Origin of the sequence: Glycocaulis sp. (assembly GCF_050485565.1) — a bacterium.
Classification (GTDB): Bacteria; Pseudomonadota; Alphaproteobacteria; order Caulobacterales; family Maricaulaceae; genus Glycocaulis.
Genome location: NZ_JBJHBQ010000008.1, coordinates 109,525 through 161,809, shown reverse-complemented (window position 1 = coordinate 161,809; position 52,285 = coordinate 109,525). Strand labels below are relative to the sequence as shown.

The 52,285-nt window shown below is 63.5% G+C and carries 59 protein-coding genes and 1 other RNA gene (2 of these 60 running past the window's edge); 35 read left to right on the top strand and 25 right to left on the bottom strand.

The features are described 5' to 3' along the window. Positions 1-62, bottom strand: the 5' end (the start) of a protein-coding gene (locus ACQ5ID_RS10715; RefSeq protein WP_429912447.1) for a hypothetical protein. Its footprint begins 100 nt before the window's first position; only the first 62 of its 162 coding nucleotides appear in the window; its start codon is at positions 60-62; its stop codon lies off the left edge, out of view. Positions 63-120: 58 nt separating this feature from the next. Then, complete coding sequence (locus ACQ5ID_RS10710) at positions 121-942, bottom strand: hypothetical protein (protein ID WP_429912446.1); 822 nt, start codon at positions 940-942, stop codon at positions 121-123. A gap of 218 nt (positions 943-1,160) precedes the next feature. Between ACQ5ID_RS10710 and ACQ5ID_RS10705 the strand changes: the two genes are divergently transcribed. Then, positions 1,161-2,345, top strand: coding sequence for a thiolase family protein (locus ACQ5ID_RS10705; RefSeq protein ID WP_429912445.1), 1,185 nt, complete (start codon positions 1,161-1,163; stop codon positions 2,343-2,345). A 153-nt stretch (positions 2,346-2,498) separates the two neighbouring features. After that, positions 2,499-2,960 carry a RidA family protein gene (locus ACQ5ID_RS10700; RefSeq protein WP_429912444.1) on the top strand — a complete coding sequence of 154 codons (462 nt, stop codon included), beginning with the start codon at positions 2,499-2,501 and terminating at the stop codon, positions 2,958-2,960. A gap of 250 nt (positions 2,961-3,210) precedes the next feature. Here the strand turns inward: ACQ5ID_RS10700 and ACQ5ID_RS10695 are convergent, their stop codons facing one another. The 4 genes from ACQ5ID_RS10695 to ACQ5ID_RS10680 all read right to left on the bottom strand — a co-directional run bounded on the left by ACQ5ID_RS10695 (position 3,211) and on the right by ACQ5ID_RS10680 (position 7,893). Further along, positions 3,211-4,452 (bottom strand): hypothetical protein, encoded by a 1,242-nt coding sequence (locus tag ACQ5ID_RS10695; protein WP_429912443.1) that lies wholly within the window; start codon positions 4,450-4,452, stop codon positions 3,211-3,213. 350 nt (positions 4,453-4,802) lie between these two features. Further along, positions 4,803-6,140: a dihydroorotase gene (locus ACQ5ID_RS10690; RefSeq protein WP_429912442.1), complete on the bottom strand. Its 1,338-nt coding sequence runs from the start codon at positions 6,138-6,140 to the stop codon at positions 4,803-4,805. Beyond that, positions 6,137-7,096 carry a glycosyltransferase family 9 protein gene (locus ACQ5ID_RS10685; protein ID WP_429912441.1) on the bottom strand — a complete coding sequence of 320 codons (960 nt, stop codon included), beginning with the start codon at positions 7,094-7,096 and terminating at the stop codon, positions 6,137-6,139. Before ACQ5ID_RS10685 ends, ACQ5ID_RS10690 begins: the two co-directional genes overlap by 4 nt. A 56-nt stretch (positions 7,097-7,152) precedes the next feature. Continuing rightward, positions 7,153-7,893 (bottom strand): hypothetical protein, encoded by a 741-nt coding sequence (locus ACQ5ID_RS10680; protein ID WP_429912440.1) that lies wholly within the window; start codon positions 7,891-7,893, stop codon positions 7,153-7,155. Positions 7,894-7,988: 95 nt separating this feature from the next. Between ACQ5ID_RS10680 and ACQ5ID_RS10675 the strand changes: the two genes are divergently transcribed. From ACQ5ID_RS10675 to ACQ5ID_RS10665, 3 genes are all read left to right on the top strand, one after another. Beyond that, positions 7,989-8,834 (top strand): YgfZ/GcvT domain-containing protein, encoded by an 846-nt coding sequence (locus ACQ5ID_RS10675; protein WP_429912439.1) that lies wholly within the window; start codon positions 7,989-7,991, stop codon positions 8,832-8,834. An 89-nt stretch (positions 8,835-8,923) separates the two neighbouring features. After that, the gene (serA, locus tag ACQ5ID_RS10670; RefSeq protein WP_429912438.1) at positions 8,924-10,156 is read left to right on the top strand and encodes a phosphoglycerate dehydrogenase; all 1,233 of its coding nucleotides are present in this window, start codon (positions 8,924-8,926) and stop codon (positions 10,154-10,156) included. A gap of 2 nt (positions 10,157-10,158) precedes the next feature. Continuing rightward, complete coding sequence (locus ACQ5ID_RS10665) at positions 10,159-11,163, top strand: glycosyltransferase family 2 protein (protein ID WP_429912437.1); 1,005 nt, start codon at positions 10,159-10,161, stop codon at positions 11,161-11,163. On the opposite strand, the gene cysQ is transcribed toward ACQ5ID_RS10665, so the two are convergent. Next, positions 11,123-11,917, bottom strand: a complete 795-nt coding sequence (gene cysQ / locus ACQ5ID_RS10660; protein WP_429912436.1) for a 3'(2'),5'-bisphosphate nucleotidase CysQ — start codon at positions 11,915-11,917, stop codon at positions 11,123-11,125. The genes ACQ5ID_RS10665 and cysQ overlap by 41 nt on opposite strands. 145 nt (positions 11,918-12,062) lie before the next feature. On the opposite strand from cysQ, the gene ACQ5ID_RS10655 reads away from it, so the two are divergent. The 6 genes from ACQ5ID_RS10655 to ACQ5ID_RS10630 all read left to right on the top strand — a co-directional run bounded on the left by ACQ5ID_RS10655 (position 12,063) and on the right by ACQ5ID_RS10630 (position 15,258). Continuing rightward, positions 12,063-12,410, top strand: a complete 348-nt coding sequence (locus ACQ5ID_RS10655; RefSeq protein WP_429912434.1) for a DUF4164 family protein — start codon at positions 12,063-12,065, stop codon at positions 12,408-12,410. Then, the gene (locus tag ACQ5ID_RS10650; RefSeq protein ID WP_429912433.1) at positions 12,410-12,772 is read left to right on the top strand and encodes a cell division protein ZapA; all 363 of its coding nucleotides are present in this window, start codon (positions 12,410-12,412) and stop codon (positions 12,770-12,772) included. Before ACQ5ID_RS10655 ends, ACQ5ID_RS10650 begins: the two co-directional genes overlap by 1 nt. Positions 12,773-12,808: 36 nt before the next feature. After that, positions 12,809-12,968: non-coding RNA, 6S RNA (ssrS, locus tag ACQ5ID_RS10645), on the top strand. A gap of 26 nt (positions 12,969-12,994) precedes the next feature. Further along, positions 12,995-13,567, top strand: a complete 573-nt coding sequence (locus tag ACQ5ID_RS10640; protein WP_429912432.1) for a 5-formyltetrahydrofolate cyclo-ligase — start codon at positions 12,995-12,997, stop codon at positions 13,565-13,567. 98 nt (positions 13,568-13,665) lie between these two features. Continuing rightward, positions 13,666-14,430: a ferredoxin--NADP reductase gene (locus ACQ5ID_RS10635; protein ID WP_429912431.1), complete on the top strand. Its 765-nt coding sequence runs from the start codon at positions 13,666-13,668 to the stop codon at positions 14,428-14,430. Positions 14,431-14,439: 9 nt separating this feature from the next. Continuing rightward, positions 14,440-15,258, top strand: coding sequence for a TIGR00282 family metallophosphoesterase (locus ACQ5ID_RS10630; protein WP_429912430.1), 819 nt, complete (start codon positions 14,440-14,442; stop codon positions 15,256-15,258). A 196-nt stretch (positions 15,259-15,454) separates the two neighbouring features. Here ACQ5ID_RS10630 and glmM read toward each other — a convergent pair whose 3' ends face one another. The 8 genes from glmM to ACQ5ID_RS10590 all read right to left on the bottom strand — a co-directional run bounded on the left by glmM (position 15,455) and on the right by ACQ5ID_RS10590 (position 23,074). Beyond that, positions 15,455-16,807 (bottom strand): phosphoglucosamine mutase, encoded by a 1,353-nt coding sequence (glmM, locus tag ACQ5ID_RS10625; protein WP_429912429.1) that lies wholly within the window; start codon positions 16,805-16,807, stop codon positions 15,455-15,457. Between the two features lie 6 nt (positions 16,808-16,813). Further along, positions 16,814-17,476 (bottom strand): fructose-6-phosphate aldolase, encoded by a 663-nt coding sequence (gene fsa, locus ACQ5ID_RS10620; RefSeq protein ID WP_429912428.1) that lies wholly within the window; start codon positions 17,474-17,476, stop codon positions 16,814-16,816. 11 nt (positions 17,477-17,487) lie between these two features. Then, the gene (locus tag ACQ5ID_RS10615; RefSeq protein WP_429912427.1) at positions 17,488-18,099 is read right to left on the bottom strand and encodes a hypothetical protein; all 612 of its coding nucleotides are present in this window, start codon (positions 18,097-18,099) and stop codon (positions 17,488-17,490) included. Between the two features lie 85 nt (positions 18,100-18,184). Continuing rightward, positions 18,185-19,621, bottom strand: coding sequence for an exopolysaccharide biosynthesis polyprenyl glycosylphosphotransferase (locus tag ACQ5ID_RS10610; protein ID WP_429912426.1), 1,437 nt, complete (start codon positions 19,619-19,621; stop codon positions 18,185-18,187). Positions 19,622-19,690: 69 nt separating this feature from the next. Continuing rightward, positions 19,691-20,926, bottom strand: coding sequence for an O-antigen ligase family protein (locus ACQ5ID_RS10605; protein WP_429912425.1), 1,236 nt, complete (start codon positions 20,924-20,926; stop codon positions 19,691-19,693). Further along, the gene (locus ACQ5ID_RS10600; protein WP_429912424.1) at positions 20,926-21,570 is read right to left on the bottom strand and encodes a histidine phosphatase family protein; all 645 of its coding nucleotides are present in this window, start codon (positions 21,568-21,570) and stop codon (positions 20,926-20,928) included. Before ACQ5ID_RS10600 ends, ACQ5ID_RS10605 begins: the two co-directional genes overlap by 1 nt. Beyond that, positions 21,570-22,349: a 3-deoxy-manno-octulosonate cytidylyltransferase gene (gene kdsB, locus ACQ5ID_RS10595; RefSeq protein WP_429912423.1), complete on the bottom strand. Its 780-nt coding sequence runs from the start codon at positions 22,347-22,349 to the stop codon at positions 21,570-21,572. Before kdsB ends, ACQ5ID_RS10600 begins: the two co-directional genes overlap by 1 nt. Beyond that, positions 22,346-23,074, bottom strand: coding sequence for a class I SAM-dependent methyltransferase (locus tag ACQ5ID_RS10590; RefSeq protein WP_371392395.1), 729 nt, complete (start codon positions 23,072-23,074; stop codon positions 22,346-22,348). Before ACQ5ID_RS10590 ends, kdsB begins: the two co-directional genes overlap by 4 nt. A gap of 173 nt (positions 23,075-23,247) precedes the next feature. Here ACQ5ID_RS10590 and ACQ5ID_RS10585 point away from each other — a divergent pair, with 173 nt between their 5' ends. Beyond that, positions 23,248-24,012, top strand: coding sequence for a YebC/PmpR family DNA-binding transcriptional regulator (locus ACQ5ID_RS10585; protein ID WP_429912422.1), 765 nt, complete (start codon positions 23,248-23,250; stop codon positions 24,010-24,012). Between the two features lie 27 nt (positions 24,013-24,039). Further along, positions 24,040-24,663 (top strand): (d)CMP kinase, encoded by a 624-nt coding sequence (gene cmk, locus ACQ5ID_RS10580; protein WP_429912421.1) that lies wholly within the window; start codon positions 24,040-24,042, stop codon positions 24,661-24,663. Here the strand turns inward: cmk and ACQ5ID_RS10575 are convergent. Beyond that, a complete protein-coding gene (locus tag ACQ5ID_RS10575) occupies positions 24,660-25,166 on the bottom strand; it encodes an arsinothricin resistance N-acetyltransferase ArsN1 family B (protein WP_429912420.1) in 507 nt (168 codons plus the stop codon). The two genes, cmk and ACQ5ID_RS10575, sit on opposite strands and share 4 nt — an antisense overlap. Positions 25,167-25,228: 62 nt before the next feature. Between ACQ5ID_RS10575 and ACQ5ID_RS10570 the strand changes: the two genes are divergently transcribed. From ACQ5ID_RS10570 to ACQ5ID_RS10480, 19 genes are all read left to right on the top strand, one after another. After that, positions 25,229-26,041: an aldo/keto reductase gene (locus ACQ5ID_RS10570; protein ID WP_429912419.1), complete on the top strand. Its 813-nt coding sequence runs from the start codon at positions 25,229-25,231 to the stop codon at positions 26,039-26,041. A 68-nt stretch (positions 26,042-26,109) separates the two neighbouring features. Further along, positions 26,110-27,051: an ArsR/SmtB family transcription factor gene (locus tag ACQ5ID_RS10565; protein WP_429912418.1), complete on the top strand. Its 942-nt coding sequence runs from the start codon at positions 26,110-26,112 to the stop codon at positions 27,049-27,051. Continuing rightward, on the top strand, positions 27,048-28,598 hold the full coding sequence (pgi, locus tag ACQ5ID_RS10560; RefSeq protein WP_429912417.1) for a glucose-6-phosphate isomerase: 1,551 nt from the start codon (positions 27,048-27,050) through the stop codon (positions 28,596-28,598). The genes ACQ5ID_RS10565 and pgi overlap by 4 nt, the downstream gene beginning before the upstream one ends. A 39-nt stretch (positions 28,599-28,637) precedes the next feature. Further along, positions 28,638-30,623, top strand: coding sequence for a transketolase (tkt, locus tag ACQ5ID_RS10555; protein ID WP_429912416.1), 1,986 nt, complete (start codon positions 28,638-28,640; stop codon positions 30,621-30,623). Between the two features lie 41 nt (positions 30,624-30,664). Continuing rightward, positions 30,665-31,162 (top strand): crossover junction endodeoxyribonuclease RuvC, encoded by a 498-nt coding sequence (ruvC, locus tag ACQ5ID_RS10550; protein ID WP_429912415.1) that lies wholly within the window; start codon positions 30,665-30,667, stop codon positions 31,160-31,162. Then, positions 31,159-31,818 (top strand): Holliday junction branch migration protein RuvA, encoded by a 660-nt coding sequence (gene ruvA / locus ACQ5ID_RS10545; protein ID WP_429912414.1) that lies wholly within the window; start codon positions 31,159-31,161, stop codon positions 31,816-31,818. Before ruvC ends, ruvA begins: the two co-directional genes overlap by 4 nt. Positions 31,819-31,960: 142 nt before the next feature. Continuing rightward, positions 31,961-32,992, top strand: coding sequence for a Holliday junction branch migration DNA helicase RuvB (ruvB, locus tag ACQ5ID_RS10540; RefSeq protein WP_429912413.1), 1,032 nt, complete (start codon positions 31,961-31,963; stop codon positions 32,990-32,992). Further along, positions 32,989-33,426, top strand: coding sequence for a tol-pal system-associated acyl-CoA thioesterase (ybgC, locus tag ACQ5ID_RS10535; protein ID WP_429912412.1), 438 nt, complete (start codon positions 32,989-32,991; stop codon positions 33,424-33,426). The genes ruvB and ybgC overlap by 4 nt, the downstream gene beginning before the upstream one ends. Positions 33,427-33,556: 130 nt before the next feature. Then, positions 33,557-33,877 (top strand): helix-turn-helix domain-containing protein, encoded by a 321-nt coding sequence (locus ACQ5ID_RS10530; protein ID WP_429912411.1) that lies wholly within the window; start codon positions 33,557-33,559, stop codon positions 33,875-33,877. Then, positions 33,870-35,111, top strand: a complete 1,242-nt coding sequence (locus ACQ5ID_RS10525; protein ID WP_429912410.1) for a type II toxin-antitoxin system HipA family toxin — start codon at positions 33,870-33,872, stop codon at positions 35,109-35,111. Before ACQ5ID_RS10530 ends, ACQ5ID_RS10525 begins: the two co-directional genes overlap by 8 nt. A gap of 199 nt (positions 35,112-35,310) precedes the next feature. Further along, positions 35,311-35,964: a MotA/TolQ/ExbB proton channel family protein gene (locus ACQ5ID_RS10520; protein ID WP_429912409.1), complete on the top strand. Its 654-nt coding sequence runs from the start codon at positions 35,311-35,313 to the stop codon at positions 35,962-35,964. Further along, on the top strand, positions 35,965-36,396 hold the full coding sequence (tolR, locus tag ACQ5ID_RS10515; protein WP_371392381.1) for a protein TolR: 432 nt from the start codon (positions 35,965-35,967) through the stop codon (positions 36,394-36,396). A gap of 23 nt (positions 36,397-36,419) precedes the next feature. Next, positions 36,420-37,256 (top strand): hypothetical protein, encoded by an 837-nt coding sequence (locus ACQ5ID_RS10510; protein WP_429912408.1) that lies wholly within the window; start codon positions 36,420-36,422, stop codon positions 37,254-37,256. A gap of 304 nt (positions 37,257-37,560) precedes the next feature. Further along, positions 37,561-38,916, top strand: coding sequence for a Tol-Pal system beta propeller repeat protein TolB (tolB, locus tag ACQ5ID_RS10505; RefSeq protein ID WP_429912407.1), 1,356 nt, complete (start codon positions 37,561-37,563; stop codon positions 38,914-38,916). Positions 38,917-39,030: 114 nt separating this feature from the next. Continuing rightward, a complete protein-coding gene (gene pal / locus ACQ5ID_RS10500) occupies positions 39,031-39,540 on the top strand; it encodes a peptidoglycan-associated lipoprotein Pal (protein WP_429912406.1) in 510 nt (169 codons plus the stop codon). 235 nt (positions 39,541-39,775) lie between these two features. Then, positions 39,776-40,639 carry a tol-pal system protein YbgF gene (ybgF, locus tag ACQ5ID_RS10495; RefSeq protein WP_429912405.1) on the top strand — a complete coding sequence of 288 codons (864 nt, stop codon included), beginning with the start codon at positions 39,776-39,778 and terminating at the stop codon, positions 40,637-40,639. Beyond that, positions 40,630-41,922 carry a tRNA lysidine(34) synthetase TilS gene (gene tilS / locus ACQ5ID_RS10490; protein WP_429912404.1) on the top strand — a complete coding sequence of 431 codons (1,293 nt, stop codon included), beginning with the start codon at positions 40,630-40,632 and terminating at the stop codon, positions 41,920-41,922. Before ybgF ends, tilS begins: the two co-directional genes overlap by 10 nt. A gap of 146 nt (positions 41,923-42,068) precedes the next feature. Next, positions 42,069-44,006, top strand: coding sequence for an ATP-dependent zinc metalloprotease FtsH (ftsH, locus tag ACQ5ID_RS10485; RefSeq protein WP_429912403.1), 1,938 nt, complete (start codon positions 42,069-42,071; stop codon positions 44,004-44,006). Positions 44,007-44,011: 5 nt separating this feature from the next. Further along, the gene (locus ACQ5ID_RS10480; RefSeq protein WP_429912402.1) at positions 44,012-44,326 is read left to right on the top strand and encodes a DUF167 domain-containing protein; all 315 of its coding nucleotides are present in this window, start codon (positions 44,012-44,014) and stop codon (positions 44,324-44,326) included. Between the two features lie 12 nt (positions 44,327-44,338). On the opposite strand, the gene ACQ5ID_RS10475 is transcribed toward ACQ5ID_RS10480, so the two are convergent. From ACQ5ID_RS10475 to ACQ5ID_RS10465, 3 genes are read right to left on the bottom strand one after another with little or no spacing between them, the layout of a single operon-like run. Further along, positions 44,339-44,779, bottom strand: coding sequence for a flagellar basal-body protein FlbY (locus ACQ5ID_RS10475; protein ID WP_429912401.1), 441 nt, complete (start codon positions 44,777-44,779; stop codon positions 44,339-44,341). Beyond that, on the bottom strand, positions 44,779-45,102 hold the full coding sequence (locus ACQ5ID_RS10470) for a rod-binding protein (protein WP_429912400.1): 324 nt from the start codon (positions 45,100-45,102) through the stop codon (positions 44,779-44,781). The genes ACQ5ID_RS10475 and ACQ5ID_RS10470 overlap by 1 nt, the downstream gene beginning before the upstream one ends. Then, the gene (locus ACQ5ID_RS10465; protein WP_429912453.1) at positions 45,102-46,199 is read right to left on the bottom strand and encodes a flagellar basal body P-ring protein FlgI; all 1,098 of its coding nucleotides are present in this window, start codon (positions 46,197-46,199) and stop codon (positions 45,102-45,104) included. The genes ACQ5ID_RS10470 and ACQ5ID_RS10465 overlap by 1 nt, the downstream gene beginning before the upstream one ends. A gap of 239 nt (positions 46,200-46,438) precedes the next feature. Between ACQ5ID_RS10465 and ACQ5ID_RS10460 the strand changes: the two genes are divergently transcribed. Together ACQ5ID_RS10460 and dksA are read left to right on the top strand one after the other, a co-directional pair. Continuing rightward, positions 46,439-46,861, top strand: coding sequence for a flagellar assembly protein FliX (locus ACQ5ID_RS10460; RefSeq protein ID WP_429912399.1), 423 nt, complete (start codon positions 46,439-46,441; stop codon positions 46,859-46,861). 159 nt (positions 46,862-47,020) lie between these two features. Then, positions 47,021-47,452, top strand: coding sequence for an RNA polymerase-binding protein DksA (gene dksA, locus ACQ5ID_RS10455; RefSeq protein ID WP_371392369.1), 432 nt, complete (start codon positions 47,021-47,023; stop codon positions 47,450-47,452). Between the two features lie 3 nt (positions 47,453-47,455). Here the strand turns inward: dksA and ACQ5ID_RS10450 are convergent, their stop codons facing one another. The 6 genes from ACQ5ID_RS10450 to flgF all read right to left on the bottom strand — a co-directional run bounded on the left by ACQ5ID_RS10450 (position 47,456) and on the right by flgF (position 51,696). After that, positions 47,456-47,851 (bottom strand): hypothetical protein, encoded by a 396-nt coding sequence (locus ACQ5ID_RS10450; RefSeq protein ID WP_429912398.1) that lies wholly within the window; start codon positions 47,849-47,851, stop codon positions 47,456-47,458. After that, positions 47,835-48,227, bottom strand: coding sequence for a hypothetical protein (locus tag ACQ5ID_RS10445; protein ID WP_429912397.1), 393 nt, complete (start codon positions 48,225-48,227; stop codon positions 47,835-47,837). Before ACQ5ID_RS10445 ends, ACQ5ID_RS10450 begins: the two co-directional genes overlap by 17 nt. A 139-nt stretch (positions 48,228-48,366) precedes the next feature. Next, positions 48,367-49,170, bottom strand: coding sequence for a flagellar basal body L-ring protein FlgH (gene flgH, locus ACQ5ID_RS10440; protein WP_429912396.1), 804 nt, complete (start codon positions 49,168-49,170; stop codon positions 48,367-48,369). A gap of 19 nt (positions 49,171-49,189) precedes the next feature. Beyond that, complete coding sequence (flgA, locus tag ACQ5ID_RS10435; protein ID WP_429912395.1) at positions 49,190-50,128, bottom strand: flagellar basal body P-ring formation chaperone FlgA; 939 nt, start codon at positions 50,126-50,128, stop codon at positions 49,190-49,192. 29 nt (positions 50,129-50,157) lie between these two features. Beyond that, the gene (gene flgG, locus ACQ5ID_RS10430) at positions 50,158-50,943 is read right to left on the bottom strand and encodes a flagellar basal-body rod protein FlgG (protein WP_371392363.1); all 786 of its coding nucleotides are present in this window, start codon (positions 50,941-50,943) and stop codon (positions 50,158-50,160) included. Between the two features lie 27 nt (positions 50,944-50,970). Further along, positions 50,971-51,696, bottom strand: coding sequence for a flagellar basal-body rod protein FlgF (gene flgF / locus ACQ5ID_RS10425; protein WP_429912393.1), 726 nt, complete (start codon positions 51,694-51,696; stop codon positions 50,971-50,973). A 288-nt stretch (positions 51,697-51,984) separates the two neighbouring features. Between flgF and ACQ5ID_RS10420 the strand changes: the two genes are divergently transcribed. Next, on the top strand, positions 51,985-52,285 hold the 5' portion of the coding sequence (locus ACQ5ID_RS10420) for a flagellar basal body-associated FliL family protein (protein WP_429912392.1). Its footprint extends 245 nt past the window's final position; the window shows 301 of its 546 coding nt (coding positions 1-301); it begins with the start codon at positions 51,985-51,987; the stop codon falls past the right edge of the window.

Genomic DNA, 52,285 nt, shown 5'->3' with positions numbered 1-52,285 from the left:
CAGAAATCCGAACGCGGGCGAGCTTTTTCATTTTTTGAACGATTCTGTGCCGCTTTTTCCATGACGTCTCTCCTGCTCAAAATATGGTGCGATTTTCGCGCAGCGGCAAGCATAGGGGGATTACTTCTTCGTTATCGCCCGGAGATGGTGTCCCAGAATCTCCAAAACTGGTGTGAACAACCTCTCAAGGTAGATCGCGTTCCGTGACCCTCGTTGGAAGTGATTTGCGTTAGAGGAATCGATGGAGAGTACGCCAAGGATATCCTGATCCATATCTTTCGGAGCGGGAATTGGCACGGCAAAATAGGATTTGTCCTGATCCCGATAACCGTCAGGTCGCTGAACGGTATATCGAGGGTCTTTCAGAAGCAGCAGCCGCCGGCGGCCATTGCCAGATTGAGCTGCCAACTCATACCACGCCGCTCCACAATAGCCTTCGCCGAGTGCGAAGCGTCTGTTCGTGACATAGGATTTCATTTTCCCGGCGTCCGATTTTGTTCCAAAGCCGATTTCGAGCTCGCCTTCATGTTCCTCTGACGGGCACATGATTGATACTTGGAAGACAGCACCCGGCAGGCATTTATCCAGCGATCTTGCAAGCGACTTAAGAAGGTCATTGATCTTCTCTTCATGGAAGGCTCGTGATCGTGATTGCCTGCTCAGAAATCCTTCCAGCCAATGCGACAGAACGACATTGAGATCATCTCGCAGAGCGCGGTACTTCCGGTAGGCGTTTCGCTCCAGACGGGTTTCCACATAATATAAAACAGCAGTTACAATGCCGACGGCGATGCATGCCACAATGAACGCGGCCGCACTTCTCGAGTTTATGCCAAAAGGGAGTTCGGTCGTTGGAAAAGAGCCGCTGATAATCTGCGCCTGACTAAGCCAGATTATTAATCCTGCCAACGCCGATAGGCCAAACGCCAATGTTTTAGACATATTGAGTTGTGTCCCCAGCTCGCGATGAGCGTCTACATTCTGAATGCCAATCGATATATTTTGTAGCCTTGCGTCAATGTTGCGGCGGGGTTTTCCACAGGGTTGCGCCTGACATTGCACCTGCGAAAAGCCTTGACGCGGCGCGGCGCGGGGCCTTCACATGCGCGCCAGTTTTTTAGAACGCATACCCCTTTTATCCTGAAACAGGAGAGACAATCATGAGCGCAGACGATCCCATCGTCATCGTGGGCATGGCGCGCACCCCCATGGGCGGGCTGCTGGGCGATCTGGCGGCCATGGCCGCGCCGGAGCTTGGCTCCATCGCCATCAAGGCCGCTCTGGCCGAAGCCGGTGTCGCCGGCGACGACGTCAACATGGTCTTCATGGGCAATGTCTTGAGCGCCGGTCAGGGCCAGGCGCCCGCCCGTCAGGCCGCCATCAAGGCGGGCCTGCCCAAATCGGCTCAGGCCACAACGCTCAACAAGGTGTGCGGTTCGGGCATGCAGGCGGCGATCTATGGCCGCGCGATGATTGCCTCTGGCGAAGCCGATGTGATCGTGGCGGGGGGCATGGAGTCCATGACCAATGCGCCGCACCTGCTGTCCACCCACCGTGCAGGCTTCAAATATGGCCATGACGCGCTGAAGGACCACATGGCGCTGGACGGGCTTGAAGACGCCTATGAGCACAAGGCGATGGGCGTCTATGCCGACATGGTGGCCCAGGAATACCAGTTCACCCGCGAGGATCAGGACGCCTACGCCATCGAGACGCTCTCGCGCGCCAAGAAGGCGACCGAGGACGGCATTTTCAAGCGCGAGATCGCGCCTGTCACCATCTCCACCCGCAAGGGCGATGTGACGGTCGAGCATGACGAGCTGCCCGGCAAGGCACGCCCTGAGAAGATCCCGGAGCTGCGCGCAGCCTTCACCAAGGACGGCACGGTAACGGCGGCGAATGCCTCGGCCATCTCTGATGGCGCGGCGGCTCTGGTGCTGATGCGCCTGTCTGAAGCCGAGCGCCGGGGCCTCAAACCCATCGCGAAGATCGTCGCCACGGCGGCGCATGCTCACGAGCCGGCCTATTTCATGACCGCGCCGGTGCCGGCCATGCGCAAGGTGATGGAGCGTGCGGGCTGGTCCACCAAGGATGTGGACCTGTTCGAGATCAACGAGGCGTTTGCCAGCGTGCCGATGATCGCGATGAAGGACTTGAGCCTGTCGCACGACGTGATCAACGTGCATGGCGGCGCGTGTGCGCTCGGCCACCCGATCGGGGCCTCCGGTGCACGCATCCTCGTCACCCTGCTCTCGGCGCTGGAAAAGCACGATCAGAAGCGCGGCGTCGCCTCGCTCTGCATTGGTGGCGGTGAAGCCACGGCGATGGCTGTGGAGCGGTTTTAGGCCTCAATGGTGTCATCCCCCGGCCGAGCGGAAGCGAGGTCCGGGGGAGCCATGCCTGCAACGAACGTACAAGCGGAACCTCTCCGGCATGGGTCACCCGCATGAAGCGGGTGATGACAGGCTTGAGAGGGCATACGCAGTCAGGAGTTCCCCATGTCCCAGATCGCCAAACGCCTCGCAGAGCTCGGTATCACCCTGCCGCAGGCCGTCGCGCCGGTGGCGAACTATGTGCCCTTCGTGCGCTCGGGCAATCTGGTGTTCGTGTCGGGCCAGGTCTCGATAGGGCCGGCCGGCCTCGTGAAGGGTACGCTGGGGCAGGACATGGATGTGGCCGCAGGCCAGGCGGCTGCGCGCCTGTGCGGGCTCAATCTCATCGCCCAGTTTGCCACCGCCTGTGAGGGTGATCTGGACCGGGTAAAACGCGTGGTGCGCCTTGGCGGTTTTGTCGCCGCAGACCCGGCCTTCACCGACATCCCCAAAGTCATCAATGGCTGTTCAGACCTGATGGTGGAAGTGTTCGGGGATGCGGGCCGTCACGCCCGCTCCGCCGTCGCCTGTCCTGTGTTGCCGCTGGGCGCAGCGGTAGAGGTCGATGCGGTGATTGAGCTGGGGTGAGGCTTTGTCCCTGAAATCCCGGCCAAGCGCAGCGCAGAGCCGGGACCTCGTGTAGGATAACCCATAGCCAACAGGCTTTTCCACCGGGGTCCCCCGCCCCGACGGGGGACCCATGGGAATATTCGATAGCTGAAAACATGGATCCCGGGTCAAGCCCGGGGGGTATAGATAAATCCTAGGAAAAACTCTGCCATTGCACGCGTCAAATTGTTATGAGGTCCAGCGAGCAAGTCGACCGTCCGTTGAAAAGCTACGGCACGGATGTGCGCAACAATCTATAGAATTCCGACTCAGAACAAATGATGCGCGCCTCATTGCCGCAGCGTAAAAACACGCTCCTTAAGGCTTCCTGAGACCTGCTGTTGCAACTATCATCCAAAAATCGGGCATCAGCATGATCTTCAAATATCGAATTTAACCAATAATAATATGAAGAGCAATCAATTGATCTTTTTACAACATTTATAAACGTCAAACCGTATTCCAATTCAAACCAAACATTAGAACTTGTAAAATAGCTATCTACATAAGAAAACCTAAATACGTACTCGAAAGCCCTATCTAGCCGGTGGGCATAAGATTCATCATTTAATACAGAAGAGTAATAAGTATTATGCACTCCAGATATGCAGGATGCGGCGCATCCGGTATCCATTGCACTAAACAACGTATAGGATGAAAAATGGGGGCTCCATTCAAATGTTGAACTGTCAACAAATGTTGACGAGAAAAACACATCCCGCAACAGGTTTTGGTGTTGCTCAGAGCTATTCTCATTTATATAAATAAAGTCTTCTTGATTTTCTACGGCAACTATTATGCTATTTACTAAATAAGATGCTGTGAATCCGACTGTTGAAGCTGGAGGCATTGCTATAATTACCTTGTTAAGGTGGCACCTGTGTAATTCAAGTCGAGACATTGATCCAATATGTATGATAACATCATTTAAACGACATTCAGTTAAGTTGGAAACTGAATTAGCTTCAGTTCGAAAATCGTTATTTATGTGAAAATTGTAATCGATAGTTTGCAAATTTGTTAAATCATGACTGTGTGCAGAAAAATTTGAAAGGTCGGAATTCGAAATATTTAGACCATTTGTTCTATTGAAATTGCTTTCGCTGATTGAAAAGCTGGATGCTCTAATTCTTTCAAGTGAAATGTGGTTAACAGTATAGCCGACCTCATACAGTCGGTTGAGTCGCGCTCCCGCATCCACACCCCGCCCTCGAAATTGCTCTAGGTCATCAATTTGTGACTCCAGAATTGTCAGGCGCAGAGCCTCAAGCGTGTTTGTTCTAATAGGTTGCTCTAAACGCCAAGAAACAACTCCAAATATCGCAGTAGCAGCTGTTACAATAGATACAAACAACGTCCACGAAAAGTTTTTCTTAAAATATTGAAAGATTTTCCAGTTTAAAAATGAGTTCAAATAATAGTATATTTTTTTCATAAGTTTTTTAATGCTAAATGGGTTTTCATAATCCATGTTTAAATTCCTGCCAAAAGGGTGCTTACAAGCGCCCTCGCCATTTCCGGACTCACCTTGACCGTGCCGTTGTGTGTGACGGTGAAGTCAGCCGGTGAGAAGGTGTGTGTGTCTGGATGATCCCGATGATGGCTCGGCCGATTATGGGGCGTTCAGGCTCTATCAGGTCAAGCACAAAACAGGTTGTCTTGCCCGGATAGCGCTAAAGCGCTTCCGGGGGTTCACGGAGTGGATCAACATAACTGAAATCCCGGAGGCCCGCAGGGCCATCCGGGACCTCGTGCCGCAGAGGCGAAATAGGAGGCCCCGGATAGCTGCTGCGCAGCTTCCGGGGTTTCAGAACGTAAGGTCTAAACCGCCCCCAGCGTTTCCACAAAGCGGGCCGCCTCGCCGGTTGAAGGCGTGACCAGCTCGTCATCGCGCATCACCACCTTGCCGCGCACGATTGTGGCCATCGGCCAGCCGGTGACGGTATCGCCGGTAAAGGGCGACCAGCCGCAGCGCGAGGCCAGCCAGCTTTCCTCGATAGTGCGCACGGCGTGCAGATCGACCAGCGTCAGATCGGCATCGTATCCGGCGGCGATGCGGCCCTTGTTCGCGAGGCCGAACACGCGCTGCGGCCCGTGGCTCGTCAGGTCGACAAAGCGCTCCAGTGTCAGTCTGCCCTTGCTCACATGATCGAGCATGAGCGGCACCAGCGTCTGCACGCCCGGCATGCCCGATGGCGAGGCCGGGTAGGGCTTGGATTTTTCTTCCACCGTATGGGGCGCGTGGTCAGAGCCCAGAATATCGGCAATGCCCTGATCGACGCCGCGCCACAGCCCTTCGCGATGCTTTGCGTTGCGCACGGGCGGGTTCATCTGCGCGTAGGCGCCAAGGCGCTCATAGCATTCCGGCGCAGCCAGGGTCAGGTGCTGGGGCGTCACCTCGACGCTGGCAATATCCTTGTGGTGCTGGAGATAGTCGATCTCATCGGCAGTGGAGATGTGCAGCACGTGGATGCGCTTGCCGGCTTCACGCGCGAGGCGCACCAGGCGCTGCGTGCTCTGCATGGCGGCAATGTCGTCACGCACCTCCACATGGCTCGTCCAGTCGCCATGACGGGCCAGCGCGCGCCGGTCAGCCAGGCGGAATTCGTCCTCGGAATGGAAGGCCGCGCGCCGCTCGATCACGTTCAGGACTGCCGCTACGCCTTCGTCGGTATCGACCAGCAGATCGCCGGTGGAGGCGCCCATGAAGACCTTCACGCCGCAGCACCCGGCCATCAGCTCCATCTCGCGAAGCAGGTGGACGTTCTCCTTGGTGGCACCGGCATAGAAGGCAAAATCGGTGTGCATGCGGTGGTGGCCGCGCTTCACCTTGTCGGCCATCAGCTCCGGCGTGGTCGTCGCTGGATTGGTGTTGGGCATTTCAAAGACGCACACCACGCCTCCAAGAGCCGCAGCCCGGCTGCCGCTTTCAAGGTCTTCCTTCCACTCAAGGCCCGGCTCGCGGAAATGCACCTGCGTGTCGATCACGCCAGGCAGGACATGCAGGCCCTTGGCATCGATCACTTCGCCCGCGCTGGCGGCGGAGAGATTGCCTATGGCGGCAAAGCGGCCATCGCGAATGGCGATATCGGCCTTCACGCGCCCTGAATGGCTGACAATTGTGCCGCCCTTGATGAGGGTGTCGAATGTCTCGCTCATGGCGTGCTCTCCTGTCTGATCAGATTGTCTGCCGCCGCCAGTACGGGCGCAAGCTCCAGATCGGCCAGCAGGCCGGTCTCAGACGTTTTCAGCCGGTCGCGCGTGCGCTCATCGGCCTGATCGCCCGCGCGTACGGTAGCGGTCTTGCGGCCCCAAGGCCCGTAGACGCGTTCATCGGTCGGCCCGAACAGGCCAAGCGTCGGCGTACCCGCTGCTGCCGCCATGTGCATCAGCCCGCTATCATTGCCCACGAACAGTGCGGCTTGTGACAGGCAGGCCCCGGTTTCAACGAGATCGAGCTGGCCGGTAAAGTCGTGCGTGCGTCCCGGGTCCAGCTGCGAGGTGACGGCGCGCGCGGTGGCTTCATCGCCCGGACCACCGAAAAGCGCCACATGCGCGCCCGCCAGCGCGCCGGCGGGTGCGGTCAGGGCCAGTGCGAGTTCTGCAAAGCGCTCTGGCGCCCATTCCTTGAAGCGTGCGGCGGCGGCGGGTGCCAGCGCCAGCACCGGCGCATCGGGCATCAGGGCGCGTGCGCGGGCGAACGCCAGATCATCCAGCCAGAGGACGGGCGAGGGCGCGGGCGATATGCCCAGAAAGGCAGCCGCCTCCTCGACGCGGTGAACCGGCGCGCCATCGCGCGGCCAGTTGCGCTTCACATGGCGCTTGTCCGCCAGCAGGAACCAGCTCGTCGCGCTCTCGCGCAGATCGATCACGATATCCCAGCGATGCGTGACGGTGTTGAGCCACAGATCGAACCAGTGGCCGCCGCCTTTTTTCTTGGTCATCACGATCACGCGCTCCAGCCCCGGCACGGCCCGGAAAAGCGGCGCAGCCAGCGGCCCGCAGGCAATCGTCACGCGCGGATCAGACTGGGTGCGCAGCACATGGTCCAGCAGGCCGCTGGAGAGGATCGCGTCGCCAATACGCGTCGCGGTGATGAAGAGAATTCGCGTCATGGCGCGTGGCTTAGCGCACAGCGGGCCTGCCCGCCAGATCAAGCGGCCGCGTCAGGTCAGCGCTGCAGCAGGTCGAGCGCGCTTGTGTACAGCTTCTGGATGGAGCCTGCGAGCGAAACCGCCCACTTGACGATGAAGGCGGGCGGTATTTCGCCCATGGCCCGGATGCCGGGTATCTCCTGTCGGTAAATGCGCCCCATGCTGGCCACGGCGACCTCGAAATGGGCGTAGAAGGCGTGGATGGCGCGCCGGTCATCATTGGCCAGCGTGTTCAGGTTTTCGCGATAGCGGTCATAGGTTTCCTTGCCGAAATAGCTCTGGAAATCATGGTAATAGCTGCCGATCTGGCTGATATAGGCGGCAAAGCCGGTAACGAGCGTAACAAGTGCGTCCGCCGTGCGCTGTTTGTCGCCTGCGGCCCTAGCATCTTCCACTGCCTGCAGGGCTTTTTGCGCCCAGTCCATGAAATCCAGCGAATACTCCACCAGATTGCTGGTGAAGGAGAGCTTCTGTTCCAGATCAAACAATATGTCGGGGCAGACCGCCTCCACCTTGCGAAGCAGGGTCGTGCTGGCGCGCACGCTCGCCCAGTCGCGGAATTTTTTCATGATGGCGATGGCCGAGCCGAGGCTGTCAGTACCGACGCCCGCCAGATAATCGCCGTGTTGCAGGCTGTGGGTCAGGATATCGGGCAAGGCCGGATCAAAGCGCACGCTCTGCCGGTAGGGCAGCGCCGTCAGCACGTCCTGAAAACTGGCTCTGGCACCGCGAAGGCGGTCCTTGCCCCGTCCAAACATTGCCTCTCTCCCTCCAATGCCGGTCAGCGATGATTGCCGATAACGCGAGAGCGAGCAATTGATGCGCCAGTGACGCCCTTGCGGCAGGAGGCCGGATGGGCCACATCGAAGCCATGTCAGACACCGGCTTCCTCACCCGTCTTTCCCACCGCGCCGTGATCCATATCACCGGAGCGGATGCGCGCGATTTTCTGCAACGCGTCGTCACCAATGGTCCGCAAGGCGTCACGCCCGGCAAGGCGCTCGGGTCCGCGCTTTTGACCCCGCAAGGCAAGGTGCTGGCCGATTTCATCTTCCTTGATGATGGCGAGGGCGGGCTGTTCGTGGACGTTCCGGCGGGTGAAGCCGATGCCCTGTTGAAACGCTTCACGCTCTACCGGCTGCGCGCCAAGGCAGAGCTGGCCTTACGCGATGATCTCGCCGTGGCAGCGGCGCGCGGTGACGCCATTGCAGCGCTGGAAGCGGCCGCACTGGCCCTGGCGCTGGACCCGCGCGGGCCGGGGCTCGCCATGCGCGCGATTGTGCCCGTCACGGCGGATATCGGCGAAGACGGGGCGGGCTATATCGCGGCCAAGGCGGCGGCGTGCGTCACCGAAATGCCGCTGGATTATGGCCCGGCGGAGATGTTCTCCACCGATGTGAACCACGATCTTCTGCACATGATCGATTACCGCAAGGGCTGCTTTGTCGGGCAGGAAGTGGCCAGCCGCATGCACCGCAAGGGCGGGGTCAGGAAGCGGACAGCCTATCTGACCGGGCAGGGCAGCTTTGCGCAAGGCGCGCCCGTCACGGCGGGCGAGACGCCGCTGGGCGAAATACTCTCCGGCGGGCAGGGCTTCGCGCTGGCTCTGCTGCGTGTTGACCGGCTTGAGGCGGCGGACCAGCCGGTGATGGTGGACGGCCAGCCCGTGAGCGTTCATTTGCCCGGTCCGCCGTCCTGATTCCAGCAAGGGTGTTGCAAGAAAGCGCGCAGCAGGCGCATGCTCCGTGCCGCAGTGCAGCAACTCCAGTATGAAGGCCCGTTCCTCCCGTGAGCACCAACCCTTTCAGCGCCCTCCTTGTCGAGAATGTTCATGCCGACGCCGATAGCGCGCTTACCAGCTATGGGCCGATGGATATCGTCCGGATGGCAGGCTCACCCGATGTGAGCGATCTCAAGGCCGCGCTGAAAGGCAAGTCCGTGCTGGGTATCCGTTCGCGCACCCATATTGATGGCGATATTCTCGACGCCGCGCCGGACCTGCAAGCGGTGGGGTGTTTCTGCATCGGCACCAATCAGGTCGATCTGGCCGAGGCTGCGCGCCGGGGCATTCCGGTGTTCAACGCGCCCTTTGCCAATACGCGCTCGGTGGCGGAGTTGACGCTTGCCTCCATCATCATGCTGATGCGCCGCGTGCCGGAGAAGATGTTCGCCATCCATGAGGGCGGTTGGCTGAAAACGGCCGAAGGCTCGAACGAAGTGCGCAAGAAGAAGCTCGGCATTGTCGGCTACGGCAATATCGGCGCCCAGCTCTCGGTGCTCGCCTCGGCGCTGGGCATGCATGTCTATTATTACGATGTCGAACCGAAGCTCGCTCACGGCAATGCGCGGCCCATGGAGAGCCTTGAGGCGCTGCTGGCCGAGTGTGATGTGGTGACGCTGCACGTGCCGTCCAGCGCGCAGACGCGCAATCTGATGAATGCGCAGCGCATCCGCGCCATGAAGCCGGGCAGCTTCCTGATCAATCAGGCGCGCGGTGATCTGGTGGACATTGATGCACTGGCGGCTGCGCTGGACAGCGGACATCTGGCCGGTGCGGCGGTGGATGTGTTCCCGGTGGAGCCGGCCACGAAGGACAACCGGTTCGATTCGCCCCTGCAGCGCTTCAAGAATGTCATTCTTACCCCGCATATTGGCGGTTCGACGCTGGAGGCGCAGGCCGCCATCGGTCAGGACAGCGCGATCAAGCTGGCCAAATATCTCTATCTGGGTTCGACCGGGCATGCGGTGAACTTCCCGCAGGTCGAGCCGGGGCCGATCAGGCCGGGCCGTACCCGCGTGGCCGTGCCGCATATAAACGCGCCCGGCTTCCTGCGCCGCCTCAATGATGCAGCCGAAAAGGCGGGCGCGAACGTGGCCGCCCAGTTCCTGCAGACCGATGCCGAGATCGGTTATGCGCTGGCCGATCTTGAAGGCGACCTGCCGGCAGACTTCCTTGACCGGATCAATGCGCTGGAGGGGACGATCCGCGCGCGCCTGCTGCCCGGCCCGGCAGAGGGCTAGCGGTGGTTGCGGACGTTACGATCCTCATCGTTGCCTATGAGAGCGCGCAGCACTGGGCGCAGCTCAAAGCCGCCCTCGCTGCGCAGTCCCTTCGCCCGGCGCGCATACTGGTTCTGGAGAACGGCTCGCAGACCGGCAAGCTGACACCGGCTGACATGCCGGACGGGATCGAGCTGGTCGTCTCTGACACCAATCTGGGCTTTGCGGGCGGCAATAACCGGCTGGCGGCGATGGCCGATACACGCTGGCTGGTCCTTTTAAACCCCGATGCCTTTCCTAAGCCAGACTGGCTGGAACAGCTGATGGCGGCCACCCGGCGCTATCCCCACGCCAGCCTTTTTGGTTCCACCCAGCGCGCGGCGGGGCATGAAGGCGTGCTCGATGGCGCAGGCGATGTCTGGCACATTACCGGCATCCCCTATCGCGGCGCTTATGGACGCGAGATGGCCTCTCCGCCTGATGGCGAGATATTCGCGCCCTGCGCCGCCGCCATGATGATCCGCCGCGATGTGTTCGAGGATTTGAGCGGGTTTGATGAAGACTATTTCTGCTATGTGGAGGATGTGGATCTGGGCGCTCGCGCGCGTCTGGCCGGGCATACCGCGATCCATGTGCAGAACGCGGTGGTCGATCATGTCGGCTACGGGTCCAGCGGGCGGCGCTCGGTGTTTGCCACGTATCACGGCACGCGCAACCGGCTGTGGACCTATGTGAAGACCATGCCGTTTCCGCTGCTGGTCCTGACCCTGCCCTTGCATGGCGCGATGACGCTGGCGCTATGGGCGTCGGCGGCACGCTTCGGGCATTTCGCCCTGTTTGGCCGCGCGCTGAAAGATGCGTTCAAGGGCCTGCCGGGCCTGTGGAGCAAGCGCCGGGCGGTGCAGTCTGCCCGCAAGGTCACGGCAGCCGATTTTGCCCGCATGCTGGCCTATAGCCCGCTGGATCTGCTGACCCGGCGGCCTCTGGTCAGGCCGGTTGACGCCCGCGCACCACAAACGCGCCATTGAGATAGCCGGTCTCTGTCTTGCCGTAGAGGAAGGGCGATCCGTCCGGGCAGGTGACATTGCCGCCCGCCGCCAGCACCACAGCGTGACCAGCCGCCGTATCCCATTCCATGGTGGGGCCAAAGCGCGGATAGAGGTCTGCGCTGCCATCTGCGACCAGGCAGAATTTCAGCGATGATCCGGCGCTGACGGTCTCGCTAACTCCTTCGGCGGCAGCAAAGGCGCGGGTCTGTTCATCGGCGTGCGAGCGGCTCATCACGGCGATACGGCCCGTCTGCGGCATGGCGCGCGCCTGCATCGGCGACAGCGCGCCAGCATCGAGTTTTGCGCCCGGCGGAAAAGCCCCGCTAAAGCCCGATTTTCCGCCAATGAAGATGCGCTTCATGGCCGGTGCGTAGACGCAGCCCGCTATTGGCACCCGCCCGGAGATGAGGGCGATATTGATGGTGAACTCGCCATTGCGGTTGATGAATTCCCTGGTGCCATCGACCGGATCGACCAGCAGGAAATCGCCATTAATGTCGGGCCGCACGCCAGCAGAGAAGCTTTCCTCGGCCAGCACCGGCACGCCGGGCGCTACGTGTCTGAGCGCTTCAAGAATGACCGCCTCGGCGCGGGTGTCGGCGGCGGTAACGGGCGAGCGATCATCCTTGGACTGAACGGCAAAGCCGCTGTCATAGACATCCATCACCTCGATGGAGGCTTTCAGGCAGATATCGGCGAACGCCTTTGCAAGCCCGTCTCGTTCCTGTTCCACGCCTCAACCCCTTCAATAACCGGCCTTATCCCCGCCGCCGCCTGTCTAGTGGACGGGGACGGAATTGAAAACCCGGTGTATAGAAGCGCCTGCACGCCTCATCTGACACTTGAACTTTTGTACACAAGAGCGGATTTTGACACCCATGACCGCAACCCCGCCCGCCGAAACTCCCGATAGCGATCCTCTCACCGAGGCCGAAGCACGGCTGCTGGCCGCCATCAGCGCGGTCGAAACCCGGCTGGGCCAGCTGTCTAGCCGCATGGGGGAGGCAGAAGGCGATGCGCGCGCCGCCCGCCATGCCGATGAGGACCGTTCACGGCTGGCCGAACAGCTCGATGCCGCGCGCTCCAGCGAAGCGGAACTCGCCGAGGCTGCCAGCGAAGCCAGCGCGGCGCTGGCAGAGGCGATGAGCGAGCTGAAAGCGGCGATTGCCGGGGCCGGGCTTGCCGATAGCGGACCGGATGATCTGTTCAGGGAGGAGGGCCGCTAATGTCGAAGGTCACGATCTCCCTTAACGGACGCCCCTTCACCATCGGATGTGAAGAGGGTCAGCAAGCCTATCTGAAAGAGCTGGCCGGGCATCTCGACACCCATGTGCGCGATCTCGCCGAGAAGGTTGGCCAGATCGGCGAGCTGCGCCTTTTGCTGATGGCATCCCTGATCGTTGCTGACGAGATGCGTGAGGCGCAGGGCAAGGTGGAAGCGCTGGAGTCCGACCTGCTGGATGCCAAGGGAACGATCTCGCAGGGCGAGGCCCGCCGGCGCGCCGACCGCGCCCGCGCAGCGGAAACCATCGTCAAGGCTGCAGAGCGCCTCGAAGCCCTTGCCGGGGCAGATGGCAGTGAGGCTTGAGCAAAGCCCCGCGAAGGCCCATGTTCACCGTCGTGGCGGTGACTGGAGTTCACGTCAGGCTTTTACATCCCAGGGACCTTACATCTCTGTACGGGAGCTGCCTCTGATGCTGGCCGTGGCCTACATCACGCGGCGCCCACCTGGTAGTCCAGGTCATCAGGGTTGTTACACAGCCAACGGCCCGTCTGGTGCCGCCACACTTTCCCCTGCGGGAACTTGCCCATGCTGAGCGGCTGGCAGAAGAACCGCCTGCGCCGCAAGGCGCTGACCCGCCGGACCGCGCTGGCGAAGGCGCAGAGCGATGCCGGTCACGCTCTTGCCAGCCATTTTCCCGACGCCGCATGGCCAGCCGTAAACGCGGTGGTCGCCGGCTACTGGCCGGTGCGCGGCGAGATTGATCCGCGCCCTCTCATGGAGACCTTCCTGCTGGAACAGGCCCAGCTTGCCCTGCCGGTCGTCGCGGCCAAGGACGCGCCCTTGCAGTTCCGCGCCTGGCACCCGGACGATACGCTGGAGGCGGGCGCGTTCGGCATTGACGTGCCGGGGCCGAAACGTCCGGTACTCACACCCACCCTCTTGCTGGTGCCGCTGGTCGCGTTCGACACGCGCTGCCATCGCATCGGCTATGGGGCGGGCTTTTATGATCGCACGCTTGAAGCGCTGCGCGCTGCCGGGCCGGTAGTGTCGGTCGGTCTCGCCTATGAGGGCCAGCGCATCGGCAAGGTGCCGGCGGGCCGCCATGACGTGGCGCTGGACTATGTGGTGACAGAGGCGGGCTGCTACCGGGCAGCATGATAGCGCCGATCTCACCGGCAGGCATTGGCGAAGCCGGTCTGAGCCGCTACATCCGGCACCAGATTTGCAAACGGCCCTGATACGAGACCTCTTCCCCCATGGCAGCTTTCAGCGAACAGCGCGTCCTTTCCGTGCGCCACTGGACCGGCAGTCTTTTCTCCTTCCGTGTGGCACGCCCGGCGAGCTTCCGCTTCCGCTCCGGCGAGTTCGTGATGCTGGGCCTGAAAGTGGATGGCAAGCCGCTATTGCGCGCCTATTCCATTGCCAGCCCGGCCTGGGATGATGGTCTGGACTTCTTCTCGATCAAGGTCGCCGATGGCCCGCTGACCTCACACCTTCAAGGCATCAAGGAGGGTGACGAAATCCTGCTCGGTGCCAAATCGGTCGGCACGCTGGTCCATGATGCGCTGCTGCCGGGCAAGCGGCTCTACCTGCTTTCGACCGGCACGGGCATCGCGCCCTTTGCCAGCATTATCCGTGATCCGGAGACCTATGAGCGCTTTGAGCAGGTGATCCTGACCCATACCTGCCGGGAGGCGGTTGACCTTGCCTATGGCGAGGAGCTGGTGGCGTCCCTCAAGGACGATCCGCTGGTGGGCGAGCATGCGCACAAGCTCATCCACTACACCTCGCTGACGCGCGAAAATCATCCGCGCATGGGCCGCATTACCGCTCTGATGGACACAGGTCAGCTCTGGGACGATACGGGCGGGCCGCTCGACCCGGCCAGCGACCGGGTGATGATCTGCGGCTCCATCAACATGATAAACGACTGCAAGGCGCGCGTCGAAGCGGCCGGGCTGGAGGAAGGCTCCAATGCCCGCCCCGGCGCATTTGTGGTCGAGAAGGCGTTTGTGGGTTAGGAACAGACCATGCGATTGGCGTTTTTCGGGGATGTGGTCGGCAAGTCGGGCCGCGATGTGCTGGTGGAGGAGCTCAGCTCTTTTCGCGACCGGTTGAAGCTCGATTTTGTGGTAGTGAACGCCGAGAACGCCGCGGGCGGCTTTGGCATTACCGAGCGCACGGCAATCGAGCTGTTTGATGCGGGCGCGGATGTGCTCACCCTTGGCAATCATTCCTGGGACCAGTCCGAAGCGCTGACCTATATCGAGCGCGAACCGCGCCTGCTTCGCCCGGCCAACTATCCCAGCGGTACCGCGCCGGGGCGGGGCACCGGGCTTTACGAGACCAAATCAGGCGCGCGCGTCATGGTGATGAACGTGCTCCTGCGCCTCTACATGCAGCCGCTGGACGATCCGTTTGCCTGCGTGGATGAGGCGCTCTCGGCCTCGCCGCTGGGGCAGGTGGCCGATGCCATCATTGTCGATGCGCATGGCGAGGCGACGAGTGAAAAGCACGCCATGGGCCATTTCTGTGACGGGCGGGCGAGCCTTGTTGTCGGCACGCATACCCATATCCCGACCGCCGACCACCAGATACTCGCGGGCGGCACGGCCTATCAGACCGATGCGGGCATGTGCGGCAGCTATGATTCCGTGATCGGGATGGACAAGGAAGAGCCGCTGCGCCGCTTCACGACGCATATGCGCTCCGGGCGCATGCAGGCCGCCAGCGGCCCGGCAACCGCCTGCGGCGTCTATGTGGAAACCGATGACCGTAGCGGGCTTGCGGTGCGCGTCGAGCCGATCCGCTTTGGCGGTGTGCTGTCGGAAGCTTTGCCTGTGGTGTGAGGAAGATAAATGTCATGGCCTGGCTTGCCTGCGCCCGCGCAGGCGGGTGTCCGGGCCACCCATGCCTGAAAGCTTGCTTTTCCCTCGTCCTTCGAGACGTTCGCTTCGCTCACCCTCAGGATGAGGGAAAAGCACCACAAGCCCTCATGCTGAGGGCTTTCGAAGAAAGCGTCTCGAAGCACGAGGGCGTGTCTCCTCAAGCCCCCTTGGCGTTCTCCAGCGCGGTGCAGATATCGCTGACGACCGCGTCGATCACCTTGCGGTCGCCCTCGGCCATGACGCGGATCAGCGGCTCGGTGCCGGATTTGCGCACCAGCAGGCGGCCCTTGCCATTCAGGCGGGTCTCGCCCTCGGCAATCGCCTCTTTCACCCGTGTATTTTCCAGCGGCAGTGCGCCATTGGCGTAGCGCACATTTTTGAGGATTTGCGGTGCGGGCGTGAAGACTTTCAGGAGCTGGCTGGCGGGCTTGCCGGACTCGATGAGCAAGGAGAGCACCTGCAGCGCCGCGATCAGCCCGTCGCCGGTCGTGGCAAAATCGCTCAAGACCACATGGCCGGATTGCTCGCCGCCCAGATTGGCGCCGGAGGCACGCATTGCCTCGACCACATAGCGGTCGCCAACCTGCGTGCGCTGCAGCTTGATCTTCTGCTTTTCGAGATATTGCTCAAGACCCAGATTGGACATCTGGGTGGTAACCACCGTGTCGCCCTTCAGCTGACCGCTGGCTTTCCAGGCGGTGGCCAGAAGGCCGATAATCTGGTCGCCATCAACCAGCTTGCCGCGTTCGTCGCACAGGATGACGCGGTCGGCATCACCATCCAGCGCAATGCCCAGATCCGCGCGGTAGCGCTTCACATTCTCGGCAAGGTCCTGGGGCGCGGTTGCGCCGCAATCCTCGTTGATATTGAAGCCATTGGGGTTGTTGTGCAGCGGCACGACATCTGCGCCCAGCTCCCACAGGACTTTCGGGGCCACCTTGTAGGCGGCGCCATTGGCGCAATCGATCACTATGCGAAGCCCGGCAAGGCGCATGGCGCGCGGCAGGGTGGCCTTGGCGATCTCCATATAGCGCGCTTCGGCATCATCAATGCGCTTGGCGCGGCCAATAAGCTTGGGCGAGACCAGATGATCGGCCGTATCGGCGTCCATCATGCGCTCGATTTCGAGCTCGGCAGCGTCGTCCAGCTTGTACCCGTCCGGGCCAAACAGCTTGATGCCGTTATCCTGGTAGAGATTGTGCGAGGCGGTAATCATCACGCCCATATCGGCGCGCAGCGAGCGCGTCAGCATGGCGGTGGCGGGCGTCGGTACGGGGCCGAACTGGAACACATCCATACCCGCAGAGGTGAAGCCCGCGACCAGCGCCGATTCAATCATATAGCCCGACAGGCGGGTGTCCTTGCCGATCACGACCGTATGCCGGCGGCCGTTCTCGCGCTTGAAATAGTGCGCGGCGGCCATGCCCAGACGCAGGGCGGTTTCTGCGGTCATCACCGACTGGTTGGTCGTGCCGCGAACGCCGTCTGTTCCGAAATACCGTTTAATCATGGATGCCTACCCCTGGCTCAACCCGCTGCGCCCTGTCTTTTTCCAGTCGTCGAGAAATGCCTTCAACCCGCTATCGGTCAGCGGATGGTTCACCATTGAATCGAATATCCCCGGCGGCAGCGTGGCCGCATCGCAGCCAATTCTGGCCGCCATCTCCACATGTGTAACAGAGCGCAGGGAGGCTGCAAGAATGCCCGTTTCGTATCCGTACTGGTCATAAACCTCCCGGATGGCCTCCAGAAGGCCCAGCCCGTCGCCGCCCATATCGTCAATCCTGCCGACAAAGGGCGACACGAATGTGGCCCCGGCCTTGGCCGCGAGCAGCGCCTGGTTCAGCGAGAAGCACAGCGTGACATTGGTGGGAATGCCTTCATCGGTGAAGGTCCGGCAGGCTTTCAGCCCGTCTGTCGTGAGCGGCAGCTTGACCACCACATTATCGGCAATGGCCCGCAGGCGGCGGCCCTCTTCAAGCATGCCCTCAAAGCCCGTGGCGACCACTTCTGCCGAAACCGGCCCTGGCACCACCGCGCAGATTTCCGCGATGCGCTCGATGATGTCGGCGCCCGATTTTGCGATCAGGGACGGGTTGGTGGTGATGCCGTCCACCAGCCCGCCTTCCATGCGCGCGGTGATCTGCGAAATGTCTGCTGTATCGAGGAAGAGCTGCATGAGTATGGACCCTAGGAGTTGTCAGGGAGGATGAAGACGCGGATACGCCGGATCAGGATTTCCCGGTTTTCCCCTTGCGGGTCGGGCCAGATGCCAACGGCCTCGTTGAACTCCTGACCCTGGTGAACAGGTGCGTCCCACTCAAAGGAGATCGTTGAGTATTGCGGTGATATGGGCCGTTCGCGCCATCCGCTATCACCATATCCGGTCGTGAAATACGCGATCTGGACCGTATCCGGCCCGTTTGCGCCCGAAGCGCGCACTTCAAACTCCACCCGGACGCGGCGCCCTGAAATGCGGGTTTCGAACTCGTCCGGCACGAAGGCGGCCACACCGGCTGACATATTGCCGGCCATCTCGAAACTGGCCGCCGACGACGCGCGTGCCACAGGGCCGTCACTATGTCCGGGGTCGAAGCGGAAATTGGTACCCGGCCCGTTGACCAGATCAGCCAGCGCCGCACCCTGAAAGACCAGTTCGCGCTCGGTCACGGTGGCGCCTGCATTGCGCGGCTGCATGACCAAGGCAAGCGCAATCATCAGGCCCGCCAGCGCGGCGGCTGACGGATAGAAGGCCCAGTCAGGAATATTGATCCGGCCAAGTATGGCGAGCCTGGACATCATGGTGCCGGAACTGCCTCCCAGGCAGGGCTTGCGTTCAGAATTACGGGGTCGATGACCGCTCTTTTGGCATGGCCGGTCCCCGTTGTCACCGCCCTGACGGGATCACGATTTCCCGCAATGTCCGCACCAGGATCACGGCGTCGCGCCAGAGCGACCAGTTGCGGGCATACCAGTCATCCAGCCGGGCGCGCTCGGCAAAGCTGGTGGCATTGCGTCCATTAACCTGCCACAGCCCGGTAATGCCGGGGCGCATGCGCACATAGGCGCTCAGCGACGGCCCGTAATCGGCCTGCTGGTCCAGCGTCATCGGGCGCGGGCCGACAAGGCTCATATCACCCTTGAACACGTTGATGAGCTGGGGCAGTTCATCAAGGCTGAACTTGCGCAGCCAGTACCCGATCCCGGTAATGCGCGGGTCGTCATCCAGTTTCTGGAAGGTGTGCCACTGCGCGGCGCGTTCAGCGTCCTGCGCCAGCACTGTGGCCAGCTTCTCCTCGGCGTCGACGCACATCGTGCGGAATTTCAGGCAGCCGAACGCCTTGCCGTCCTTGCCGACCCGCGGCTGGACAAACAGGGCCGGGCCGCCATCACGCCGGATCGCCCACGCAAAGGTCAGCATGGCCGGCGCGATGAGCAGCAGGCCGAGTCCGCTGGCGGCCAGATCGAAGGCGCGCTTGGCGCGCTGGGCCAGCGGGCGGTCCAGACTGTCACCGATACGGAAGACGAATCCGTCGGCAGGCGGGTAGTCGATCAGGTCGATATTCTGTGTGGGTATGCGGCCAATCGAGGGCTGGTAGTAGAAGCAGACGCCGCGCGCGCTGAGCAGGCTGGCAATCCGGTTTGCCACCCCTTGGGTTGCCTCATCGGGTGCCAGGAAGGCTGGCATGTCGTCCAGCGTATCGAGCCAGCGCGCCAGTTCATTGTCGTCCAGCGATTGCAGGCTCTCCAGCGGGACGGCAGCAGCAGCGGCAAGCCCGTGATCGGCATTGCGCTTCAAAATGGTCAGCTGTTCGGCGCGCTGGGCGGCGGCAGTCAGCAAGGTGACGGGCTGCTCCCACCGGCCCGATGCTTCCAGCGCCGCGCGCGTGCCAAAGCGCAGGGTCATCATCATTGCGGGAAGCGCCAGCCACAGCACAAGCGTCGCGGTCCGCAGGCCCGGCTCGCCGCTCATCATGTGGATCGTGCCGGCCCCCAGAAGGGCGAGCAGTGATGCCGTCAGGACAGGCCGGATCTGGTTGGCCAGGCCCTGACGTGCGCGGTAGTGCCCGCGCGAGCGCAGCCAGAGCATGACCACGCCAAACAGGCCGAGACTGGCACCGGCATGGCGCAGCATCTGCAGATCGTCGTGCTGGGGCGAGGCCATCGGCATGGTGATGCAAAGGCAGATCGAGAAGGCCAGCAAATCGCTGAAGCCGAACGCGCGCAGCACGTTTGTGCGCCGCAGAACCGGACGCAGGAACTCGCCTGCGCTGGTCTTGCCAGCTGTGTTCAGGGCGCTGTCTGATCCATATTGATACGCCATCACGCTCTCCCGGGCGGTCCGGCGCGTTCTGCACCGGATTTTACCCAGAAGACGCAAGAATCCTGCCGGTTAGCCGCCGGGACGGGTGCGGGCGATGAAGGCGGCGGCTATGGCAAGCGCCAGCGCGCCATGATGCCATTCCTGCCAGATGCCATAGCTGACCACTACGTTCACCGACCAGACCGTGACCGCGAACGCGATCATCATTATCACAGGCCGGGTGAGGGTCTCAGCCGAAGGCAGGGCGCGGGCAAGGGCGGCAAGCACCGCGGCGACAAGCGCCGCGCCCACCAGCCCGGTTTCAAGCCAGATGGTCAGAGCCGCGTTGTGGGCGTGCAGCGGAAGCAGATCGATCTCGTACCCGCGCAGCTCCATTGATCCGTCAATCGCACGCGCCGCGCCAATCCCGTGTCCGGCCAGCGGCGCCTCGCCAATCCGCTCAAGGGCAAACCGCCATATCTCCAGCCGCCATTCCCATGACATGGGCATGGCGGCGCCTGTCTCCGGGCTGACGAGGGCGAGAAGCCCGATAAACAGGAGAGGCCCGGCCAGGATGAAGACGGCCAGCCCGGCCAGCAATAGCCGGAGCGTCAGGGTCGGCCAGCGCCAGGCGAGTGCGGTGACTATGATGGCCGCGCCAAGTGCAACCGCATTGGCATGGACACCGAAATCCAGCGCGATGGCGGTGGTGATGATGCCGGCCAGAGCCGCCAGCGCCCGCAAGGGCGCACTGCGCTGCGTCCACAACATGATGATGGCCACACCCGCCAGCATGATGGCCGCGGTGGCGGCGCGACTGAGCGTGGTGTTGACACGTATGTCGAGGTCCGTGCGGCCATCATCAAAGCCCTCCACCGCGAGCTTGTAGCTGCGTGACAGTTCACCGCCGGTCAGGGCCTCGAGCGCCATCACACACAGGATGAAGACGGCTGAGGCGATGAGCGCGGCGCGGGCAAGCGGCAGGTCAGCGGCGCGCACCCGCGCGGCGGCCACCGGCACGATGATGTAGAGCGGCGTCAGCAGGGCCAGCTTGAGCACCTCTTCAGGATCGCGGTTGGGCGACCAGGCATAGCTGGCCGTCATCCAGACCAGCGCAAGAGCCGTCAGAAGGGTGGCCGCGCCCGGTGAGCGCAGCTGTGCCGCCAGCGTTCCGCCCGGAAAGGCGAATATGGCAAACAGGCCGGCAGCCGATGCCAGTCCCAGCCCGCCAGCGGGAACCAGCAGGGCAGATAGCACCATGACGCAGAGCCATGACCAGAGCGCCCGGTTCTCCTCGCTCAGCACGGCGCGCAGGATCCGACCCATCAGCCTGCCCCTCCCAGCGCTGCCGGGTGAGGGGGTGCGTTCCACACTTCAAGCGCCCAGCCGGACGGACGGTAGGCAGCAACACTCCAGTGTCCGGTGCGCATTTTGGACTCTTCCGGCCGCCCCGGATCGCCGCCCAGCAGCGCATGAAAATAGCGCAGAATACCGTTGGAGGAGATCAGCAGAATCGTATCTCCGGCTTTGGCTGCGCCCGTGATCCCCTGAAGAACCGCCTGTGCATTGGCGGCGATGTCTGCGGGCTCCGGCGTCCAGCCAGCGCCGCCGGGAACAATCGAGCGTTCGCGCCAGTCCTCGATGGCCTTCTCACCCCATTCGGCGGCGATCTCCGCGTCGCTGCGCCCGCCCCAGCTGCCATAGTCGATCTCGCGCAGCCGGGTGTCGATTTCGATGGAGCCCTCAAAACCGCATTCGGCGGCGGCCAGCTGCGCGCCATTGGCCGTGCGTTGCAATGGCCCGGCGATGATGCGGGCCGGCATGATACCGGCCTCTTTCAGTGCCAGACCGAACTGTACCGACTGCACCCGCCCCTTGTCGGTGAGGGGCAGATCCTCTGCCGCGCCGACCCAGACCGGTACATCTCCCGGTCCGAACGTATTGCCGTGACGGGCAAGGATCAGGCGCATCAGACGATCTCGCCTTCTGCGGCGATGATGCTGGCGGCGATTTCAGCGTCGCGCGGGCTGTCCACCGACCATGGCGTGCGCCCCTGATAGCTGGTCAGCACGATGCGGATCGGTATGCCGTTTTCCAGAGCGCGCAACTGCTCCAGGCTTTCGGCCTTTTCCAGCGGCGTCGGTTCCATCGCCACCAGCCGCTCCAGCGTGGCAAAGCGATAGGCGTAAAGCCCGATATGCTTGTAGACGGGGGTGCCGGCGCTCTTTTCGCGCTGGAAGGGAATGACTGCCTTGGAGAAGTAGAGCGCATTCATCTGCCGGTCGAAGACAACCGTCGTGCCGCCAACCTCGCCGCGCGCCTTGGCGTCGGCCATTTTGGCGTAGGCATCCTCTGACAGCGCCACAGCCGGGGTTGCCATGGCAAGATCCGGATTGGCCGCCATCTCAGCTGCAACTGCCTCAATCACCCAGGGCGGTGTCAGTGGCGCATCACCCTGCAGATTGATGATGACATCATCAGGCTTGGCAAAGCCCTTCACGGCCTCAAAGGCGCGTTCAGTGCCGTTGCGGCAGCTTTCCGGCGTCATCACGGCCTGCCCGCCTTGCGCGGCAACGGCGTCCAGAATGCGGGCGTCATCCGTGGCGACGATCACCTGGCCTACGCTGCCGGCGGCGAGCGCGAGGCGGCGCACACGCTCCACCATCGGCACGCCTGCAATTGCGTGCAGCGGTTTGCCGGGAAAGCGCGTGGAGCCATAGCGCGCCGGGATGACGGCGATCACGCTCATGCGGCTGCGGCCGCCTGCGGCTTACGGCCAATATAGAGGACATCGCCGCGAAACAGCCCCCAGCGCGGCTCCTCCTCCGGCGGCAGGCGCCAGACCTCGACATCCAGCCCGCTGGCATCGGCAAAGCGCTGCGCGAAATCACGCCCGTAATAGCGCACATGGCCGGTATCGTCGTAATGGGCGAAGCGTTCGGCTTCGCTGATATCGGGGGCGGCCTCGAACGTCTCCTCGCGCGCCCAGTTCTGCGGCACGGTGATGATCGCCATCCCGCCGGGTGCCAGACAGCGGCCAATACCGGCCATCGCCTTGCGGTCATCGGGGACGTGCTCAAGCACGTGGTTGGCCACCACCATGTCGACGGAGCCTTCGGGCAGGGTGATGTCGGCAATGTCCATGGTCAGGTCGGCCTTGCCGGGCACGATGTCGGCGGCCTTGTATCCGGGGTGGGCCGACAGCATCCGCTTGACGTGCTTTTCAGGCGCGAAATGCAGAATGGTACCCAGCCGTGTCAGGTCAATCTGCTCGCGCTCAAGGAAGAGGTGGATCAGCCGGTGGCGTTCGCGTGAGGAACAGTTCGGGCAGCGCCCGTCCCAGCGCGGCGGTGTCCCCAGCGCCAGAAACACGCCTTCATATCCGCAGATCGGGCATTCGCGCTTCATCTTCGGTACGGAGAACTGGCGGGGGTCCTGCAATCGCGATTGCAGCCGCTTCAACCAGATGCGCATCAGCCAAGCCTTTCGAGAGCCAGCTCAACGCATAGCCGGGAAAAGCGGCGTCCGGCAAGCCAGACGGCACTTTTTCACAACGCTGCCAGCAGCGGGTTTGCCCAAGCCCGGCCTATGCGATAGAAGGCGCGCTCCCCGCTCTGGCGGGCAGACATGTTTGCAGGAGGTTCCCCATGGCCGGGCATTCCAAATGGGCCAATATCCAGCATCGCAAGGGCCGTCAGGACAAGGCGCGCGCGAAGCTGTTTTCCAAACTCTCCAAGGAAATCACCATTGCCTCGAAAATGGGTGGCCCGGACCCGGACATGAACCCGCGCCTGCGTCTCGCCGTTGCCAACGCCAAGGGCCAGTCCATGCCCAAGGACAATATCGAGCGCGCGATCAAGAAGGGTCAGGGCGGGGATGTCGAGGAGTATTACGAGATCCGCTATGAGGGCTTTGGCCCGGCCGGTGTCGGCCTGATCGTGGAAGCCTCCACCGACAACAAGAACCGCGCAGCCTCTGATGTGCGCTCTGCCTTCTCCAAGAATGGCGGCAATATGGGCGAAACCGGTTCGGTCTCCTTCATGTTCGATCAGGTTGGCGAGATACGTTTTCCCCTCTCCATTGGTGACGAGGAAGCCGTACTGGAGGCCGCTATCGAGGCCGGTGCCGAGGATGTTAGCCAGGAAGAGGGCGGCGAGGATGAAGAGGGCGAACACGTCATCTTCTGCGCCCGCGAGGACCTGGCCGAGGTGAGCGAGGCTCTGGAAGGGCGCTTTGGCGAGGCAAAGTCCGCCAACATCATCTGGCGTCCGCAAAACCTGATCGAGGTTGATGGCGACAAGGCCGCCACGCTGATGAAGCTGATGGAAGCGCTCGAAGACCTCGATGATGTGTCGAATGTCTACGCCAATTTCGACATTTCCGAAGACGAGATGGGCAAGCTCGCCTCCTAGAGGGCTGCGCGACGGAGAATGACAGGCATGCTGATTGCGGTAGACGGACCCCTCGCATCGGGCAAGGGCACGATTGCGCGGGCGCTCTCGGCAAAGTTTGGCCTTCCCCATCTCGATACCGGCACGCTCTACCGCGCGGTCGCGGTGGCTGTGCTTGATGCAGGCGGCGATCCCGCCGACAGCGCCGCTGCCGAGGCGGCCGCGCGCGCGCTTGATCCTGCCAGCATTGATGAGGCGAAAATCCGCACCGCCGGTGCGGGCGCTGCCGCCTCTATCGTGTCGGCTCACCCCAAAGTGCGCGCGGCCCTGAAAGACGTGCAGCAGGCTTTTGCCCGCCAGCCGGGCGGCGCGGTGCTGGACGGGCGCGATATCGGCACCGTGATTGCCCCCGATGCCGATGTGAAGCTGTTCGTTACCGCCAGCGCCGAGGTGCGCGCCTCGCGCCGCTGGAGCGAGCTGGTCGGGCGCGGCGAGACGGTCAGCCTGGAACAGATAATGACCCAGCTGGCAGAGCGTGACGGGCGTGATGCCTCACGTCCCGATGCGCCGCTATTGAAGGCCGATGATGCGGTCGAGCTGGATACGACCGACATGGATGAGGGCGAAGCCATCCGCGCCGCCATCGCCATTGTCGAGTCGCGGCGGCGTTAAGTACGGCCAAGCCGCTTCTGCCAGCATCCCACATCGTGCCATTGCCCGAACTTGAAGCCGGCTTCCTTCCAGACCCCGGCAGGTTCAAACCCGGCAGCTTCGTGCAGGCGCACGCTTGCGGCATTGGGCAGGGTTATGACCGCGAACGCAGCGTGCCTGCCCTGTGCCTGCAACGCATCGAAGAGCGAAGCATACAGCGTTCTGGCAACGCCGCGCCCTTGCCACCCGCTGCCGACATAAACGGTGACCTCCACGCTGGCATCATAGGCAGCGCGCGACCGGAAGCGGCTGCCATAGGCGTATCCGGCAAGCTGGCCGTCCATCTCCGCCACGAGGTAGGGAAATTCGGCAGAGACGGCGGCGATGCGCGCCGCCAGCTCCTCGACAGACGGGACGTCCAGTTCCAGCGATATCGCGGTGTTGGCGACGATGGGTGCATAGACCGCGTGGATGGCCGGGGCATCGTCGCCATTGGCTGCGCGGATTACGGGAAGGTCAGTCATGCAAACTCCGCGCGCGCTGCGATTACTGGCCCGCATACGCCAAGCCGTGTATGGCAAAGTATATGACGCTTCTGCCCTCCCGCCTCGGATTTGGTGTGTCCGGCCCGCATGGCACGGCACTGCTGCCCTCCCGCGCAACACGGATGCTTGTCGAGCAGGCGTTTGAAGGGGGGGTGCGTGTGTTCGATAGCGCGCCAGCCTACGGCGCGGGCGAAGCCGAAAAGCGGCTGGGCCGCGCCCTGGCTTGCCTGCCGCGCAGCGACGTCTTCGTGACCACAAAGGCGGGCGTCTGCAGTGCCGGTCTTGCCCGGCGCATCCGTGATTTTTCCCCCGATGGCCTTGAGCGCTCCATCCGCGCCAGCCTGTCCCGGCTTGGCCTTGAGGGCGTGGACGGGCTGATACTGCATGGCCCGGCACCTTTAGAGCTGACCCCGGCCCTGCTGGCGCGCCTGTCTGACATGAAAACAGCCGGAGCCTTCCGTCATCTCGGCGTTGCGGGCAGGGGCGCTGAGCTGGATGCGGCGCTGGAAACCGGCGCGTTCAAAATCCTGATGGCACCGGTCCATCCTTTTATTGGCGAGGCGGCGCGGTCGCGCCTGCGGGCGGCACGGGGCGCAGGCATCGCCGTCATGGGGATCGAGGCTGCTGGCGATGGTCCGCCGCCCTTGCGCCTTCCGCGCAAAGCCTCTGATCTCTACGCCCTTGCCCGGCGCTTGCGGACGGGCGGGACGGACGGCCCACGCGCGGCCATGCCGGACGCTCTGGCAGACCCTGTTCTTGACGGGCTAGCCGACTGCGTGGTGATGACCACCACCCGCACAGAGCACCTCGCGGCTAATATCGGGGCCATGGCAGCCCTGGGCGCGGGTGGCTGAATCGACTTTTCATGCGAGACTGGCTATGGCCGGTGGCTGGATGAGTCTTTACGACTGACAGGGTGCCGATGCACGCAGAGTTGCTGACCAAGCTGAAGGCACTGGGCGAGCCGACCCGGTTGCGGATCGTCACCCTGCTGCTGCGCGGCGAGCTGACGGTCAGCGAGATCATGCAGGTGCTCGGGCAGAGCCAGCCGCGCGTCAGCCGCCATCTCAAACTCCTTGCAGACGCAGGGCTTTGCGAGCGCTATCCCGAAGGCGGATGGGTGTTCTACCGGCTGGCCCGTTCACGCGTGGGCGAACGCCTTGCTGCGCTGCTCGAAGAGATGGAGCGCAGCGATGATGTGGAAGTCGCCCGCGATCTGGCACGTCTGAGCGAGGTGCGCCGCCTGCGCGCCGAGACCGCGCAGAAATATTTCGAGGTCGCCGCCGAGCAATGGGCACGCATCCGCGGCCTGCACTTCTCTGAAGAGGCGGTAGAGGCTGCCATGCTGAAGGCGGCAGGCAAGCGCCAATTCCGCCTGCATCTGGATGTCGGCACAGGCACGGGCCGCATGCTGGAGATTTTCGCCGACCGAGCGGAGGACGGCATGGGTGTCGATCTCAGCCGGGAAATGCTCACCGTCGCCCGTTCAAAGATGAGCGAGGCGGGGCTGGCCAACCGTCTGGTGCGTCAGGCCGATGCGACCGCCCTGCCGCTGGAGACCGGCTCTGCCGACCTCATCACGGTGCATCAGGTCCTCCACTATATCGCCCAGCCGCAGCGCGCCCTGGCCGAATGGGCGCGCGTGCTCGCGCCGGGCGGGCTATTGCTGCTGGCAGATTTTGAGGCCCACGATTTTGAGGGCTTCCGCGCCGAATACCATCACGCCCATCTGGGCTTTGAACGCGCGCAGCTGCGTGCCTGGCTGGAAGGGGCGGGGCTGAAGCCGCTGGGGATCGACCCGCTGGAGTCAGCGAAGGCCGAAGGCGGGCTGACCGTGCTGATATGTTCGGCGACGAAGGCATGAGCGCAGCGCCGATGGATATTGCCCGCCAGCTTGCACCGCATGTGAAGCGCCTTGCAGGCGAACCGCTGGGCGCTCTGGTGCGCGCGGGCGGCGCGCGTGACACCGCGCTGCAATGGCAGGCCGGTCCTGTGACGCTCGATGCCCGTCATCAGCGCCTTGATACGGACGCGATGGACGCGCTTTTCGCGCTGGCAGAGGCGCGAGGGTTCGACGCCGCGCGCAAGGCGCTGCTGTCTGGCGATATCGTCAACCCTACAGAAGGGCGTCCGGCCCTGCATGCCGCGCTGCGTGATGCCTCCGCGCTGAAAGACCGCGCCCTCGCGGCGCGTATCGAGGCGGCGCGGGCGCGCACGGCGGCGTTCGCGCGTGCCTGTCAGGGCACGGATGCGCCGGGCGGCAAGCCGGTCACGCGCATCATCAATATCGGCATTGGCGGGTCTGATCTGGGCCCGCGCCTCGTTTACAGCGCCATGAAGGCGTTCCGCCGCGAGGGCGTCGATCTGCGCTTCGTGTCCAATCTGGACCCGGCAGATCTTGAGGATGCCATTGAGGGCGCGGACCCGGCGACCACTCTGGTGTGTGTGACGTCAAAATCCTTCACCACGTCCGAAACGCTGATGAATGCGCGTGCGGCCAAGGCGTGGCTGGCGGCAAGCCTTGGCGAAGAGGCGGCCAATGCCCGCATGGCCGCCGCCACCGCTGCGCCCGGCAAAGCTGAAAGCTTCGGCATTGCACCGGAGCATATCTTCCCGTTCGAGGAGGGCGTGGGCGGGCGCTATTCCTTCTGGTCGGCGGCCGGGCTGTGCCTTGAAATCGCGCTGGGACCGGACGTGTTCGCCCGCATCCTTGATGGCGCGCGCCAGATTGACCAGCACTTCGCAGCCGCTCCGGCCAAGGACAATCTGCCGCTCGCCAAGGCACTGATCGATGTGTGGAACCGGGCCGGGCGCGGCCTGCTGGCGCGCTGCGTCGCGGCCTATTCGACGCGCCTTGAGCTTCTGCCCGCCTATCTGCAACAGCTGGAGATGGAGAGCCTTGGCAAGCCGGCGCGCCTTGATGGCTCGGCCCTGTCTGCCCATTCCGGCGGGCAGCTGGTCTGGGGCGGGAAGGGGTCTGACATCCAGCATTCCTTCTTCCAGTGGCTCCATCAGGGCGTGGACGAGGTGCCGATCGATTTCATTGCCGTGCAGTCGCTCTATGCCAGCGGTGATGAACGCGCCAAGGCGCTTGGGGCCAATCTCGTTGCCCAGAGCGCCGCTCTGCTCGATGGCCATGAAGGCGAGGGCGCGCTGGCCGCGCACAAGACGCTGCCCGGCGGGCGCGCCAGCTCGATCATCATGCTCGAACGCCTCGACCCTGAAGGGCTCGGCGCGCTGATCGCCGTTCACGAGCACAAAGTTTTCTGCGAGGGGCTGATCTATGGCCTCAATCCGTTCGACCAGTGGGGCGTGGAGCTGGGCAAGCTGCTGACAAACGACCTCCTGAAAGGCAATCACAGCCGGTTTGACGCCGCCAGTCTTGACCTTGCCCGGCTATTCAGGCTTTGACCCCGCCATACCCACGACTCTCACCAGAGGCCCATCCCCATGACCGCTCCCGATCTTGATCGTATCCGTCCGATGGCCAATGCGGTCCGGGCCCTGTCGATGGACGCTGTCGAGAAGGCCAAGTCCGGCCATCCTGGCATGCCGATGGGCATGGCCGATGCGGCCGCCGTGCTCTGGGGCAAGCATATCAAGTTCGATCCGGCTGATCCGCAATGGCCCGACCGGGACCGGTTCGTGCTGTCGGCGGGCCATGGCTCGATGCTGATCTATTCCATCCTGCACCTGATCGGGGTGGAGGGTGTGACGATGGACGAGCTGAAAAACTTCCGCCAGCTCGGCTCGAAAACGCCCGGCCACCCGGAGTTCGGCCACACGCCCGGCGTGGAAACCACCACCGGCCCGCTGGGGCAGGGCATTTCCACCGCTGTCGGCATGGCGCTGGCCGAGCGTATCCTCAATGCGCATTTCGGCGATGCGCTGGTCGATCACCATACCTGGGTGATCGCCTCTGACGGTGATCTGCAGGAGGGCATCAGCCAGGAAGCGATCTCGCTGGCAGGTCATTTGAAACTCAACCGCCTCATCGTGCTGTGGGATGACAATTCCATCTCCATCGACGGCTCGACCGAGCTGTCTGACACCGTCGACCACAAGACGCGCTTTGAAGCGGCGGGCTGGGACACGCTCAGCGTCGATGGCCATGATCCGGCTGCGGTTGACGCGGCGCTGACGCGCGCAAAAGCCAGCGACCGCCCGGTCCTGATCGCCTGCCGCACCACGATTGGCTATGGCGCACCGAAAAAGGCTGGCACTGCCGGTTCGCACGGCTCGCCGCTGGGCGCTGAAGAAATCGACGGCACGAGGAAGGCGCTCGGCTGGGAGCACGGCCCGTTCGAGGTGCCGGAAAACATCTATGCCGACTGGCAGGAAATGGCCACGCGCAGCGCGGCCGCCCGCAAGGCGTGGAATGACCGTCTGGCGGCATCGAATGTGCGCGATGCCTTCATCGCGCGCATGGCCGGCGGCGTGCCAAAGGCCGCGCAGGAAGCGCTGAAAAACCACATCGCCAAAGTCGTGGCCGAAAAGCCCAAGCTCGCCACGCGCGCTGCTTCGGGCAAGGTGCTTGAAGCGATTGCGGCGGACTATCCCGCGCTGATTGGCGGTTCGGCAGACCTTACGGGCTCGAACCTGACCAAAGCCAGCTCGCAAGCCATCATCAAGGCGGAAGACTTCTCCGGCGGCTATATCCATTACGGCGTGCGCGAGCACGGCATGGCCGCCGCGATGAACGGGATGAGCCTGCATGGCGGGATCACGCCCTATGGCGGCACTTTCCTGATCTTCTCCGATTATTGCCGCCCGGCGATCCGCCTGTCTGCGCTGATGAACCAGAGCGTCATCTATGTGCTGACCCACGATTCCATCGGGCTCGGCGAAGACGGCCCGACCCACCAGCCGGTCGAGCATCTCTCGGCCCTGCGCGCCATTCCGGGCGTGGAGACCTGGCGGCCCTGCGACGCGCTGGAGACAGCCGAAAGCTGGGCCTGCGCGCTGGAGCGCAATGATGGCCCGGCCATCCTTGCCCTGTCGCGTCAGGGCGTGCCGCATTTGCGCGAGGATGATGGCTCGCAAAACCTCTCCGCGCGCGGCGCCTATGTGCTGCGCGAGGCCGAAGGCGGTGCGCCGCAGATCGTGCTGATCGCCACCGGCACCGAAGTGGAACTGGCCGTGCAGGCGCGTGACATGCTGGCGCGGAAGGGCGTGAAGGCCCGCGTCGTCAGCGCGCCGAGCGTGGAGCGTTTCCTCAAACAGGATGATGCCTATCGCGCCTCTGTCCTGCCGGACGGTGTGCCATGCGTTGCCGTCGAAGCCGCCATACGCTGGGGTTGGGATGCCATCATCGGGCGCGAGGGCGGATTTGTCGGCATGACCGGTTTTGGCGCGTCCGCGCCTGCAGAGCAGCTCTACGAGCATTTCGGCATTACAGCGGAGCGTGTCGTCGAAGAGGCGCTGAAGCGGGTTTAGGTGACGCTCGAAGGGCGGGGGCAATCCTGTATGCTCGCCCGATGAGCCAGACGATTCGCATTCTTGGCATTGATCCGGGCCTTGCGGCCACCGGCTGGGGCGTGATCGACCAGACCGGCACGCGCCTGTCTCTGGTGGCTCACGGCACGATCCGCGCGCCGGTGAAAGCACCGCTGCCGCAGCGTCTGGAAGCGATCTTTGCCGCTGTCGAAGCGCTGGTAACGCAGTACGCCCCCCATGAGGCGGCGGTAGAAGACCAGTTCGTCAGCGCGAACGCAGGCACGGCCCTCAAGCTGGGTCAGGCGCGCGCCGCGGCGATCCTGCCTGCCGCGCGGGCGGGTTTGAGCGTTGTCGAATACGCGCCGCGTCTGGTGAAGAAGTCCGTCGTTGGCACCGGCGCAGCGGAGAAGGGGCAGGTGGCCGCCATGATCGCCGTCATCCTGCCGGGCAGCCGCGCGACGGCAGACGCTGCCGACGCGCTGGCGGTGGCCGTCTGTCACGCGCATCATCGCGGTTCAATAGCGAGGATGAGCGCATGATCGGCATGCTGAACGGGATTGTGATCGCGCTGGGCGATGAGGACGCCGTCATCGATGTGGGCGGGGTCGGCTATCTCGTCTCGCTTGGCAGCCGCGCGCGCTCGCGCCTGGAGATCGGCACCGGCATCACCCTGCATATCGAGACCTATGTGCGCGAGGACGCATTCCGGCTGTTCGGCTTCCTGACCGAAGCGGAACGTGCCTGGTTCGTCCGCCTGCAGGGCGTGCAGGGCGTCGGTGCCAAGCACGCACTGGCGCTGCTGGACGCGGTTTCTGCCTCTGGCATCGAGACGGCGGCGGCGCTGGGCGATGCGTCCGCTTTTGAACGCGCCAAGGGGGTGGGCCGGAAGCTCGCTGAGCGCATTGCGGTCGAATTGAAGGGGAAGGCCCCGCCCGCGCGCCGGCGCTCCCAGAAGGGCTCTGAGAGCCTTGTAGAGGCCCTCTCCGATGGCGAGGCTCCGGCGGCGGTTTCTGCGCCCGTAGCTGTGCCTGACGATGGCAATGATGACGCCCGCGAAGTAGCGATCAGCGCGCTCACCAATCTGGGCTATGGCGAGAGCGAGGCGCGCCACGCGGTCGCGCTCGCCATCACCGCCAACCCGGCTGCGGGCGAGACCCTGCTGATCCGTGCGGCCCTGAAGGAGCTGGCACGGTGAGGGGCGTCGCATGCTTTTTCTCCCCCCGTTTACGGGGGGAGTGGCCTGAAAGGCCGAGGGGGGGATTGTTCAAGAAAGCTCCCCCCTCCGTCAGCTACGCTGACACCTCCCCCGTGAACGGGGGAGGAAAGAGAGGGATGCGATGACCGAGGCAGACCGCATCATCTCAACCGAACCCGCGCCGGGGGACGGGCGCGACAAGGCGTTGCGCCCCTTGAGCTTTGACGAGTTCGTCGGCCAGCGCGCCGCCATCGATAATCTCAAGGTCTTCGTGAGCGCTGCCGCCAGCCGGGGCGAGGCGCTCGATCACGTACTGCTCTCCGGTCCGCCGGGGCTTGGCAAGACCACGCTGGCGCAGATCGTGGCGCGAGAGCTCGGCGTGAATTTCCGCGCCACTTCCGGCCCCGTCATCGCGCGTGCAGGCGATCTCGCCGCGATCCTGACCAATCTGGAAGAACGCGACGTGCTCTTCATCGATGAAATCCACCGCCTGCTGCCGGTGGTGGAGGAAATCCTCTACCCCGCCATGGAGGATTTCGCGCTGGACCTCGTGATCGGGGAGGGGCCGAGCGCGCGCACGGTGCGCATCGATCTGCCGCCCTTCACGCTCGTAGGCGCGACCACACGGGCAGGTCTGCTGGCCACGCCTCTGCGGGATCGTTTCGGTGTGCCGGTGCGGCTGGAATTTTATGGCGAGAAAGAACTGACCAGCATTGTCACCCGCGCCGCCGGAAAGCTTGGCGCAGCCATAGAGCCCGACGGCGCACGCGAGATTGCCAGACGCGCCAGAGGCACGCCGCGCGTGGCAGGCCGCCTGCTGCGTCGGGTGCGTGACTTTGCCGAGGCCGATGGCGAGACCAGCATTTCGTCGAAAGTGGCGGACCTTGCCCTGAAACGCCTTGAGGTGGACGAGGTGGGTCTCGACAGCCTCGACCGGCGTTACTTGCGCGTTCTCATTGAAGGCTTTGCCGGCGGGCCTGCGGGCGTGGAAACGCTGGCGGCGGCCTGCGCCGAGGCGCGCGATGCGCTCGAAGAAGTGGTCGAGCCTTTCCTGATCCAGCAGGGCTTCATCCAGCGCACGCCAAGGGGCCGCATCGCCGCCCCGCGCGCCTGGACGCATATGGGGCTGGAGCCGCCACGCTCCTCGCCGGACCTCTTTGGAGGTGATAAATGAGCGCGCCGGAGGCCGGACGCTGGCAGGGCGGGGCGCACCTACTGCCCGTGCGGGTCTATTACGAGGACACCGATTTTACCGGCATTGTCTATTACGCGAACTATCTCAAATTCTTCGAGCGCGGGCGCACCGACGCGCTTCGCACGGCAGGCCTCAGCCATACAGAGCTGCTCAAAGCCGATCCGCCGCTGGGTTTTGCGGTGCGGAAAGTGACGGTGGAGTACCACGCGCCCGCCCGCATTGATGACGCGTTGATGGTCGAGACCCGCTTTGCCAGCCTCTCCGGCGTGCGCATGCAGATCGAGCAGGCGATTACCCGCGACGGGGTTTTACTCGCCAGCGCCGAAGTGGAAGCGGTCTGCATCGATATGGATGGCCGCCCCAAGCGCTTGCCTGCGGGTCTGAAGGATGCTTTGGCGCGGGTGGCGGAATAGCGCTGATATGCTAAAGCATATAATTAACGCCTCTTGATATATAAAAATATATAGCTCTTGGGGCTGAGGCCCGCTATGTGATATGCTTTGATAAATCATATTGATATATCGATATGCGAAAGCAGATCAAATGTCGTATCTTCTGGAGAAAATCGCTAGCCGCCTGAAGCAGGCGCGCGAGGAAAAGGGTCTTAGCCAGCGGGCTCTGGCTCAACTGACAGGCGTGCCGCAAAGCCATATCTCGAAGATCGAGAGCGGAGCGGTCGATATCCGGCTTTCAAGCCTTGTCGAGATCGCGCGCGCCCTGGAAATTGAGCTGGAGCTGGTGCCGAGACCGGCTCTTCCTGCCGTGCAGGCGATTCTCCGCTCCCGCCGGAACGAGGCCGCCCACACCGGCGCTGGAGCCGTCTCACGCTCGCAATACCAGCTGGACGAGCGAGACGATGGCTAGGTCAGGCGCTTTCCCGTCCATATTGAGCGTCCGGCTTTATGAGCGCGAGATCGGCACGCTGACCCATCTGGGCGGCGACCGGATGCTCTTTGCCTTCACCGAAAGCTATATCGGAGATGAAAACCGGCCGACGCTGAGCCTTGGCTTCAAGGATACATTCGGCGGTGTGTTCAGCGATTTTGCGCCGACGCAGACACGCGCCCTGCCATTCTTTTCCAACCTCCTGCCCGAAGGGCATATGCGCGCCTATCTGGCGGAGCGCGCGCGGGTAAATCCGGTACGTGAGTTTCCGCTGCTCAGGGCGCTGGGCATGGACCTTCCCGGCGCCGTCACCATCGTGCCGGCAGGCGGTGAGCTGCTTGACGGCGATGACGCCTATGAGGAGGCGCGAGGCAGGCCGGCGAACGGACCATTGCGGTTTTCGCTGGCCGGCGTTCAGCTCAAATTCTCGGCGCTGCTGGAAGCCCGCGGCGGTCTCACCATCCCGGCCGCTGGTCAGGGCGGCAACTGGATCATCAAGCTGCCCTCCCGCGAGTTCGAGGACGTGCCGGAAAACGAGTTTTCGATGATGAGCCTTGCCGCGATGGTGGGGATCGACGTGCCGCCGGTCCGGCTGGTTGATATCGGTGATATTGAAGACCTGCCCGAGGGCATCGGCCTGGGCGCTGATTTCTTCAGGCGCAAAGCCTTTGCCATCGAACGGTTTGACCGCGCCGCTGACGGATCGCGTGTCCATATCGAGGATTTTGCGCAGGTTTTCGGCCTATACCCGGAAGACAAATACAAAACCGCTTCGCTGCGCCGTATCGCCCAGATCATCGGCATCGAGGCTGGCAACAAGGACGTGGCCGAGTTTATCCGCCGCCTGACCTTCAACGTACTGATCGGAAATGCCGACATGCACGTGAAGAACTGGTCCCTGATCTATCGTGATCAGAAGACAGCATCGCTCGCACCGGCCTATGATTTCGTCTCGACGATTGCGTATATCCGCGATGAAAACTTTGCTCTCAAATTCAGCCGTACCAGCCGGTTTGCTGGATTTGATGCAGACGAACTGGCGCATCTGGCGGCAAAAGCAGAACTGCCCGAAAAGCTGGTGCTGGACGCCGCGAAGGAGACAGCGGCGCGCTTCCGCGAGGTCTGGACAAAAGAGAGCGCACATCTGCCGCTCAGCCAGCGTGTGAGGGACAGCATCAACGCTCATCTCGCAGTCGTTGCGCCTCTGGCGTAGCGGCGCTCTTACGCTTTAAGTCCCACTGCAAATCCCAACGCGTTTTTAACCCTTCCTCCTTCAAATCGCCCCAATCGGATCAGAGAAAGCCTGCCGGGAACATGTGAGGGCGGGTTTTGAGTGCGCCGGGCTTGGCTTGTGTTTTGCGCGCAGCTAAGCAACGTGCTCATCCGTTTGCCGGGAGTGTGAGGGAACCGCCATGGATAGCGTCGCCGTAGAGCTGGCCCAGCCAGCGCAGGAACTGACTATTTTCTACCTTTTCATGCGCGCCGATATCATCGTGAAGGCGGTGATGGCGATCCTGCTGTTCATGTCCGTCTGGTCATGGGCGGTGGCCATCGAGAAATTCCTGCAGTTCCGCAAGGCGGCCTCGCAGGCAGCCCGCTTCGAGGATGATTTCTGGGCTGGCGGCTCGATTGATGATCTTGCCAACCGCTATGCGCGCAATCCCAGGGATCCGTTCAGCCGGGTGCTGGCCGCTGCGCTGCGTGACTGGGACAGCTTCTCTGTCTCGCGCTCTGGCGGGGCGGAGGCCAACCGGGAGCTGACCCGGATGGAGCAGGGCCTTGGCATCCTCGCCATTGTCGGTTCCTCCGCGCCCTTTATCGGCCTGTTCGGCACGGTGTGGGGGATCATGAACTCCTTCCGCTCCATCGCCGCATCGCGTGACACCAATCTGGCCGTCGTGGCACCGGGTATCGCCGAGGCGCTGTTTGCAACGGGTCTGGGCCTTGTGGCCGCCATTCCGGCGGTGATTTTCTTCAACGCGCTCTCCTCCCAGCTCGCCAAATATGCCGTCCGGCTGGAAGGCTTTGTCGACGATCTGTCCGCCCTCGCAGCGCGGGAGGGATAGATGGCCGGTCCGGTCGATATGGGCGGCCGCAGGAGCAGCCGCCGCTGGAAGCCCAAGGCAGAGATCAACATCGTGCCTTACGTCGATGTGATGCTGGTGCTGCTGATCGTGTTCATGGTCGCAGCCCCGCTGCTGACCGTCGGTGTGGATGTGAACCTGCCCGATACCGAAGCGCGGGCCATGACCACGTCGGAAGAGCCGCTGACCATCACCATCCAGGCCGATGGCTCGATCTTCCTGCAGGAAACGCGGGTCGGCTTTGACGAGCTGGTGCCGCGTCTGGAGGCGATCTCGCGCACCGGGTCTGAGGCGCGTGTCTATATCCGTGCCGACGAGGCGGTGGGCTATGGCGAGGTCATGCGTGTGATGGCGCGCGTGTCATCGGCTGGCTACGCCAATATCGGTCTTGTGACCGATCCGTTGAACCAGTAGCAGGAAAGCGTTTTTTAAGCGTCATGCGCTCGTTTGCCAGCTTCATCCTATCGCTGGTGCTGCACCTCTCGCTGTTTGCGAGCGCGTTCATCTATTTCCCCCGTTCCGCCAGCCAGCTCGACAGTGAGAGCGTGCTGGTTCCCGTCGAGCTGGTAACGCTGGCCGACACGACCAATATACGCGCGGCCGCGCCCGAACCGCGCCCGGAACCCGAACCGGAAGTCATCGAGCGCCCGCAGCCGGTAGCGCCCGAACCAGAGCCTGAGCCGCAGGTGTCCGAGCCCGAACCCATTCCGCTGCCGCCCACCGAAGAGCCGCAACCCGAGCCCGAGCCGGAACCTGTGCGCGAGCCGGAACCCGAGCCCGTTCCGCCCCAGCCTGAACCCCGGCCAGAGCCGCAGCGCCCGCAGCCGCGTCCCCAGCCGCAACAGCAGCAGGGGCTTGATCTCGATGCGCTCTCCAGCCTTGTAGACCGCTCCCGCCAACAGAGCGCGCAGAACCGTCCCGCCGACGAGGGTGAAACCCGCCAGGGTGCCGGGGCCGGAACGGCGATGACGGCTACCATGTCCGATCTCTTCCGCAGCCAGACCTCGCGCTGCTGGCGTGAGCCCTCCGATGCGCCGGACCCTGCCTCCTTGCGGGTATCGGTAGAGGTGCAGCTGGAGCGTGACGGGTCCTTGAGCGCGCCGCCGAGGCTGGTAGATGCCAACCGCGTGCTGGGTTCGCCCAACCCCTATATGCGCCTTGCCGGTGAGCGGGCTGTGCGCGCCGTCATCGAATGTGCGCCCTACACCATGCCCGCCGGCCAGTATCAGCAATGGCGCCGCATTACGGTCAATTTCCATCCGTCAAATCGATAGTGTGGTAGGACCTGCACTCATAAAGGGTTTGGAGCGTGATATGGGTGAAAATCGTTCAATATCAGGAGCAGGCCCGACGGAAGGGCCGTCCCCTTTCGAGGGACTGCGACGTAATAGTGGGCGATTTTCGCCATACCCCTTCGGGGCGCGGCAGATTTCCCCCCTGACGGCGTCGAGCCGTTCTTGTGGAGGAGTGCTCCACGGCGATCGTCTCTCCTTTTCAGGCGCGAAATCTGCTACGCGTCACGCCCGAAACCTTTATGAGTGCAGGTCCTAACCCCGCCTGAACGACAGGAGCTAACAGATGCGTTTTCTGGCCCGCCTAGCCGCCATGTTCGCCATGATTGCAGCGCTTGCGGCGCCTGCTTTCGCCCAATCGGGCAGCCCGCTTGTCGTTACCGTCACGGACGGCAATGTCGATCCCTTCCCGATCGCGATTACCGACTTCATCGCGCAGGATACGCAAAGCGCCGAGACGGGCGCCGACATTGCGCGGGTGGTGACCAATAACCTGGCCAATTCGGGCCTGTTTGCGCCGGTTTCCCAGGACGCCTTTATCGAGGACATCACCAATATCGATCTCAGGCCCCGTTTTGCCGACTGGCGGCTCATCAATGCCTCCGCCCTTCTGGTGGGCCGGGTCAGCATTGACGATCAGGGCCGGCTGCTGGTGGCTTTCCGCCTCTGGGACACCGCTGCCGAGCAACAGCTTCTGGGCATGCAGTTCACCTCCGTGCCGGAAAACTGGCGCCGCCTCGCTCACAAGGTCTCCGACGCGGTCTATGAGCGGCTGACCGGCGAGAGCGGCTTTTTCGACACGCGCATTGTCTATGTGTCCGAAGGCGAGGGCCCCGATGGCGAGCCGACGCGCCGCCTGGTCATCATGGATCAGGACGGGGCCAATCCCTCCTTCCTGACTGACCGCTCCTATATGGCGCTCCTGCCGAACTACTCGCCGACCAGCCAGCAGATCACCTATGTCTCATTCCGTGACCTGCAGGCGACCAGCTATCTCTACGATCTGCAGACCGGCCGTCAGGAAGCGCTGTTCGACAGCAGCAACGCAGCCATCACCGGCGGCGGCCAATCCCTGTCTGCGCGCTTCCACCCCAATGGGCGCGAGCTTGTGATGTCGGTTGAGCGCCGCGGCCGCCATGATCTGTACGGATTCGACCTGCGCACGCGCGCGCTGCGCCAGTTGACCAGCAATCCGTCCGATGACACCGAGCCGACCTATTCGCCCGATGGCCGCCAGATCGCCTTTGCCTCAAACCGTTCGGGTCAGCCGCAGATTTATGTGATGAACGCTGATGGCACCGACCAGCGCCGGATCAGCTTCGGTCCGGGCCGCTATACCAGCCCGGTCTGGTCGCCGCGCGGTGATCTGATCGCCTTCATCAAGCAGCAGGGCTCGATGTTCTCGCTGGGCGTGATGCGTGCCGATGGCTCTGGCGAGGAACGAATTCTCTATGACGGGTATTTTGTAGATACACCTGCCTGGTCGCCCAATGGCCGCATGCTGTTGTTTACGCGTGGCGACTATTCCACGACCGGGACGCGCTACGCGATCTGGAGCGTGGATCTGGGCGGGTTCAACCTGCGCCGGCTGCCCACCCAGGGAGCCGCGTCCGATGCTGCCTGGTCGCCACTGCTGGACTGATCTGGCAGCAGAAAATAGTTCGCACACCCATATCGATTTGCCTTCGAATGTGGTGTATGGAGGAACAGGCCGTGCAGGCGTGCTGCACGGACACTATTGAGGGACTTAGCTCCGATGAAACTCGCTCCGTTCGCTGCTCTGGCAGCGTGCAGCCTTCTCGTAACCGCCTGCGCCAGCCGCCCGGATGAAACCCCGGTCGTGCCGGAAACCAATACTGGCGGCGCCACCGACACCCGCACCACCGGCCCTGTGCCCGGTTCGATCGCGGACTTCGAACAAAATGCGGGCGACCGCGTTTTCTTCGGTCTCGACCGCTTCGACCTGGACAACGCCTCGCGCGAAACCCTGCGCCGTCAGGCTGCGTGGCTTGCCCAATACCCCGGCACCCGCATCCTCGTCGCCGGTAATTGCGACGAGCGCGGTACGCGTGAGTACAACCTCGCGCTTGGTGCTCGCCGTGCAAACTCGGTGCGTGACTTCCTGGTCAGCCAGGGCGTCGACGCCTCGCGCATCTCGACAGTCTCTTACGGCAAAGAGCGTCCGTCCTGCACCCAGTCCACGGAATCGTGCTGGGCCCAGAACCGGAACAGCATCACTGTCGTGACGTCTGGCGCGGTGTCCTAGTCAACGGGTAATCCCGTTGCCACTGCGGAGCTTAAAGGCTCGCCGGCATGATCATCCGGTCATGCTGGCGAGCCTTTATTATGTCCGGGGCCTGCCTGCAGGGGCGCAGACCGGCCGGGTCCGACAGGCCATGCCGCAATTTCGCCCCTTGCATTCGTCAGGCTTGGCCCTTGACCGGGCGCGGTTGACGCGCGATTCCAGTTGGTGATGGGTTTTGTTTTCCAGAGGTGATGGCATGCGCTGGCTCGTTTCTCTCCTGATTGGCTTTGGTCTCCTTGCGGGGACGGCCCATGCCCAGTCCAGCCGGGCATTGACGATGCGCATGGACGCCATAGAGGCGCGCCTGAACGAGATGGAGCAGCAATCGCTTGCCGGTGATCCGGTGGCCGAGAGCCTGATGATGCGCGTCGAGGCGCTGGAGCGTGAGCAGCGCTCCCTGACCGGTGAGCTGGAAACGCTGACCTTCGAGAACCGGCGCCTGCGTCAGGAAGTTGACCGGCTCAACACCGCCATGCGCCGCCTTTTGTCCGGCGAGGATGGCGAACTGGCCGTCACCGATCCGGACGACCCCCATGCGGATGCGCGTGCCGCCGCGACGCGGCCCCTGAGCCTTCAGGGCAGCAATCTGCCGGCCACACGTGCAGATGCGGAGGCTGCGGCCGCGTCTTCCGGTGCCACAGAATCCGCCAGCCGCGAAGCGGCCTCTGCCCCCTCTGACCCAGATGAAGCGTTTGCGCGTGCGCGCTCGCGCCTTCTCGATGGTGATTTTGCCGGTGCGCAGGAACGTTTTGCCAGCTTTGTCGAGGTGCATTCCGGGCATCCGATGACCGGTCAGGCTTGGTACTGGCTGGGTGAAACCCATTTTGCCCAAGGTGATTATCAGGATGCGGCAGACGCCTATATGTCCTCGCTGCGCGCGGACCGGCGCGGTGAGCGCGGACCCGATGCGCTGGTGCGTCTGGGCGCATCACTGGCGGCGATGGATCAGCGGGCAGCCGCCTGCAACGTGCTCGGCTCCTTCTCTCAGGAGTATCCCAATGCCGGCGCGGATGCGCGCCAGCGCGCCGAGCGGGAGCGTTCGCGGGCAGGGTGCCGCTAGAGCCTGACCTTACTGGCGGCGCACGCGCGGTTTCGCGCCTGTGCCCGGCAGGTCCGCTTGTGCTGGCTCTGTCGGGTGGGGGCGATTCCATGGCGCTGGCCTGCCTGATGGCGGGCGAGGCCGCGCGTTCAGGCCGCGAACTTCATACCCTCATCGTAGATCATCGTCTGCGGCCGGAGAGCGCAGATGAAGCCGCTCTGGTGGCTCAGCGGGCCGAGGCGCTGGGTGCAAAAGCGTACATTCTCGTCTGGAATGCACCCGCCCCCGGACAGGGCGCTGCCCGGCGCGCGCGCCATGGGCTTCTGGCTGATGCTGCGCGTCAGCTTGGCGCAAGCAGCCTGTTTCTCGCGCACACCGCAGACGATGTTATCGAAACGCTGCTGATGCGCCTGTCGCGTCCCGCCGCTGGCTGGCGCGCACTTGCCGCGATGGGAGAGTCTGGTCCCAGCCCCGCCTGGCCGCAGGGGCGGGGCATACGCCTGGCGCGTCCTCTGGTGCGTGCATCGCGGGCGGCCTTGCGCGACTATCTCAAACGTGAAGGCGTGGACTGGGTGGACGACCCCTCCAACGCCAATCGCGCGTTCGAGCGGGTCCGCATCCGGGCCGCTGCGCCGCTGCCCGCCAGCCAGGCGGGGCGGAGGCTTCTTGCGCTCAACGATGCGGCGCTGGCGGCAGACCGGGCGTCACGCCGCGCAGCGCGCCAGCTGCTGGCCGCTATCGCCGATATCCTGCCCTGGGGCGGCGCAGCGCTGGATGGCGCGCTTCTGGCCGCTGCCCCGCGCGAGGCGGGCTTACGGGCGTGCGAGGCGCTGATACTGGCGGTAAGCGGCGAACAGGCCATGCCGGGGCCGGATAATGTCACCGGCCTGCTGGACGCATTGCAGGCGGGCCGCGCGTTCAGCGGTGCGGGCGTATTGCTGACGCGTGAGGGCGTGATCGGGCGTGATCCGGGCGCTGTGGCGGGGCGCGCCGATGGACGCCGGGGCGTTGACGCGCTGCATGTAAAACCGGGTGATTGCGGCGTGTTCGACGGCCGGATGCTGGTATGCGCAGGCTCCGCGCCCCTGACCGTGAAACCTCTGCTGGAGCGAAACCGCGTCGTGGAGGGCGTGCCTGCCCGATTGCGGCCATCTCTGGCGGTTATCGAGAGCGAAGGGCGCAGCGTGATTACCGGGCTGGAGACGCCGCCGGGAGACGGCGCGGCTGGCGCACTGATTGCAGACCGGCTGGAGGGATTGCTGGGTGTGTCCGCAAACGGCACGGCAGGCGAAAACAGTGTATGATGTGCGGCAGCTGGCCGCGCAGGGCTGGCGAAAACGCGTACGCCGTCCAATATGGAAGACAGCGCTTTTGCGCCAGACGTAAATGCGTCTGATGCAAAGGCTACCGGACTTGAAGCGGGCATGCAGGCCCGGCGAAAGGTAAGTTGATGAATTTGCGTAATATTATGGTGTGGGCGATCCTGCTGGTTCTGCTGGTTGCCCTGTTCAACATCCTTCAGGGGCCGCGCCCGGCCGCGCAGACCAATGAGCTTACCTACACCCAGTTCATGGATAATGTGGAGGCGGGCCGCGTCCGCGAGGTCACGATCGAAGGCCAGTCCATCACGGGCGAGCTGAGCGGCGGACAGGCTTTCCGCACCGAAGTGCCTGCCGATGCGCGCGTTACCGATGCGCTGCGCTCAAACAATGTCCAGATCACCGCGCGCGCGCCGGCCGAAGGCGGCATGAACCTCTTTGGCATCCTGCTGAGCTGGTTCCCGATGCTGCTGCTGATCGGGGTGTGGATTTTCTTCATGCGCCAGATGCAGGGCGGCGGCAAAGGCGCGATGGGCTTTGGCAAGTCCAAGGCCAAGCTCCTGACCGAGAAAACCGGCCGGGTCACGTTCGATGATGTGGCGGGCATTGACGAGGCCAAGGAAGAACTTTCCGAGATCGTCGAATTTCTCAAAGACCCCTCCAAATTCCAGCGTCTGGGCGGCAAGATCCCCAAAGGCGCGCTGCTGATCGGCCCTCCGGGTACCGGCAAGACGCTGACCGCGCGCGCCGTCGCCGGTGAGGCGGGCGTGCCCTTCTTCACCATTTCCGGCTCGGACTTCGTGGAGATGTTTGTCGGCGTCGGTGCCAGCCGCGTGCGTGACATGTTCGAGCAGGCCAAGAAGAACGCGCCATGCATCATCTTCATCGACGAGATCGACGCGGTGGGCCGCTCACGCGGTGCCGGCCTTGGCGGCGGCAATGATGAGCGCGAGCAGACCCTCAACCAGCTTCTCGTCGAGATGGACGGGTTTGAAGCCAATGAGGGCATCATCCTCATCGCGGCGACCAACCGCCCTGACGTGCTCGATCCCGCCCTGCTCCGTCCGGGCCGTTTCGACCGTCAGGTCGTGGTGCCGAACCCGGACATCACGGGCCGCGAGAAAATCCTCAAAGTCCATATGCGCAACGTGCCGCTGGCCGCTGATGTCGATCCCAAAGTGATCGCGCGCGGCACGCCGGGTTTTTCCGGCGCGGACCTTGCCAACCTCGTCAACGAGGCGGCCCTGCTGGCTGCGCGCCGCAATCGCCGCCTGGTCTCCATGGCCGAGTTCGAAGAGGCCAAGGACAAGGTGATGATGGGGCCGGAGCGCCGCTCCATGGTCATGGGCGAGAAGGAAAAGACGCTGACCGCCTATCACGAGGCCGGTCACGCCATCGTGGCGCTGCGCGTGCCTGCCGCTGATCCGGTCCACAAGGCGACGATCATTCCGCGCGGGCGTGCGCTCGGCATGGTGATGCAGCTGCCCGAGGGCGACAAGCTGTCCATGACCCATCAGGAAATGACCAGCCGTCTGGCCATCATGATGGGCGGGCGCATTGCCGAGGAGCTGAAATTCGGCAAGGACAATGTGACGTCCGGCGCGGCCAGCGACATCCAGCAGGCCACGCGCCTTGCCCGCGCCATGGTCACCCAATGGGGCTTCTCCGACGAGCTCGGACCCATCGACTATGCCGACAATCAGGGCGATGTGTTCCTCGGCCAGCAACTGGTGCAGCAATCGCGCACCGTGTCTGCCGAGACGGCGGCCAAGATCGAGCGTGAGGTGAAGGGTCTGGTCGAAGGCGGCCTTAACGAGGCGCGCCGCATCCTCACCGAGTACAACAAGGACTGGGAAGCCATCGCGCAGGGCCTGCTCGAATACGAGACGCTGTCCGGCGAAGAGATCAACGATCTGCTCAATGGCAAGCCGCCTGTGCGCAATACCGATATTCCCGCCAAGGGCGAAGGCCCGACCACGCCCGATAGCGCGGTCCCGGTCATCGATGACGAGGACGAGGATGAAGTGTCCGCGCCCGGCGGCATGGAGCCCAAGCCCGGCCCGGCCTGAGCGCCTTGAACGCAGACTGGATAAGTGATGAAGGCGAAGGAGCAATCCTTCGCCTTCGTGTTACGCCGAACGCCTCCAGAGACACGATAGAGGGCGTGGAGATCCGCGCCGACGGGCTGGCTCATCTGAAAATCCGCGTGCGCGCCGTGCCGGACAAGGGCGCGGCCAATATGGCTGTTCTCAAATTGCTGGCCAAAACGCTGGGCGTGCCGAAATCCGCGCTGGAGCTGGTTTCAGGTCATACCGCGCGGATAAAGACGGTGCGTATTGCCGGCCTGTCGCGCAGTGAGGCAGTGGAGCGGCTAGCCCCTCCGAGTTGAGGCTACCGGTCTTCAGGCGCTCTGGTTGACGGCTATCGCGCCGATCTGGCTTGCGCGTGCCGATTGCGGGCCGTAGCCAGCATTCTGCGCCTTCTGGCGGACAGCTTCGTCGGCGATGGACTTTACCAGCCCTTCGGTAATGTCTTTGAGCGCTTCGACCACAACGCCATTGCGCTGCACAGCGGCGTCGAGCTTCTCCACATTTGCCCGCAAGGACGCCTTGAGCGCCGGTTCCAGCCCCGCAAGACGCTCCGGATCGCTGGCGGCGAGCTGGGTTTCGCGCCGGTAGATATTGGCCAGCTGCATCTTCTCGTCCTGCAGATCGAAAGCCTTGTGCGGCTGGCGCGCCTCGAAATGGGTCGTCTCGGTGTCAAACAGCTCGGTCAGGCGCGCGGTCAGGCGGACCAGCATGGCAGCGCGCTCGGCAGGGGTTTTCGCGGCCAGTTCACTCATTAGCGTGCTCCTGCTTCCTGAAGGCGCAGAATCTCGCGGGCCAGATCATCAGCAAGGCCAATCCCGCCTGCGCGCGCCATCACCTTGGCGTATTCCTCATTGAGCATGCCCCGGAAGGCGCTCTCGCCCGCGCCGCCGCCAAACATCTCGCTCTGTGTGCTCTCGCCCATCATCTGTTCCACGAGCTGGGCAAGGAAGACCGCCTCGAACTCCTCGGCAACCTGGCGCGCCTGTTCGGCATTGGTAATGCCGCCCGTGCCGGGCAGGGAGGGTTCGCGGGTCTGAAAAGCGCCCTGAACCTGACTGGCGAGGAAATCATCCATCACAGCACCTCGATCTCGGCCTGCAGTGCGCCTGCCGCCTTGATGGTCTGCAAAATCGTGATCATGTCTCGCGGCGAGACGCCCAACGCGTTCAGCCCGTCCACCAGCTCGCGCAAGGACACTGTGCCCTGCAGCACGCCCAGCTGCATGGAGTCTTCCTCGGCGGTAACCTGTGTGCGCGGCAGAACCACGGTTTCGCCTTCGGAGAAGGCGCCCGGCTGGCTGGCAATCGGGGTCTCGCTGACGGTGATGGTGAGATTGCCCTGCGCGATGGCCACGGTGGAGACGCGCACATTCTCGCCCATCACGATGGTGCCGGTGCTCTCATCGATGACCACGCGGGCGCGCATATCGGCGGCAACGCGCAGCTGCTCCACATCGGCCACCAGACCGACCATATCGCCGCGGAAGCTCGCCGGGCGGCTGACCACCACGGTTGCCGGATCGCTGGCATGGGCGGTGCCGGTGCCGATATAGGCGTTGATGGCGTCGGCCATGCGGCGCGCTGTGGTGAAATCGGGATTACGCAGGGCAAGGCGGATTTCGTCGCGGCTCGCGAGATCAAAACGCAACTCGCGCTCGATGATCGCGCCGTTGGAGATGCGGCCATTGGTCGGCACGCCGCGTGTGATGCTGGCACCTGCGCCCTGCGCGGTGAACCCGCCTACCGCGATGGAGCCTTGCGCCACCGCGTACACCTGTCCGTCAGCGCCCATCAGCGGTGTGGCGATCAGGACGCCGCCCTGCAGGCTGCTGGCATCGCCCATGGCCGACACGGTGACATCCATGCGTGAACCTTGCGTGGCAAACGGCGGCAGATGCGCCGTCACCAGCACGGCGGCGACATTGCCTGTGCGCAGGTCCGCATCGCGGATATTGACGTTGAAGCGCTCCATCAGCGAGTTCAGCGACTGGCGGGTGAACGCCGAATTGCGCAGCGTATCGCCCGAACCGTCGAGACCCACCACGAGGCCATAGCCAACCAGCTGGTTGTCCCGGACGCCCTCGATATCGGCAATGTCCTTGATACGCGGATTGGCGTGAACCGGCGCGCAGAGCGCCAGGCCGAGGGCAAGGGCAGTGATAATCCGGATCATCATCGGGTGCGGTTCTCCGCCTGGGTGTCTGTTCGCACGTTAACCATGCGAAATGCGTGCCAGCTTCAGTAGCGCTAATGCACTGATATATAAGAGGCCGCTTTTCCAGGCGGGCGGCAAAACCATGACGGCGCGCGTACTGCCGGGAAGATTTTGCCGGGCGCGCGAAGCGGTTTAAGGGTCTGTTAAACAAGCTTAAGCAATTTGCGTCTTATGAACCTGTCGAAGAGGCTCGACCGATGAAGATCACCGGTCCTGGCGGGACCCAGAGCACCAGCGCCCCGAAGCGCACCAGCCGCACGCAAGGCGGGTCTGGCAGCTTCGCGCCTGCCTCACCGGCGCCATCCCCCGCTCCCTCCAGCGTTGCTGGCACCGGACCGGTCGCATCGGTCGGATCGGTCGAGGCGCTTCTGGCGCTGCAGGGCGACCATGATGAGGCCGGTGCGCGCCAGCGTGCCACCGAGCGCGCTTTCACCCTGCTGGATGTGCTCGACGATCTGAAAATCGCGCTGCTCGAAGGCGGCGTGCCGCGCTCCAAGCTCGTCCGCCTCATGGACGTGCTCAAGGCCCGCCGCGAGTCGGTGTCCGACCCGCGTCTGGAAGCCATGCTGGACGAAGTTGAGACGCGCGCAGCGGTCGAACTGGCCAAATACGACGCCTGAATGGCCAATGCGTGGCCAGTTACCTCTTGAAAGTCTTTATCTAATCCTATTGGCACCAAACTTGCGGTGTAACGGTCATGCGTCGTTGACTTGATGAGTTGCGCCGATATTCTCCGCCGCGCTCATGGGCAGGGGCGTGAGCGTCATGGAGGCGGTCGTATGAGCGCGTTTGAATCCAAGATAGAGCTGCCTGAGGGGTATCGTCCCAGCGAGGACGAAGACTTCATGAATCCCCGGCAGAAAGAATATTTCCGCCGCAAGCTGATGGCGTGGAAAGACGAGATCCTGCGGGAGAGCAAGACCACGCTCTACGCCCTGCAGGAAGATATCGGCGCACTGCCCGATCTGGCTGACCGCGCATCCACCGAGACAGACCGGTCGCTGGAGCTTCGCGCCCGCGACCGCCAGCGCAAGCTGATCGCCAAGATCGAATCGGCCCTGCGCCGGATAGAGGAAGACACTTACGGCTATTGCGACGAGACGGGGGAGCCGATTTCACTGGCCCGTCTGGACGCGCGCCCGGTGGCAACCCTCAGCCTGGAAGCCCAGGAGCGCCATGAGCGCTCAGAGCGGGTGCATCGCGACGACTGATAGCTAGTCGTTGCCGCGGGCGAAGCGCTCCGCATCGCCCCAATTGTCGAAGGCGCGCGCCTTGAATCCGGCCTTGTGGAGCATTTTCGTCATATAGACGGCGTGCATCATGTTGGACGGGCCATAGACATAGCTCATCCGCACATGCACCGGCATGTGCCGGGCGAACACCTCTCCCACCTTCACAAACTCCTCTAGCTTGTGCTCCAGCTTGCACTGGCTGTAGTCGAGGATGATGGCGTCACGCCCCTCGCGCACCACGCGCTGCGAAAGCCGTTCGGCATTGCCAAGACTGTCCTTCACCCGATTGATGCCGATCAGGCGGGCGCAGAATACGTTGGCGTCCTCCAGTTCGAATTTCTCGACAACAAGGTCTGCTGAATCAGGCGCTGCGGGCATGCAGGACCGGGCTTTCGTGGTAACTGCCGGCGGCAAGCTGCGCGATCCTGACCTGTTCGCTCGCCCAGGCGATGGCCGGGCGGTGGCTGGCGAAGGGTTCGGTGATGATGCCCTTGCGCGTCAGCGTGCGCATCAGTGTCACCACGAAACCGGTGTGCTGGCGGGCGAGCACATAGGCGACCGGAAAGCCCGCTGGCAGACGGCTGGCGACCCGCCCTGCGAGCGTGCCGATCTGGAAGGTGTCATGGGTGTAGAGCATGCGCCGGTAGTCGAAGATAACGGCGTTGACGCCGCCCCTGGCCACCCGGTCGAGCAGCATGCCGCCACGGTCACGGCTTATGTCGGGCCGGTTGACGCCGAAAGCGCGGACATACATCACCCGCTCCGGCCCCAGCATCCTTGTAATATATGAGAAACGCCCAGTCATCCGGTCCCCTTCGAGCTTTCGCCCGGGCGTTATCCTAGGGGCCGAATGATGAGCAAAGTGTTAGCGTTTTCCGGTTTACGGCGCGCTTCTAGAAGGGCCAGAGCAGGTTGTAGATTTCCTGCCCCACTGGCGGGCGTTGCATCTCGGAGATATGGCCGCGGCCACCGTAGGAAATGCGCGCCTCGGCGATCTTGGAGTGATCGATCGTGTTGTCCGAGGCGATGTCCTGCGGGCGCACAATGCCGGAGATCAGAAGCTCGCGCACTTCGTTATTGATCCGCACTTCCTGACGCCCATGCACGATCATGTTTCCGTTCCACAGAACGTCGACCACGATGGCGGCAGCCGTCAGGCGGATCGTCTCGGAGCGGTTGACCGACCCGGCACCGCGCGTGGAGCTGGTTGACCCCATGCGGACAAGATTTGCCGGATCGACGGCGTCGTTGAAGAAGCCGTCAAGCGCTGCTTCCCCGCCGAAGAAATTGGGGATGCCCGCCCGTTCGGATGTCTCGCGTGAGCGGTTGGTCTGGTTATTCACCTGGGCGCGATCGGCGATATTGATGTTGACGGTCAGGATATCGCCCACACGCGCCGCACGCGGATCACCAAAGAAGGTGGACGAGTTCGACCGCCACAGCGAGTTCAGATTGCCGGTATCGTTCTGGCGGGCAGCAATAGCGGCCTGCAGGGCCTCCATCTGGCGCTCGCCTGCCCCGCCATGCTGCTCGGTAATGCCGACACCGCGAATGGCCGCGTCCGCCGAAAGGGGAGACAGGGGCGGCGGCTGGCCGATATAGCTGGCGCGGTCACGTACCGCGCACGCGCTCATCGCCGTCAGGGCCAGCGCACAGACGCCAAGGCGGGCAAGGCGCGTCAGGTGTGAATGAGGCATGGTGATCGTCTCCTGACGGCTAGAAGATATGGCCGGAGGCACCCGTCACGCGGACGCGTCCCGGCCCTTCGACCACACCTTCAATGGTGCGGTTCGATTGCAGGTTCACAAAGCGCGCGGTCTGTCCGAGCGCGGCATTTTCAAGAGCGCGTGCGCGCGCGGTCAGCGTCAGCGGGCCGGACTGGAAGACCAGCGCCACCGTTTCGCCGCGCGTGATGGCAGCAGGTTCGCGCAAATCATAGCTGCGCAGGGCTTCACCGGCCCGCAGGGCGCGGCGCGCTTCCTGACCGACAAGGGCGCGTTCGCTGGTGACGGCGTCGGCGCGGATACGGTCAGAGCGCATGCGCACCCATTCGATATCGCCTGCCTCGATCACCTCGCCGCGCGCCAGCGGCCGGGCGAGTACCGGCACGTCCAGCACCGGGTCGGCGCGGCCCGTCACGGTGACAGGATCGCCGCCCTCATGGCTGCGGATTTCGGCGCGGAACGGCCCGGTGCGGCCATCCAGCTCCAGACGGACAATCTCTGGCGCTGCGGCGGCATCGATCGGCGCGTGGATGGACACCATGCGGTTGGACAGGGTGACTTCATGGCTGCGTCCGGTCTCCCGGTACATGTGCGCGGCAATCAGCTCGGCAATATCGCCCGCCGACAGGCTTTGCGAGGCGCGCTGCACGGCAACGCGTTCAATACCGGTGGCGTTCGCCCATTCCAGCCCGTTGCGGCTGGCCTGACGGCTGACCCAGGCCGGGTCCAGGAAGGTGCGTGCGCCGGGCTGCGGCGCGCGTGCCAGCGTGACCTGCGCCGCCTCGCCCTCGACCCCTTCGAACAGATCGCCCAGCGTGACGACGGCCCCCTCGACCACCACCCGCTCGCGCAAAAGCACGTTCTGCTGGGCGTCGGCATAGGCGGTGCCGAGGATCGCGAGGATCAGGGCGGCGGTGAGCATGCGCATCATGGCGGCTATCCTTGCCTTGCAGGTGTGGGCTAGCGGAGGTTTGCAGAAGCGGCGAGCATTTCGTCGGCGGCGCTGATGACGCGGGCATTCATCTCGTAGGCCCGCTGGGCGCGGATCAGCGCGGTGATTTCGGTGACGGCGTCGACATTGGAGGTTTCCACGAAACCCTGCCGGATGATGCCGAAGCCCGGCTGGCCGGGTACGCCGACATTGGCCGCGCCGGAGGCGGCGGTTTCGAGGTAAAGATTGTCGCCTGCCGCCTCAAGGCCGGCCTCGTTGGCAAAGGTGATAAGCTCCAGCTGGCCGAGGATTTGAGGCTCGGCATCGCCGTCCATCATCACCTGGACCTGGCCCTGCTGATTGACGTCCACCCGGCGCGCCTCTTCGGGAATCGCGATGCCCGGCATGACCAGATAGCCGTCAGAGGTGACAAGCTGGCCTTCCGGACTGCGCGAGAAGCTGCCTGAGCGGGTATAGGCTTCGCCGCCATTGGGCAGCTCGATGCGGAAATAGCCGCGCCCTGAAATCGCCAGATCCAGCTCATTGCCGGTCTGGGAGAGGCTGCCCTGCTCGGTGATGCGGTAGACCGAGCCAGCCTGCACACCCAGACCGATCTGCAGGCCGGTCGGCACGATGGTGCCTGCGTCAGAGCTGGCGGCCCCGACCTGGCCCATATTCTGGTAGAGCAGATCCTGAAACTCGGCGCGCTGCCGCTTGAAGGCGGTCGTGTTCATGTTGGCGAGGTTGTGGGCGATCACCTCGACATTGAGCTGCTGGGCTTCCATTCCGGTGGCGGCGGTAGACAGTGCGCGCATCAGTTGGGTTTCCTTGTCAGTAATTCACTAGCCGGGCCGGCCAAGACGCTCGATGGCCTTGCGGCTGAGCTCGTCGGCCTGCTGGAGCATGCGGGTAACGGATGTGTAGGCGCGCGACACTTCCATCATGGAGGTGATCTCCATGATGGGGCGCACGTTGGAGCTTTCGACAAACCCCTGCCGGATGGCCGGTTCGAACACCAGTTCGCGCGGCGCGTCCTCAGGGGCGGTGTAGAGATTGTCGCCAATCTTGGAGAGCAGGCCATTATCCTCAAACCGGGTAATGGCGATGCGGCCCGCGACAAGCCCGTCCTGGCTGACCTCGCCATTGGCAAGGATCGTGACAGGCCCGGCTTCCGGGTCGATGGTGATGGGTGCGCCGCCTTCGCCCAGCACGGGCGAGCCATTGGCCGAAGTGAGGGTGCCAGCGGCATCCATGGAGAACCGGCCATCGCGGGTAAAGCGCTCTCCTTGCGGGGTATCAATCGTGAAGAAGCCATCGCCGGTGATGGCAACGTCCAGCGACCGCCCGGTCTGCTCCAGCGAGCCCTGGCTGAAATCGCGGCCCATGCCCCACTCGGCGACATAGTTCAGGCGGGCAGGGCCATCTTCGGCGCGGGCGCGGGTATAGGGTTCCGCTTCGACCAGCAATTGCTCGGCCTTGAACCCGGCCGTCGAAACGTTCGCGATATTGTTGGCAGTGATGTCCATAGCCCGGCGCAGCACCTGCTGCTGGCTCAGACCTATCATCATCATGTTGTCCATCGCGCCGTCCTCGCCCTTTCTGGCCGTGTGCCGCGTACGACCGGACTTTTGCCAGTCGCGCTGGCCGGGTCATCGCAAGGGCCGTGCCATGGTTAATTTCAATTAATTACAATGGGTTACATTGAGGGGCGTGCGGCAAGGCCCGCCAAGCCCGGCAGGCAATGCAGTTCAATGCGGAAAAAACTGCCTATCGGGAGACTTTCCCAACGGATCGTTAACCGGGACGCCCCCTAATCCTTGATGAAGCGTGAATCAGTGCGATCTGGCGGGATCATCATGGCCGAAGAAAACGACGAAAACGAAGACCTGGCCGACGGCGAAAATGCCGAGGGCGAAGGCGAAGGCAAATCAAAGCTTGATATCAAGAAACTGGCGCTGTTCATCGGCCTGCCGGCCATCATCCTCATTCTGGCGCTGGTGGCAGGCGGGCTCTTCCTGTTTGGCGGCGGCGATGAGGACGAGGCGCTGGATGGCGAGGATGAGGCCGAGATGGCTGATATCAGGCCGGACGTGCACAGCTTTGAAATCGAGCAGCCGCTGGTCGTGCAGATTTCCGGCTCGGGCAATACGCGGCCGA

What these genes read in the sequence shown, in the direction of transcription:
- ACQ5ID_RS10600 (WP_429912424.1), bottom strand. Translation starts at nt 21,570, where the DNA reads ATGCGCCTGATCCTTGCCCGTCACGGCAATACGTTCGGACCGGGAGAT.
- pgi (WP_429912417.1), top strand. Translation starts at nt 27,048, where the DNA reads ATGAGCGCAGCGCCGATGGATATTGCCCGCCAGCTTGCACCGCATGTG.
- flgA (WP_429912395.1), bottom strand. Translation starts at nt 50,128, where the DNA reads ATGATGCGCATGCTCACCGCCGCCCTGATCCTCGCGATCCTCGGCACC.
- flgG (WP_371392363.1), bottom strand. Translation starts at nt 50,943, where the DNA reads ATGCGCGCACTGTCTACCGCCGCCACCGGAATGGAAGCCCAGCAGCTC.
- ACQ5ID_RS10700 (WP_429912444.1), top strand. Translation starts at nt 2,499, where the DNA reads ATGTCCCAGATCGCCAAACGCCTCGCAGAGCTCGGTATCACCCTGCCG.
- ACQ5ID_RS10520 (WP_429912409.1), top strand. Translation starts at nt 35,311, where the DNA reads ATGGATAGCGTCGCCGTAGAGCTGGCCCAGCCAGCGCAGGAACTGACT.
- tolB (WP_429912407.1), top strand. Translation starts at nt 37,561, where the DNA reads ATGCGTTTTCTGGCCCGCCTAGCCGCCATGTTCGCCATGATTGCAGCG.
- kdsB (WP_429912423.1), bottom strand. Translation starts at nt 22,349, where the DNA reads ATGAGCGTGATCGCCGTCATCCCGGCGCGCTATGGCTCCACGCGCTTT.
- flgF (WP_429912393.1), bottom strand. Translation starts at nt 51,696, where the DNA reads ATGATGATAGGTCTGAGCCAGCAGCAGGTGCTGCGCCGGGCTATGGAC.
- ACQ5ID_RS10710 (WP_429912446.1), bottom strand. Translation starts at nt 942, where the DNA reads ATGTCTAAAACATTGGCGTTTGGCCTATCGGCGTTGGCAGGATTAATA.
- tkt (WP_429912416.1), top strand. Translation starts at nt 28,638, where the DNA reads ATGACCGCTCCCGATCTTGATCGTATCCGTCCGATGGCCAATGCGGTC.
- ACQ5ID_RS10610 (WP_429912426.1), bottom strand. Translation starts at nt 19,621, where the DNA reads ATGGCGTATCAATATGGATCAGACAGCGCCCTGAACACAGCTGGCAAG.
- ACQ5ID_RS10465 (WP_429912453.1), bottom strand. Translation starts at nt 46,199, where the DNA reads ATGATCCGGATTATCACTGCCCTTGCCCTCGGCCTGGCGCTCTGCGCG.
- ACQ5ID_RS10640 (WP_429912432.1), top strand. Translation starts at nt 12,995, where the DNA reads ATGCTGAGCGGCTGGCAGAAGAACCGCCTGCGCCGCAAGGCGCTGACC.
- ACQ5ID_RS10690 (WP_429912442.1), bottom strand. Translation starts at nt 6,140, where the DNA reads ATGAGCGAGACATTCGACACCCTCATCAAGGGCGGCACAATTGTCAGC.
- ACQ5ID_RS10575 (WP_429912420.1), bottom strand. Translation starts at nt 25,166, where the DNA reads ATGACTGACCTTCCCGTAATCCGCGCAGCCAATGGCGACGATGCCCCG.
- ACQ5ID_RS10615 (WP_429912427.1), bottom strand. Translation starts at nt 18,099, where the DNA reads ATGATGTCCAGGCTCGCCATACTTGGCCGGATCAATATTCCTGACTGG.
- ACQ5ID_RS10675 (WP_429912439.1), top strand. Translation starts at nt 7,989, where the DNA reads ATGGGCCACATCGAAGCCATGTCAGACACCGGCTTCCTCACCCGTCTT.
- ACQ5ID_RS10475 (WP_429912401.1), bottom strand. Translation starts at nt 44,779, where the DNA reads ATGAGTGAACTGGCCGCGAAAACCCCTGCCGAGCGCGCTGCCATGCTG.
- ACQ5ID_RS10650 (WP_429912433.1), top strand. Translation starts at nt 12,410, where the DNA reads ATGTCGAAGGTCACGATCTCCCTTAACGGACGCCCCTTCACCATCGGA.
- ACQ5ID_RS10705 (WP_429912445.1), top strand. Translation starts at nt 1,161, where the DNA reads ATGAGCGCAGACGATCCCATCGTCATCGTGGGCATGGCGCGCACCCCC.
- ACQ5ID_RS10685 (WP_429912441.1), bottom strand. Translation starts at nt 7,096, where the DNA reads ATGACGCGAATTCTCTTCATCACCGCGACGCGTATTGGCGACGCGATC.
- ACQ5ID_RS10450 (WP_429912398.1), bottom strand. Translation starts at nt 47,851, where the DNA reads ATGCCCGCAGCGCCTGATTCAGCAGACCTTGTTGTCGAGAAATTCGAA.
- ybgF (WP_429912405.1), top strand. Translation starts at nt 39,776, where the DNA reads ATGCGCTGGCTCGTTTCTCTCCTGATTGGCTTTGGTCTCCTTGCGGGG.
- dksA (WP_371392369.1), top strand. Translation starts at nt 47,021, where the DNA reads ATGAGCGCGTTTGAATCCAAGATAGAGCTGCCTGAGGGGTATCGTCCC.
- ACQ5ID_RS10680 (WP_429912440.1), bottom strand. Translation starts at nt 7,893, where the DNA reads ATGTTTGGACGGGGCAAGGACCGCCTTCGCGGTGCCAGAGCCAGTTTT.
- ACQ5ID_RS10530 (WP_429912411.1), top strand. Translation starts at nt 33,557, where the DNA reads ATGTCGTATCTTCTGGAGAAAATCGCTAGCCGCCTGAAGCAGGCGCGC.
- ruvC (WP_429912415.1), top strand. Translation starts at nt 30,665, where the DNA reads ATGAGCCAGACGATTCGCATTCTTGGCATTGATCCGGGCCTTGCGGCC.
- ACQ5ID_RS10510 (WP_429912408.1), top strand. Translation starts at nt 36,420, where the DNA reads ATGCGCTCGTTTGCCAGCTTCATCCTATCGCTGGTGCTGCACCTCTCG.
- pal (WP_429912406.1), top strand. Translation starts at nt 39,031, where the DNA reads ATGAAACTCGCTCCGTTCGCTGCTCTGGCAGCGTGCAGCCTTCTCGTA.
- ftsH (WP_429912403.1), top strand. Translation starts at nt 42,069, where the DNA reads ATGAATTTGCGTAATATTATGGTGTGGGCGATCCTGCTGGTTCTGCTG.
- ACQ5ID_RS10585 (WP_429912422.1), top strand. Translation starts at nt 23,248, where the DNA reads ATGGCCGGGCATTCCAAATGGGCCAATATCCAGCATCGCAAGGGCCGT.
- cmk (WP_429912421.1), top strand. Translation starts at nt 24,040, where the DNA reads ATGCTGATTGCGGTAGACGGACCCCTCGCATCGGGCAAGGGCACGATT.
- ybgC (WP_429912412.1), top strand. Translation starts at nt 32,989, where the DNA reads ATGAGCGCGCCGGAGGCCGGACGCTGGCAGGGCGGGGCGCACCTACTG.
- ACQ5ID_RS10525 (WP_429912410.1), top strand. Translation starts at nt 33,870, where the DNA reads ATGGCTAGGTCAGGCGCTTTCCCGTCCATATTGAGCGTCCGGCTTTAT.
- ruvA (WP_429912414.1), top strand. Translation starts at nt 31,159, where the DNA reads ATGATCGGCATGCTGAACGGGATTGTGATCGCGCTGGGCGATGAGGAC.
- ACQ5ID_RS10695 (WP_429912443.1), bottom strand. Translation starts at nt 4,452, where the DNA reads ATGGATTATGAAAACCCATTTAGCATTAAAAAACTTATGAAAAAAATA.
- ACQ5ID_RS10635 (WP_429912431.1), top strand. Translation starts at nt 13,666, where the DNA reads ATGGCAGCTTTCAGCGAACAGCGCGTCCTTTCCGTGCGCCACTGGACC.
- ACQ5ID_RS10570 (WP_429912419.1), top strand. Translation starts at nt 25,229, where the DNA reads ATGACGCTTCTGCCCTCCCGCCTCGGATTTGGTGTGTCCGGCCCGCAT.
- ruvB (WP_429912413.1), top strand. Translation starts at nt 31,961, where the DNA reads ATGACCGAGGCAGACCGCATCATCTCAACCGAACCCGCGCCGGGGGAC.
- ACQ5ID_RS10655 (WP_429912434.1), top strand. Translation starts at nt 12,063, where the DNA reads ATGACCGCAACCCCGCCCGCCGAAACTCCCGATAGCGATCCTCTCACC.
- ACQ5ID_RS10460 (WP_429912399.1), top strand. Translation starts at nt 46,439, where the DNA reads ATGAAGATCACCGGTCCTGGCGGGACCCAGAGCACCAGCGCCCCGAAG.
- ACQ5ID_RS10470 (WP_429912400.1), bottom strand. Translation starts at nt 45,102, where the DNA reads ATGGATGATTTCCTCGCCAGTCAGGTTCAGGGCGCTTTTCAGACCCGC.
- ACQ5ID_RS10605 (WP_429912425.1), bottom strand. Translation starts at nt 20,926, where the DNA reads ATGGGTCGGATCCTGCGCGCCGTGCTGAGCGAGGAGAACCGGGCGCTC.
- tolR (WP_371392381.1), top strand. Translation starts at nt 35,965, where the DNA reads ATGGCCGGTCCGGTCGATATGGGCGGCCGCAGGAGCAGCCGCCGCTGG.
- ACQ5ID_RS10445 (WP_429912397.1), bottom strand. Translation starts at nt 48,227, where the DNA reads ATGTATGTCCGCGCTTTCGGCGTCAACCGGCCCGACATAAGCCGTGAC.
- fsa (WP_429912428.1), bottom strand. Translation starts at nt 17,476, where the DNA reads ATGCAGCTCTTCCTCGATACAGCAGACATTTCGCAGATCACCGCGCGC.
- ACQ5ID_RS10630 (WP_429912430.1), top strand. Translation starts at nt 14,440, where the DNA reads ATGCGATTGGCGTTTTTCGGGGATGTGGTCGGCAAGTCGGGCCGCGAT.
- ACQ5ID_RS10590 (WP_371392395.1), bottom strand. Translation starts at nt 23,074, where the DNA reads ATGCGCATCTGGTTGAAGCGGCTGCAATCGCGATTGCAGGACCCCCGC.
- flgH (WP_429912396.1), bottom strand. Translation starts at nt 49,170, where the DNA reads ATGCCTCATTCACACCTGACGCGCCTTGCCCGCCTTGGCGTCTGTGCG.
- ACQ5ID_RS10565 (WP_429912418.1), top strand. Translation starts at nt 26,110, where the DNA reads ATGCACGCAGAGTTGCTGACCAAGCTGAAGGCACTGGGCGAGCCGACC.
- glmM (WP_429912429.1), bottom strand. Translation starts at nt 16,807, where the DNA reads ATGATTAAACGGTATTTCGGAACAGACGGCGTTCGCGGCACGACCAAC.